The organism is Streptomyces sp. NPDC031340, from assembly GCF_055569945.1.
Genome location: NZ_JBVIIE010000056.1, coordinates 1 through 56,971 on the forward strand (window position 1 = coordinate 1; position 56,971 = coordinate 56,971).

Sequence of the window (56,971 nt, forward strand, 5' to 3'; positions counted from 1 at the left end):
CCCCCCCCCCCCCCCCCCCCCCCCCCTCCCCCCCCCCCCCCCCCCCCCCCCCCCCTACCCCCCCCCCCCCCCCCCTCCCCCCTGGCCCCCCCCCCCCCCCCCCCCCCCCCCCCGCACGCCCCCGTGCGAGCCAGGGTCCCGCGCCGCGTAACGGTCGGAACACGATGCCGCTCGGCGTCGCCAAGATCCTTACTGTCTCCCGTGTGGACGGGATCGATGTAGCCAACGGAGTCGCGGGCGCCGTCATCGGCATGGTGTTCGCCGTGCTGTTCCAGCAGCCGCTGCAGGACGCCTGGTACCGCCTGCGCAGACGCTCGGTGGGCGCGATCCGCGCCCTGGCGCGTGGGGACGAGTCGGGACCTGCCTGGCGCGCGTTCTCACTCGGCCCCCTGCAGACCTCCGCCCTGATCGTCGAGGGCGACGGAACGTCTCCGATACCGTCCGAGACGATCCACGTCCATGTGCTCGACGGCGAGGTGGAGCTGCCGCCGGACATGGTCCCCTGGCGAGCGGAGATCGCGGCGGAGAGCGAGACCCTGCGAGCGGAGGGACGCGCACCCCTGTGGAACGGACCCCGTTACGCGGTCGAGTCGTTCGACGTGTCGCGTACCGCTCTGGACGAGACGCCCGAAGTCCATCTGAGACTCAGGCCGACCGACTACTACACCTTCCTGGCCGCCCAGCAACTCGACCGCCGGCTGCCGGACGGTACGACGCCCCGTTCCCGCTACCTGGACCCGGACCGGCCGCTCGAGGCACCGGACTTCCTCCAGTGCAGCTTCGCCGTCAACATCGCCGTCGTCACCGCCGACGACATGCTGGTGGTGAGCCGGCGCAGCGACCGGGTGCGCATGGCCCCGGGCGTCTGGAACTCCTCCGTCAACGAGGGCCTGTCCCGCCACATCGACTCGTCGGGCAGGAACGCGCCGGACCTGCACGCTGTGGCCCGGCGGGGGATGCGGGAAGAGCTGTCCCTGGAGCCGCACGAGTACACGCTCGATCTCCTGGCCTTCGTGCTCGACGTCGACAAGCGACACTGGAGCGGTCACTTCCACGCCAGGCTGACGCAGCTCAGGAGCGCGGACCTGCAGGCGCGCATGAGCAGGGGCGTCGCGGACCGCTGGGAGCACCAGACCATCGACTACGTGCCCTTCCGCCCGGCAACGGTGATCAAGTACTTGATGCGGGACGACCGCGTCCACCGTTGGGCGCCCCTGGCACCGGCGCTGTTCCACCTCTCTCTCGTGCATGCCTACGGTCGTACGCCGGTGGAAAGGGCCGAGGCACAGGTCATCAGGCGTCTGTAGGCGCGGCATGCGCGCCCCCGGGGTCCGGAGGGCGCAGGCTGCGTGCGTCCGCCCGGGTCACTCCGGCCGGTGTTCCGGGCCTCCGAAGTCCGGGCTGGTGTAGTCCGGGCTCGTGAAGCTCGGGCGCGGGCCGGCGGCCGGTCCGTCGTCCGGGCTGCTGAAGCCCGGCCGGTCGTAGCCGAGTTGCGGCATGCGGCCGCTCGGCGTGGGCTGTGCCGTCCGGCGCAGTACGGCAGCGGTAGCGGGATCCTCGAGCGCCTCCCGCAGAAACGGGAGGATGCCGCGTTCCAGCAGGGCCTCGCGCCAGGCTTCCCTGGCCCGGAACACCTCCGCGCCCGCCTCCCCGTAGGACCCGGCGTCGAACGACGGCCTGTTGCGCAGGGCGGTGAGCAGAAGTCCGACGGCGGCGACGAGGACGGCGACCGCGGTCATGGCCCCGAACACCCACCCGGCGGTGAGCAGGGTCCTGCCGAACGCCTTGTGCGGGGCGAGCGACTTCAGGACGTAGCCGACGAGCAGGAAGATCGCCGCTGCTGCTCCGGCGAGGACCGGAGTCAGGACCGCGGCGACGGCGACGGCGCCCGCGCCGGCCGCCTCGGCGGTCGCGCCGGTCTCGGCTGTCTCGCCGAGCGTGGTGGCGAGCCCCAGCCCGCCCGGGCCCGGCTCGTCCCGGCCGGACGCGTGGGTGGACGACGGCGTGGACGGCGCCGGCCGGCGCAGTTCCTCGCGGACCTTCACGTAGTGCTGGTACTCGGCCGCCGCGGCGGCCGTGATGAGCGCGGTGGCGTTCAGCGCCATGGTGCGCAGCTGTTCGGAGTTGAGCCGCTGTCCCACAGCGGCGAGTTCCGGGCGGTGTGGTGCCAGGCGCAGCGCCTCATCGAGGATCCGCTCGTATTCCTGGCGGTCCTCGCTCAGCAGGTGCTGCGGAATGCTGTTCATGTGCATCCCCCGATGCTCCGTAGGGCTTGGGGCTCGCATGCCAACGAGCCGTCGGGCAGAAACGGAGGGGAGCCTGCTACGGATAAGCCGATGGTAGAGCGGTGGGGGCGCGCGGTGACAGGGGGTTTCCGGAAATTGGGCCCTGGCCTGCGCTGTTGGGAGCGCTCCCGCGGAGCGGGGAGGCCTGCGCGGCGAACGCTCAGGCCTCCAGCGGAAGCTGTTGGACCAGCAGTTTTCCGGCCATGGTCACTCCGCCGTCCATGGCGATGGCCAGTCCGTCGGCGTAGACGTGCGGTCCCTCGACCACCGGACGGCTGTCCTCTCCGCCGTCCTCGGAGCCGACCTGGCCGAGCAGATACGGGATGGGGCTGTGGCCGTGAACGATACGGGTGCCGCCGTACGTATTCAGCAGGGAGCGGACATGGTCGGCGCCGCCCTCGTCGCGGAAGGAGAAGCGCCTGGTGAACTTGCGGAAGAGGTCCCAGCACTCGTCCGCGTCGTTTCGGGTGAGCGTCTCGCGGATGGTGTCGTTGACCGCCTCGATCGAGTCGCCGTAGTCGAGGTAGGCGGTGGTGTCGGAGTGGACGAGCAGGTAGCCGTCGACCTCCTCGACGGCGTCGAGGCGGGCCATCCACTGCAGGTGGTGGTCCTGGAGGCGGTCCATGTCGGTCTTCTGGCCGCCGTTGAGCAGCCAGGCCGCCTGGAAGGTGGCGGTGCCCGCACCGGAGTTGACGGGCGTGTCGCCGAACCGCTTGGCGCCCAGCAGCAGCAGTTCGTGGTTGCCCATGAGGGCCTTGCAGTAGCCGCCGGCCGCGGCGGCCTCGGCGGACAGCCGCATCACGAGGTCGATGACGCCGATGCCGTCGGGGCCGCGGTCGGTGAAGTCGCCGAGGAACCACAGCCGGGCGGTGCCCGCGCTCCACCGGCCGGCCGCGTCGATGAGGCCCTTCTCCCGCAGGGCGGCCACCAGTTCGTCGAGGTAGCCGTGCACGTCGCCGACGACGTACAGCGGTCCGGGACCGTCGGCGTGTTGCGGCGCGGGCGCGGGGTCCGGGGCGACGGTCACCTGCAGCGTGTCACCGCGCTTGATGACGGGCAGGTCGCGCTCGGTGGGCGTGTAGCCCTCCGGATGGGCGGCCTCGTGCGGCGGGACGGCATTGCCGGGGTGCGTGCTGTGGCCGTACGGACCGGTCTCGTGGACGTACGCCGGCACCCGGAAGTCGCGCAGCGTCGCCGTCCGCTCCACCTCGGGTCCCTGACCGGCCCCCTGAGTCATCAGACCCCTCCACCATCGCGCCGCATCTGCACCGCATCGGACTGCCTGGTCGCAGCGGCCCGCGGTGTCGTGGGCCCATCATAGGAACGCGGATCGTGCCATGTGATGACCCCGGGGTGCTCAATCGGAACAAGAGTCCAGTTGGCTGTGGCTTTCGCCCCGGTTGGGCAGGGCTTCGGCCGTCTGCCGACCGTGCCTGTTCTATTCCTCCTCGGATGACCGCGGCGGGCTGACGGTCGTCCGCTGCGGGCGCCGCTGCGAGGAGGTCCGCACGATCAACTCCGTCGGTATCACCTGCTCGACCGGTTGGTCCGATTCGACCCCCTCGATCGCGTCGATGAGGAGCTGCACCACGGCCGTGCCGATCCGGCGCGGTTTCAGCGACAGCGTGGTGATGGGGGGCTCGGTGTTGGCGTACACGGTGGACTCGCTGCAGCAGACCAGAAGCAGGTCGTCCGGTACACGCAGGCCGTAACGGCGTGCGGCGGCCAGCAGATCGGTGCCGTTCGGGTCGAACAGGCCGTAGACGGCGTCGGGCCGGTCGGGGCGGGCGAGCAGCCGGTCGGCGGCGACGGCGCCCGCGCACGGGTCGTGCGCCGGGTAGGCCTCGTACACCGGGTCCTGGCCGACGCGCTCGCACCAGCGCAGGTAGGCCGTGGTCGAAAGGTGGGTGTACGTGTCCGTGGTGGTGCCCGTCAGCAGGCCGATGCGGCGGGCGCCGGCGTCGGCCAGGTGGTCGAGGATGCCGAGGACGGCGGCCTCGTGGTCGTTGTCGACCCAGGCGGTGACCGGGAGCGCGCCGGCCGGGCGGCCGTCGGAGACCACGGGTAACCCCTGCCGGACCAGTTCGCTGACGACCGGGTCCTGGTCGGAGGGGTCGATGACGACCGTGCCGTCCAGGGCGACGTTCGACCACACGTCGTGCCGCGAGGTCGCGGGCAGGATGACGAGCGCGTAGCCGCGGGCGAGCGCGGCGGAGGTGGCGGCGCGGGCCATCTCGGCGAAGTAGGCGAACTCGGTGAAGGTGAAAGGTTCATCCCCGTACGTCGTCACGGTCAGACCGATCAGACCGGACTTGCCGGTGCGGAGGGTCCGGGCGGCGGCCGAAGGGCGGTAGCCCAGCCGGTCGGCGACCTCGCGCACATGGCGCCGGGTGGCGTCCGGGAGCCTGCCCTTGCCGTTGAGGGCGTCGGAGACGGTCGTGATGGAGACTCCGGCGGCGGCGGCCACATCTCTGATGCCCGCCCGGCCCGGCCGGCTGCCTCGCCGTGAGGTTTCCGCGCGGCTCACCTGGTGCTTCCCTGCTGCTGTCATGGCGAGCCGATAGTAGGGCTCATGCGGTGGGGTAGGGCGGACGCATATGCACGCGTTGACAGGCACGTTTCTGCATGGTCATTTGTCACTAACACCCTCTGAAACGAAGACAGTTGAGCGATTCGATGGCATTACGTGACTTGTCGGCACGCATGAGCCTGCCAAGTCACCGATGTTTCGAAGAGGTCTCAACTCACCTTCACGAGCGATGCGCGCCACGGCGCGAGCCACCGGCGCGTAGATATATGTGACAGCGCCCCTGGTCTTGTGCTGATTCGTCCGGCGATGCCCGTGATGTCGTCGGAAACCACGAGGTCAGCGCGCACCTGTACGCAACGGCCTCGAATCCTCATAAGGTGAGAAGTATTGGATGCCGGTGGTCATGAGGAGGACTGCGGTGAGCGAGACGAGCCCCAAGCTGCGCGCCGAGCTGGAGGGTATCCCCACCTACAAGCCGGGCAAGCCCGCCGCGGCCGGGGGACCGGTGGCCTACAAGCTGTCCTCCAACGAGAACCCCTACCCCCCGCTGCCGGGTGTGATGGAGACCGTGGCGGCCGCCGCCTCCTCCTTCAACCGCTACCCCGACATGGCCTGCACGGGCCTGATGGAAGAGCTCGCCGAGCGCTTCGCCGTCCCGGTCTCCCACCTGGCCACCGGCACCGGCTCGGTCGGCGTCGCCCAGCAGCTCGTCCAGGCGACCTCCGGGCCCGGCGACGAGGTCGTCTACGCCTGGCGGTCCTTCGAGGCCTACCCGATCATCACGCAGATCAGCGGCGCGACGTCCGTGCGGGTGCCGCTGACGCCCGGTGACGTGCACGACCTGGACGCGATGGCGGACGCGGTCACCGACCGGACCCGTCTGATCTTCGTCTGCAACCCCAACAACCCCACCGGCACCGTCGTGCGACGGGCCGAGCTGGAGCGGTTCCTCGACCGGGTGCCCTCCGACGTGCTGGTCGTGCTGGACGAGGCCTACCGCGAGTTCATCCGCGACCCCGAAGTGCCCGACGGCGTGGCGCTCTACCGCGACCGGCCGAACGTCTGCGTCCTGCGGACCTTCTCCAAGGCCTACGGCCTCGCGGGCCTGCGCGTCGGTTTCGCGATCGCCCACGAGCCGGTGGCGGCGGCGCTGCGCAAGACCGCGGTGCCCTTCGGGGTGAGCCAGATCGCGCAGGAGGCGGCCATCGCCTCGCTGCGTGCCGAGGACGAGCTGATCGGCCGGGTCGGCTCGCTGGTGTGCGAGCGCACGCGCGTGGTCGACGCGCTGCGCGCCCAGGGCTGGACGGTGCCCGAGACCCAGGCCAACTTCGTCTGGCTGCGGCTGGGGGAGCGCACGGTCGCCTTCGCGGCGGCGTGCGAGCAGGCGGGCGTCGTCGTGCGGCCGTTCGCGGGCGAGGGCGTGCGGGTGACGATCGGGGAGACCGAGGCGAACGACATCTTCCTGAAGGTGACGGAAGGGTTCCGCAAGGAGCTGTAGCCCTCGTCGCGACACGGGCCCGTGCGGCGACGGGATACGCCGGCCGCACGGGCTTCCGCATGTGCTGCGTCGGGTGCACGGGTCTGGGTCGGGCGCACGGGCCCGCGTCGGCGGCACCGGCCATGTCGGTGCGGGCCTGCGTCGGCCGCACGGGCCATGTCGGCGCGGGTTGACGTCAGCCGCATGGGCCCACCTCGGCGCGGGCCCGAGAGGAACCTCACAGGTGAGCGCGGCGCGGCCCGCCCATCGCCCGCCGCCCCCACGGCGACCGCCCCTGAGCAGCCGTTTCGGCGCCATGGGCCGGGTGGCCCTGTCCCTGGGGGGCCGGTCGGTCGGACCTGGGGACCCCCCGCCCATCCACGTCCGAACGGGTATGCGTCATAATTCCTTGTGAATGTGAACGCGTTCACAAACGTGTCCCGGTTGCTCCGTTTCCACTCTTTTACCCCGGAGCACGCTGCCGCTTGTGACCACGGCCACGTAAGGAGACCATGACGTGGAAATGGCTTTGGCGCCGGAGACACTGGCGCGCTGGCAGTTCGGTATCACCACCGTCTACCACTTCCTCTTCGTCCCGCTGACGATCTCGCTCGCCGCCCTCACGGCCGGCCTGCAGACCGCCTGGGTGCGCACGGACAAGGAGAAGTACCTCAGAGCGACGAAGTTCTGGGGCAAGCTCTTCTTGATCAACATCGCGATGGGCGTGGTCACCGGCATCGTGCAGGAGTTCCAGTTCGGCATGAACTGGTCCGACTACTCACGCTTCGTCGGCGACATCTTCGGCGCACCTCTCGCCTTCGAGGCGCTCATCGCCTTCTTCTTCGAGTCCACCTTCATCGGTCTGTGGATCTTCGGCTGGGACAAGCTGCCGAAGAAGCTCCACCTGGCCACCATCTGGATGACCGCGATCGGCACGATCCTGTCGGCGTACTTCATCCTCGCGGCCAACTCCTGGATGCAGCACCCCGTCGGCTACAAGATCAACCAGGCGAAGGGCCGTGCCGAACTCACCGACTTCTGGCACGTGCTGACCCAGAACACCGCACTCACCCAGGTCTTCCACACGCTGTCCGCGGCCTTCCTCACCGGCGGCGCCTTCATGGTCGGCATCGCCGCCTGGCACCTGTTCCGCAAGAAGCACGTGGCCGTGATGAAGACCTCGCTGCGGCTGGGCCTGGTCACCGTCGTCATCGCGGGTCTGCTCACCGCGGTCAGCGGCGACTTCCTCGGCAAGGTCATGTTCAAGCAGCAGCCGATGAAGATGGCCGCCGCCGAGGCGCTGTGGGACGGTCAGGACTCGGCGCCGTTCTCGGTCTTCGCCGTCGGCGACGTGGACAAGGGTCACAACTCGGTGGCCATCGAGGTGCCGGGACTCCTGTCCTACCTGGCCGACAGCAACTTCACCTCGCACGTCCCCGGCATCAACGACGTCAACAAGGCCGAGCAGCAGAAGTACGGGCCGGGTGACTACCGCCCGGTCATCCCCGTCACCTACTGGGGCTTCCGCTGGATGATCGGCTTCGGCATGGCGTCCTTCGCCATCGGCCTGGCCGGCCTGTGGATGACCCGCAAGAAGTTCATGCTGCCGCAGCACCTGCGCGTCGGTGAGGACGAGGTGCCGCACCTGGTCCTGTTCAAGAACAAGGCGCTCAACCCCAAGATCGGCAGGCTGTACTGGCTCGCCGCCATCTGGACCCTGGGCTTCCCGCTGCTCGCCAACTCCTGGGGCTGGATCTTCACCGAGATGGGCCGTCAGCCGTGGGCCGTCTTCGGTGTCCTGCAGACCAGCAGCGCCGTCTCCCCCGGCGTCTCGCAGGGCGAGGTCCTCACCTCGATGATCGTCTTCACCGTGCTCTACGCCGTCCTCGCCGTCGTCGAGGTCAAGCTCCTGGCGAAGTACGTCAAGGCCGGCCCGCCCGAGCTCACCGAGGCCGACCTCAATCCGCCCACGAAGATCGGCGGCGACACCCGTGACGCCGACAAGCCGATGGCCTTCTCGTACTAGGCCGAGGAGCTGAAGTCATGCACCTTCACGACGTCTGGTTCATCCTCATCGCCGTCCTGTGGATCGGCTACTTCTTCCTCGAGGGCTTCGACTTCGGGGTCGGCATCCTCACCAAGCTGCTCGCCCGCGACCGGCCCGAGCGGCGGGTGCTCATCAACACCATCGGGCCCGTCTGGGACGGCAACGAGGTCTGGCTGCTCACGGCGGGCGGCGCTACCTTCGCCGCCTTCCCCGAGTGGTACGCCACGCTGTTCTCCGGCTTCTACCTGCCCCTGCTGATCATCCTGGTCTGCCTGATCGTGCGGGGTGTCGCCTTCGAGTACCGGGCGAAGCGGCCCGAGGAGAACTGGCAGCGCAACTGGGAGAACGCGATCTTCTGGACCTCGCTGATCCCCGCGCTGCTGTGGGGCGTGGCCTTCGGCAACATCGTGCGGGGCGTCAAGATCGACCAGAGCCGCGAGTACGTCGGCACCTTCTGGGACCTGCTCAACCCGTACGCCCTGCTCGGCGGAGTGGTGACGCTGACGCTGTTCACCTTCCACGGGGCGGTGTTCACGGCCCTCAAGACGCTCGGGGACATCCGGGAGCGGGCGCGCAAGCTGGCCCTGCGGGTCGGTCTCGCCACCGCTGTGTCGGCGCTGGTCTTCCTGCTGTGGACGCAGATCGACGGCGGGGACGGCAAGAGCCTGGTCGCGCTGGTCGTGGCGGTCGCCGCGCTGGTCGCCGCCCTCGTGGCGAACCAGGCCGGACGCGAGGGATGGTCGTTCGCCCTCTCCGGGGTCACCATCGTGGCGGCCGTGGCGATGCTCTTCCTGACGCTCTTCCCGAACGTCATGCCGTCCTCGCTCAACAGCGACTGGAGCCTCACGGTCACCAACGCCTCGTCGAGCCCGTACACCTTGAAGATCATGACCTGGTGCGCGGGGATCGCCACGCCGATCGTGCTGCTCTACCAGGGCTGGACCTACTGGGTGTTCCGCAAGCGGATCGGTACGCAGCACATCGCCGCCGACACTGCCGCCGGGGCTGTGCACTGAATCTGCCGGGGAGGGTGTTTCACGATGATCCGCCATGTTTCACGTGAAACACCCTCCCTGAACCGAAGGGCATGTTTCACGTGAAACCGATCGATCCGCGCCTCCTTCAGTACGCCCGTGCCACCCGCTTCTTCCTGATGGCGGTAGTCGGCCTGGGCGCCGTCGGCGCCGGGCTGGTCATCGCGCAGGCGATGCTCATCGCCGAGACGGTGGTGGGCGCCTTCCAGCACGGCATGTCGGTCGCCGAACTCCGTACTCCCCTGCTGTTGCTGGCGGCCGTGGCGGGCGGGCGGGCGCTGGTGTCCTGGCTCACCGAACTCGCCGCGCACCGCGCGAGCGCGGCAGTGAAGTCGGAACTGCGCGGACGGCTGCTGGAGCGCAGCGTGGAACTGGGCCCCGGCTGGCTCGGCGGGCAGCGGACCGGATCGCTCGTCGCCCTGGCCACCCGCGGGGTCGACGCCCTCGACGACTACTTCTCGCGTTACCTGCCGCAACTGGGGCTGGCGGTGGTCGTGCCGGTGGCGGTACTGGCGCGGATCGTCACCGAGGACTGGGTCTCGGCGGCCATCATCGTCGCGACGCTCCCCCTCATCCCCGTCTTCATGGTCCTGATCGGATGGGCCACGCAGTCCCGGATGGACCGTCAGTGGCGGCTGCTGTCCCGGCTCTCCGGGCACTTCCTGGACGTCGTCGCCGGCCTGCCGACGCTGAAGGTGTTCGGGCGGGCCAAGGCGCAGGCCGAGTCGATCCGGCGCATCACCGGCGAGTACCGCCAGGCCACCATGCGCACCCTGCGGATCGCCTTCCTGTCCTCCTTCGCCCTGGAACTGCTGTCGACGCTGTCGGTGGCGCTGGTCGCCGTGACGATCGGCATGCGCCTGGTGCACGGCGAGATGGACCTCTACATCGGCCTGGTCATCCTGGTCCTCGCCCCGGAGGCGTACCTCCCGTTGCGCCAGGTCGGCGTGCGGTACCACGCGGCCGCCGAGGGACTGGCCGCCGCCGAGGAGATCTTCGCGGTCCTGGAGACGCCGGTGCCCGCCTCGGGGACCGGCGTGGTGTCGGCGGGCGCCCTCGCCTTCGAGGGGGTGACCGTCCGCTATCCGGGGCGCGCCGACGACGCCGTCTCGGACGTGTCCTTCGCCGTCGCGCCCGGAGAGACGGTCGCGCTCGTGGGGCCGAGCGGCGCGGGTAAGTCGACGCTGCTGAACGTCCTCCTCGGCTTCGTGCGGCCGACCGGGGGGCGGGTGTCGGTCGGGGGAGCCGACCTCGCCGACCTCGACCTGGAGCAGTGGCGGTCACGGATCGCGTGGGTGCCCCAGCGCCCGCACCTGTTCGCGGGCACCATCGCCGAGAACGTACGGCTGGCCCGCCCCGACGCCGACGACGACGCCGTGCGGCGCGCGCTGGCGGACGCCGGGGCACTGGAGTTCGTGGACGCGCTGCCCGACGGCGCGGCCACGGTGCTCGGCGAGGACGGCGCCGGACTGTCCGCCGGGCAGCGGCAGCGGCTCGCGCTGGCCCGGGCATTCCTCGCGGACCGGCCGGTGCTGCTGCTCGACGAGCCGACGGCGGCCCTGGACGGGGCCACCGAGGCCGGGATCGTCGAGGCCGTGCGGCGGCTGGCTGTGGGGCGGACGGTGCTGCTGGTGGTGCACCGGCCGGCGCTGCTGGGCGTGGCCGACCGGGTCGTGCGGCTTCCGGAGCCGGCGCCCGCCGCCCAGGCGGAACACGCCACGACCGAGGTGCGCGGCGCCGGAGGGACGACGTCCGCCGCCCCCGCCGCCCCGCTCGAGCCCGAGACCGCGCAGGCGCCCGCGGGCAGCCGGAACGTCCTCGCCCGGGTCCGGGCCATGTCCGCGGCGCGCCGCGGCCGCCTCGCCCTCGCCCTGCTGCTCGGCAGCCTCGCCCTCGGCAGTGCCGTCGGGCTCATGGCCACCTCCGGCTGGCTCATCTCCCGGGCCTCGCAGCAGCCGCCGGTGCTGTACCTGATGGTCGCCGTCACGGCGACGCGGACCTTCGGCATCGGACGCGCCGTCTTCCGCTACGGCGAGCGGCTCGTGTCGCACGACGCCGTGCTGCGAATGCTGGCCGACACCCGGGTCGCCGTCTACCGCAGGCTGGAGCGGCTGGCGCCCGCCGGACTGCGGCGGACCCGCCGCGGTGATCTGCTCTCGCGGCTGGTCGCCGACGTGGACGCGCTGCAGGACTACTGGCTGCGCTGGCTGCTGCCCGCGGGCGCCGCGGCCGTCGTCTCCGCCGTGTCCGTCGGCTTCACCGCCTGGCTGCTGCCCGAGGCCGGCGCCGCGCTCGCCGTGGGTCTGCTCGCGGCCGGGGCCGGCGTCCCGTTGGTGACCGGCGCCGTGGCCCGGCGCGCGGAGCGCAGGCTCGCCCCCGCCCGCGGGGTGCTGGCGACGCGGGTGACCGACCTGCTCACCGGCACCGCGGAGCTGACCGTGGCCGGCGCGCTGCCCGCGCGCACCGCCGAGGCGCGGCGGGCCGACGGAACGCTCACCCGGATCGCTTCGCGCGCCGCCACCGCGACCGCGCTCGGCGACGGGCTCACCGCCCTGCTGTCCGGCCTGACGGTCACCGTCGCCGCCCTCGTGGGCGCCCGGGCGGTCGCCGACGGGCGGCTGGACGGCGTGGCCATGGCCGTCGTCGTCCTCACCCCGCTGGCCGCCTTCGAGGCCGTGCTCGGGCTGCCGCTCGCCGTGCAGTACCGGCAGCGGGTGCGCAGGAGCGCGGAGCGCGTGTACGAGGTGCTGGACACCCCCGAACCCGTACGGGAACCCGAGCAGCCGCGGCAGGCGCCCGCCTCGCCGTTCCCGCTCGTCGTCCGCGGCCTGGCCGCCCGGCACGCCGGACAGGACCGGGACGCGCTGGCCGGCGTCGACCTGACGCTGGAGCAGGGGCGCCGGATCGCCGTCGTCGGGCCCTCCGGCTCCGGCAAGACGACGCTGGCCCAGGTGCTGCTGCGCTTCCTGGACGCCGACGCCGGTTCCTACACGCTGGCCGGTGTGGACGCGTACGCGCTCGACGGCGACGACGTACGGCGGTTCGTCGGGCTGTGCGCCCAGGACGCGCACCTCTTCGACAGCTCCGTGCGCGAGAACCTGCTGCTCGCCAAGAAGGACGCCACCGAGGACGAACTGCGCGCCGCCCTGAGGCGCGCCCGGCTGCTGGAGTGGGCCGACAGCCTGCCCGACGGGCTCGACACGCTCGTCGGGGAGCACGGGGCGCGGCTGTCGGGCGGGCAGCGGCAGCGGCTGGCGCTGGCCCGCGCGCTGCTCGCCGATTTCCCGGTCCTGGTCCTCGACGAGCCCGCGGAACACCTCGACCTGCCGACGGCCGACGCGCTCACCGCCGACCTGCTGGCGGCCACCGAGGGCCGCACGACGCTGCTGATCACCCACCGGCTGGCCGGCCTGCGGGCCGTCGACGAGGTCGTCGTGCTGGACGCGGGGCGGGTCGTGCAGCGCGGAACGTACGCGGAACTGGCCGTCACGGGCGGGCCGTTGAGCGACATGCTGGAACGCGAGGAGCAGTCCGAGGCGCTGGCGGCAGCGCGGTAGCGGCCGGGGCCGGACTCGGCCGATGCTGGCCCGGCGTGGCCCGGCGTGGGCCGGCGTGGCCCGGACTGGGCCGTTCGGGGCCGGCGGTCCCCCAGGTGTACGACGTGAACAGGCGCGCGGGACCGTCGCGGGTCACGATCGCTGACATGTGCTCACCTCGCCCTCGGCCCCTGCTCGTTGTCGCGCTGCTGTGCGCGCTGACGGCGCCCTCGGCGCGGCCGGCCGCGGCGGAGGACGACGGTGGCGACGACACGACGGTCAGCGCGCGGGTGGTCCGGCTGTACCAGGACGCGGCGGTGGCGACGCAGCAGTACGAGAAAGGCCGGCAGGAGGCCGAGGCGCAGCGGGCGCGGAACCAGCGGCTGGAGACGCTGCTGAAGCGTGAGCGGCGGGAACTCGGCGTCCTGCGCGACGGCCTCGGGCGCATCGCCCGCGCCCAGTACCGCAGCGGCGGCGGGCTGCCGCTGTCGGCGCGGATCGTCCTCGCGAGGAGCCCGGACGAGCTGATGCGCGGTCAGCACCTCTTCTCCCAGGCGAGTCTGGTGCTCGACAACGCGCTGGACAGGAGCCGTCGGGCCGAGGCCCGGCTCGCCGCGGACGAGGCCAGGGCGGCGTCGGCGTGGCGGTCGCTGAGGAAGCGCACCACCGAGCTCGCCGCCATGAAGGAGGCCATCGAGCGCCTGCTCGAGGAGGCGCGGTGGCAGTTGCAGGGCCAGGCGGACGCGGCGGCCGCCGCGGGCGCCTGCCGTGGCGCGGTCCACCTCGACCAGCCACCGGCCCGGCCCGCGGGCGCGTGGGTCGCGCCCGTGGAGGACTACGTCCTGTCCGCCGGCTTCGGCAGCGGGGGCACGCGCTGGGCGAACCGGCACACCGGGCAGGACTTCGCGGTCCCCATCGGCACGCCGGTGCGGGCGGTCGGCGCCGGGCGCGTGGTCCGGGTGTCGTGCGGCGGCCCCTTCGGCATGGAGGTCGTGATCGAGCATGCGGGCGGCTACTGGACGCAGTACGCCCACCTCGCCGCCGTCGCCGTCGACCAGGGCGAACGCGTGACCACCGGGCAGTGGATCGGGCAGTCCGGCACCACGGGCAACTCCACCGGCCCGCACCTGCACCTGGAGGTGCGGGTCACGCCGGACGCGGGATCGGCGGTGGACCCGGTGCCGTGGCTGACGGCACGAGGAGTGCCCCTGGGCGGGTAGCGCGGACCCCGGCCCGTGAGGCCGGAGCGATCCGGACGGCAGGGCCAGCGTCGCCGGAGCGGTCCGGACGGCAGGGCCCGCGACGCCGGAATGATCCGGACGGCAGTGTCGGCGACAGGCCTACAACCACTCCGCCAGCATCTGCTCGATCACGATCGCCACGCCGTCGTCGTTGTTGGCGACCGTCCGGCCCGAGGCCGCGGCGACCACGTCCGGGTGCGCGTTGCCCATCGCGTACGAGCGGCCCGCCCAGGTGAGCATCTCGACGTCGTTCGGCATGTCTCCGAAGGCGACGACCTCCTCGTGCGAGATGCCCCGCTCGGCGCAGCACAGGGCCAGCGTGCTGGCCTTGGAGACGCCGGGGCCGCTGATCTCCAGCAGTGCGCTGGGGCTGGAGCGGGTGACGTTGGCGTGCTCGCCGACGGCGAGGCGGGCGGTGGTCAGGAAGCCGTCCGGGTCGAGGTGGGGATGGTAGGCGAGGATCTTCAGCACCGGCTCGGTGGCGGCCGGCCCCTCCGACGCGAGGATCTCCTCGGCGGGCAGCAGATGGTTCGGGATCTCCATGTGCAGCTTGGGATAGTCGGGCTCCTGGTGGAAGCCGTACGTCTGCTCCACCGCGTACACCGTGCCCGGCGCGGCCTCGCGCAGCAGCTGTACGACGTGCAGCGCGTTGTCCCGGGCCAGGTCGCGCACCGTGACGAACCGGTGGGCGCCGGGGCCGTCGTGCAGGTCGACCACGGCGGCGCCGTTTCCGCAGATGGCCAGGCCGTGGCCGTGGACGTGTTCGCTGACGACGTCCATCCAGCGGGCCGGGCGGCCGGTGACGAAGAAGACCTCGATGCCCGCCTCCTCGGCGGCGGCGAGGGCGGCGACCGTGCGCGGGGAGACCGACTGGTCGTCCCGCAGCAGGGTGCCGTCGAGGTCGGTGGCGATCAGCCGCGGCGGTGCGAGGGCGGCCGGGGGCTCGGGCTGGCGGGTCGCTGAGGTCACCCGCTCATTCTCCCGCATATGCGCGCACGGCCGTGCGGGAGACCGCACATGTGAGTGATTACCGCCGTCGACTACGTCGTTTTCGACCTTTTCGACCCCGCCCGGGAAGGGCCGGCGTCATCCTTCCCCGGTCAGTCCGAGCTGCGCCGGGGCCTCCGTCGCGATCCGCTCGAAGGTCTTCTCGTCCGCGGCGAAGTCCGAGTCGGGGATGGGCCAGTGGACCACGATCTCGGTGATGCCCAGCTCCCGGTGGCGGCCGGCGAAGTCCACGAACGCGTCCAGCGACGCCAGCGGACGGCCTCGGTCCGGGGTGAACCCGGTGAGCAGGATCTTGTCCATCCCGGCCGCGTCCCGCCCGATCGCGGCGCAGGCGTCGGCCAGCCTTTCGGCCTGTCCGCGAATGGCCCGAACCGACTGTTCGGGCGTGCCGTTCTCGTACAGCTTCGGGTCGCCGGTGGTCACCCACGCCTGCCCGTACCGTGCGGCCAGGCCCAGCCCGCGCGGCCCGGTCGCGGCCACCGCGAAGGGCAGCCGGGGCCGCTGCACGCAGCCGGGGATGTTGCGCGCCTCGTGCGCCGAGTAGAAGTCGCCCTCGTACGACACCGACTCCTCGGTCAGCAGCCGGTCCAGCAGTGACACGAACTCGGCGAACCGGTCGGCGCGTTCCCGCGGCGTCCAGGGCTCCTGACCCAGCACCGTGGCGTCGAAGCCCGTGCCGCCCGCCCCGATGCCGAGTGTGACGCGCCCGCCGGAGATGTCGTCGAGGGAGATCAGCTCCTTGGCGAGGGTCACCGGATGCCGGAAGTTCGGCGAGGTCACCAGGGTGCCCAGGCGCATCCGCTCGGTCACGGCCGCGGCCGCGGTGAGCGTCGGCACGGCGCCGAACCACGGTCCGTCCCGGAAGGTGCGCCAGGACAGGTGGTCGTAGGTGTACGCGGCGTGGAAGCCGAGCTGCTCCGCGCGCAGCCATGTCTCACGTGTCCCCTCGTGCCAGCGGCGGTACGGCAGGATCACGGTGCTCAGACGCAGACTCATGTCCCGAGCCTATGCGGCCCGCCCGGTTTCACGTGAAACGGTCAGTGCGACCCCGGGAAGCGGAGGTAGCGCGGCGGCACGGTCTTCGTCAGCCAGACCCCGTTGGCGCTGACGTGGAAGACATGGCCGTCGCGGTGCATGGCGGCCGCGTCCACGGACAGCACGACGGGCCTGCCCCGGCGGGCGCCCACGCGGGTCGCCGTCTCACGGTCGGGCGAGAGGTGCACATCGTGCCGGTTCATGGGCCGCAGGCCCTCGGCGCGGATCGCGTCCAGATGGCGGGCCACGGTCCCGTGGTAGAGGTACGGCGGCGGGGTCGCCGGGTCCAGGCCGAGCTCCACCTCGACGCTGTGACCCTGGCTGGCGCGGATCCGGGTGCCCTCGACCGCGAAGCGCCGCTTGTCGTTCGTGGCGACCACATGGTCCAGCTCCTCGCGGGTGAGGCGGAATCCGTGCGCGGCGGCCGCGGCGATCAGCGCGTCGATCTCGACCCAGCCGCCCTCGTCCAGCGTCAGCCCGATCCGCTCCGGCTGATGCCGCAGGTGTTTCGAGAGGTACTTCGACACCTTCACGGTGCGTCTGTCGTCCACGTCCATGCCGCCAGGGTGCCGGGAGAGACGCGGATCACGCGAAGGATTTTCCTCCCGACGTTTGATCCACAGCCGAGGGCTGTTTTCCACAGGGGAAACGGGCGCCTCTGTGGACAAAGAGCGCCGACCGCCGACGGCCACAGCCGACCACAGGCCGCCGAAGCCGACCACAGGCCGCCGAAGCCGACCACAGGCAGCCAAAGGCGGTCACAGACGGCCCTGCCGACGCGGGGCCGGCATGGCCCTCACAGCGGCGGCCTCAGCCGGGCCACGGCCCGCAGCGTCCTCGGCGTGAACCTCGACAGCGCGTACATAGTGCGGGCCTCCGGCGTCACCGGCACGACGGCCCGGTCGCGCGCCACCGCCCGCAGGATCGCGTCGGCCACCTTCTCCGGCGGGTAGTTCCGCAGCCCGTACAGTCGCGCCGACTTCTTCCGGCGCCGCTTCTCCTCCTCCGCGCCGACACCGGCCCAGCGCGCGGTGGAGGTGATGCCGGTGTTGACGAAGCCCGGGCACACGGCGGTGACCCCGATGCCCTGCCCGGCCAGCTCGGCGCGCAGGCACTGGCTGAGCATCAGCACGGCGGCCTTGGAGGTGCTGTAGGCGGGCAGCGCCCTGGAGGGCTGGTACGCCGCCGCCGACGCGACGTTGACGATGTGGCCGCCCTGCCCGCGCGCTGCCATCTGCCCGCCGAAGAGGCGGCAGCCGTGGATGACGCCCCACAGATTGACGTCGAGGACCTTCCTCCAGTCCTCGGGGGTCGTGTCCAGGAAGGAGCCCGCCAGCCCGATCCCGGCGTTGTTCACCAGGACGTCCACCACGCCGTACTCGGCGGCCACGGTGGCCGCGAGCTTGTCCATGGCCTGCTCGTCGGAGACGTCGGCCGTCTGCGCCCACGCCTCGGCGGCCCCGGCCCGCCGGGACAGCTCGGCGGTGCGCGCCGCGGCACCGGCGTCCCGGTCGACGGCCACCACACGCGCCCCGGCCCCGGCGAAGGCGATCGCGGTGGCCCGTCCGATGCCGCTGCCCGCGCCGGTGACCAGAACGAGCTGCCCGGCGAAGCGGTCGGCGTACGCGCCGGCCGCGACCGGCGCCCCGGGCGCGCCGCCCTCGACGGAGGTCGCGCCGCCCTCGACGGAGCTGACGAAGTCGTCGATCAAGGCGGCCACCCGGTCCGGCCGGGTGCGCGGGATCCAGTGCCCGGCGGGAAGGGTGCGCCGGGTCAGCCGCGGCACCCACCGCTCAAGATCGTCGTAGAGCCGCTCCGACAGGAACGGGTCGTGCAGCGGCGTGACGAGCTGCACGGGCGCGTGCGCGTGCGCGTCCGTGCGCGGCCGGCGCAGCCTGGCCCGCACGTTGTCCCGGTACAGCCACGCGCCGTGCGCCGCGTCGGAGGGCAGCGAGGAGGTGGGGTAGTCGCCGCCGGGGACCTTCTCCAGGCGCCGCAGGATGCCCGGCCAGCGCTTGCCGAGCGGGCCGCGCCAGGCCAGCTCCGGCACGGCCGGGGTGTGCAGCAGGTACACGTACCAGGACTTGGCGCCCTGGCCGAGGAGCTGGCCGATGCGGCGCGGGGTCGGCCGCCGCACGCGCCGGTCGATCCAGTGCCCGAAGTGGTCCAGCGACGGCCCGGACATCGACGTGAAGGACGCGACGCGCCCCTTCGTGCGCGCGGCGGTGACGAACTCCCAGCCCTGCACCGAGCCCCAGTCGTGTCCCACCAGGTGCACCGGGCGGTCCGGGCTGACCGCGTCGGCCACCGCCAGGAAGTCGTCCGTCAGCTTCTCCAGCGTGAACCCGCCCCGCAGCGGCCGCGGCGCCGTCGACCTGCCGTGGCCCCGGACGTCGTACAGCACGACGTGGAAACGGCCCGCCAGCCGCGGCGCGACCTCGGACCACACCTCCTTGCTGTCCGGGTAGCCGTGCACCAGGACCACCGTCGGCCGCCCCGGGTCCCCCAGTTCGGCGACGCACAGCTCGATGCCGCCGGTCCTCACCCTGCGCTCCCGTGCGCCCTCCAGCACTGTGGCCTCTCCTTCGCCGCCGTCCCGACCCCGGTGAATGTGGCAGTTGTTAGAGCGAACGTCAACAGTGCGCCCCGTGAAGTCCCGTGGGAGCGCGGACGGCGGCGGGTAGCCCTCAGGCAGGGGTTCCCTCAGGGGTCCGTACAACTCCAGACGGACGCCCAACCGGCTCTCCGGTCTGACGACCCGAGCGGTCGCGGTCACTACCGTCGGACCCGTGACTGTGATCGCGACCGAAAGCCTGAGCAAGCGGTTCCCGCGGGTGACCGCGCTCGACCGGCTCTCCATGGACGTCGGGCCCGGTGTGACCGGACTCGTCGGCGCCAACGGAGCCGGCAAGTCCACCCTGATCAAGATCCTGCTGGGGCTGTCCCCGGCGAGCGAGGGCCGAGCCGAGGTGCTCGGACTCGACGTCTGCACCAAGGGCGCCGCCATCCGCGAGCGGGTCGGCTACATGCCGGAGCACGACTGCCTGCCGCCCGACGTCTCGGCCACCGAGTTCGTCGTGCACATGGCCCGCATGTCCGGCCTGCCGCCCACCGCCGCCCGCGAACGCACCGCGGACACCCTGCGCCACGTCGGCCTGTACGAGGAGCGCTACCGCCCCATCGGCGGCTACTCCACCGGCATGAAGCAGCGCGTCAAACTCGCCCAGGCCCTGGTGCACGACCCGCAGCTGGTCTTCCTGGACGAGCCGACCAACGGCCTCGACCCGGTCGGCCGCGACGAGATGCTCGGCCTGATCCGCCGCATCCACACCGACTTCGGCATCTCGGTCCTGGTCACCTCCCACCTGCTGGGCGAGCTGGAACGCACCTGCGACCACGTCGTCGTCATCGACGGCGGCAAGCTGCTGCGCTCCAGCCGCACCACCGACTTCACGCAGACCACCACCACGCTCGCGGTCGAGGTCACCGACACCGACGAGCACCCCGACGGCACGCGCGCGCTGCGCGAGGCGCTCGCCGCGCGCGGGGTGGACGTCGAGGCCGGCAGCGGACTGCCCGGCGCCGGACACATCCTGCTGCTGACCGCGCGGGGCGAGGACACCTACGACCTGGTGCGCGACCTGGTCGCCGACCTCGGCCTCGGCCTGGTGCGCATGGAACAGCGCAGGCACCACATCTCCGAGGTCTTCACCGACCACGACACCGACCGGAAGGAGGCCGTCGGCCATGGCAACTGACCACCCCGCAGCCGCCGTACCGGGTGACCAGACCCGCATCCACAACATCGGCTACCGCTCCTACGACGGCCCCCGCCTCGGCCGCTCCTACGCCACCCGCTCGCTGTACTCGCAGTCCCTGCGCGGCGCCTACGGCCTCGGCCGCTCGGTGAAGTCCAAGGTGCTGCCGATGCTGCTGTTCGTGGTGATGTGCGTGCCCGCGGCCATCATGGTCGCCGTCGCGGTCGCCACCAAGGCCAAGGACCTGCCCGTCGACTACACCCGCTACGCGATCATCATGCAGGCCGTCATCAGCCTCTACGTCGCCTCGCAGGCGCCCCAGGCCGTCTCGCGCGACCTGCGCTTCAAGACGGTGCCGCTGTATTTCTCCCGCCCGATCGAGACCGCGGACTACGTGCGCGCCAAGTACGCCGCACTGGCCTCGGCGATGTTCGTCCTCACCGCGGCCCCGCTGCTCGTGCTCTACGTGGGCGCGCTGCTGGCCAAACTGGACTTCACCGACCAGACCAAGGGGTTCGCGCAGGGACTCGTCTCGGTGGCGTTGCTCTCGCTGCTGTTCTCCGGCATCGGCCTGGTCATCGCCTCGGTCACCCCGCGCCGCGGCTTCGGCATCGCCGCCGTGATCGCCGTCCTGACCATCTCCTACGGCGCCGTTTCCACGCTCCAGGCCATCGCCGACGCGCAGGGCAGCACCGGCGCGGTCCCGTGGATCGGTCTGTTCTCGCCGGTCACGCTCATCGACGGGCTCCAGTCCGCCTTCCTCGGCGCCGACTCGGCCTTCCCCGGCGCGGTCGGCCCCGGCAACGGCGAAGGCGCCGTGTACGTCCTCGTCGTCCTCGGTCTGATCGCCGCGTGCTACGGCCTCCTGCTGCGCCGCTACCGGAAGGTGGGCCTCTGATGACCGTCCTCTCCATCGACCACGTCTCCCGCTGGTTCGGCAACGTGGTCGCCGTCAACGACATCACCATGACCATCGGCCCCGGCGTCACCGGCCTCCTCGGCCCCAACGGCGCCGGGAAGTCCACCCTCATCAACATGATGGGCGGCTTCCTGGCCCCCTCCACCGGCTCCGTCACCCTCGACGGACAGCAGGTGTGGCGCAACGAGTCGATCTACCAGCACATCGGCGTCGTCCCCGAGCGCGAGGCGATGTACGACTTCCTCACCGGCCGCGAGTTCGTCGTCGCCAACGCCGAGCTGCACGGCCTCGGCGCCAAGGCCGCCCAGCGGGCGCTGGCCACGGTCGAGATGGAGTACGCGCAGGACCGGAAGATCTCCACCTACTCCAAGGGCATGCGCCAGCGCGTGAAGATGGCCAGCGCCCTCGTGCACGACCCCTCGCTGCTGCTCCTGGACGAGCCCTTCAACGGCATGGACCCGCGCCAGCGCATGCAGCTGATGGACCTGCTGCGGCGCATGGGCGACGAGGGCCGCACCGTGCTGTTCTCGTCCCACATTCTCGAAGAGGTCGAGCAGCTCGCCTGGCACATCGAGGTCGTCGTCGCGGGCCGGCACGCGGCCAGCGGCGACTTCCGCCGGATCCGCCGCCTGATGACCGACCGGCCGCACCGCTACCTGGTGCGCTCCAGCGACGACCGCGCCCTCGCGGCCGCGCTGATCGCCGACCCCTCGACGTCCGGCATCGAGGTCGACCACGCCGAGGGCGCGCTGCGCGTCCAGGCCGTCGACTTCGGCCGCTTCACGGCGCTGCTGCCCCGCGTGGCCAGGGACCACGGCATCCGGCTGCTGACGGTCTCGCCGTCCGACGAGTCCCTCGAGTCCGTCTTCTCGTACCTCGTCGCGGCGTAGGAGGCCCTGATGTACGACCCCACAGTCGCCCGGCTCACCTACCGGGCCCTGCTCGGCCGCCGCCGGGCCCTCATCCTGGGCGCCCTGCCCCTGCTGCTGATCGTGATCTCCGTCGCCGTCCGCGCCCTCGCGGGCGCCGACGACCAGACCGCCTCCGACCTGCTGGGCGGTCTCGCGCTCGCCACGATGGTGCCGATCATCGGCGTCATCGCCGGCACCGGCGCCATCGGACCGGAGATCGACGACGGCTCGGTGGTCTACCTGCTGTCCAAGCCGGTGAAACGCTCCACGATCATCTTCACCAAGCTGATCGTGGCGATCGCGGTGACGATGGTGTTCTCGGCGCTGCCGACCCTGATCGCGGGCTTCGTCCTGAACGGCAACGGTCAGCAGATCGCCGTCGCCTACACGGTCGCGGCCCTGGTCTCCTCGATCGCCTACGCGGCGCTGTTCCTGCTGCTGGGCACCGTCTCCCGGCACGCCGTCGTCTTCGGCCTCGTCTACGCCCTGGTCTGGGAGGCCCTGTTCGGCTCCCTGGTCGCCGGGGCGCGCACGCTGAGCGTCCAGCAGTGGTCGCTGGCGGTGGCCCACAAGGTCGCCGGCGGGGACCTGGTGACCTCGGACGTCGGACTGACCACGGCGATCGTGCTGCTGGTCGCCGTCACCGTCCTCGCCACCTGGTACGCCGGCCAGAAGCTGCGCTCGCTCACCCTCGCCGGCGAGGAGTGACAGGCCCGGTCCGGTCCTGACGGGGACTTCACCCCCGTCAGGACAGACTGGGTGAGGGACGTTCGGCGGGGGACCGGGAGGGACGACGATGGCCGACGACTGGGACGACCTGGACGACCTGGTGCTGGACGAGGACTTCGTACGGGCCGCCGGGACCACCGAGCCGTCGGCCCGGGCCCGCATGCTCGCCGCGCGCTGGCGGTCCGAGGCGCCCGAGCCGCAGCCGTGGCGCTCCGACGAGCCGCCGGCCGGCTGGTTCTTCAGCAAGGCCCGCAGGCGCCGGTGGCGGCGCCGCTGACCGCCGTTTTATTCGGTGGCGTCCGACTCGTCCCGCGGGCAGAGTGGAGATGTCCACGACGCCGGACCGAGCCGGCGCCACGCACTGGGGAGGGGTCCGGCATGTCGATGCACGACAACCCGCCGGGCTCCCCGCAGGGCAGCCCGGAGCGGGCTCCGGTGTAATCACCTCACCGTCGAGCCCGCCGCTCACGAGAGCTGCCCGGGCGGCCGCTTCGAGCACGCGATGTCGCACTCGCGTGGGCCGCCCACCCGGAGGATTGGCCGAGCGGTAAGGCACCGGCTCACTGAGCCGTGGTCGGGCCTGAGCAGCCCGCGCACGTTCGATCCGTGCATCCTCCACGAGACGTTGTCACTGGGACTGGGCGGTGTTGCGGGGTCCCCGCCCGCGTTGGGACCCGCGCCCGCGTTGCGGGGACCTGCGCCCGTCGCGGGGAGGCCGCGCCTGTGTCGCGGGGACCTGCGCCCGTCGCGGGGAGGCCGCGCCTGTGTCGCGGGGACCTGCGCCCGTCGCGGGGAGGCCGCGCCTGTGTTGCGGGGGCCGCGCCCGTCGCGGGGAGGCCGCGCCCGCCGCGGGACCCGCGCCCGTGTTGCGGGGTCCGCGTCCGTCATGGGGGGCCGGGCTTGTGTGCGGGGAGCCGCGCTCGTCATGAGGGAGCTGCCCATTCGTGTCGCCGGAGCCCCTTCCTGCCATAGGGGCCCGCGCCTGATGCGGGAGCCGGGCTTGTGTTGCGGGAGCCCGCTCCTGTCATGGGCGTCCGCGGCTGTCGCGGGGGAGGCTGTGCCCGTGGTCGCGGGGGTCCGCCCCCGTCGCAGGGAGGCCGCGCCTGTGTTGCGGGGTCCGCGCCTCTCATGCGGGAGTCGTGCCTGTGGTTGTGGGGGTCCGTGCTCGTCGCGGTTGTGGGGGTCCGTGCTCGTCGCGGCGAGCCGTGTCTGTGTTGCAGGGTCCGCGGCCGTCGCGGGGGGAGGCCGCGTCTGCGTTGTGGGGTCCGCGGCCGTCGCGGGGGGAGCCGCGCCTGTGCTGCAGGGTCCGCGCCTGTCATGGGTGCGGGCTTGTGTTTCGGGGGCCCGCGCCCGTCGCGGGGGGAGGCCGTGTCTGCCTTGCAGGGTCCGTGCCCGTAGCGGGGAGGCCGCGTCTGTGTTGCGGGGGTCCGCCCCCATCACGGGGCCCCGGGCTTGTTTCGCGGGGAGGCGCGCTCGTCACTGGGAGCCGCGCCCAGGGGGAAGACATGCCGCGCCCAGGGGGAAGACATGCCGCGTCCGCAGGGAAGACGCACCGCGTCCGCGGGTTAGGCACCCCGGGCTCATGAAGAGGACACCACGCCCCCATGGGTGAGGCGCCCGGGGCTCATGGGGAACGCCCCGCGTCCGTGGGGGAACGCCCCGCGTCCGTGGGGGAACACCCCGCGTCCATGCGGAAAGGCACCCCGCGTCCATGCGGAAAAGCACCCCGCGCCCGTGGGGCAGACGCCCGCGTCTGTCGGGCAGACGTCCGTGGGGCAGATGCCCGCGTCTGTGGGGTACCCCGGACCCGTGAGGCCTGCCCGGCACAAGCGGGGGGTCGGGCGGTGTCAGGTCAGCCAGCGTTCCAGGACCACCGCGATGCCGTCCTCCTCGTTGGACGACGTCACCTCGTCCGCGACCGCCCTCAGTTCCTGGTGGGCGTTGGCCATGGCCACACCCCGGGCCGCCCAGGCGAACATCGGGACGTCGTTGGGCATGTCGCCGAAGGCGATCGTGTCTGCGGCCTTCAGGCCCAGCCGGCGGGCGGCCAGGGACAGCCCCGTCGCCTTCGACAGCCCCAGCGGCAGCAGCTCCACGATGCCCTCGCCCGCCATCGCGACCGTGACGAAGCCGCCCGCCGCCTGGCGGGCCGCCTCGGCGAGCTCGTCGTCGGAGAGCCGCGGGTGCTGGATGTAGAGCTTGTTCAGCGGGGCTGCCCACAACTCGGACACGTCCGACAGCGGAGTGGAGGGCAGATTGCCGGTGACCGCGTAGCCGTCCCCGACCAGCACCTCGCCGTCCAGGCCGTCCCGGCTCGCCGCGAGGAACAGCGGGCCGACCTCCGCCTCGATCTTGGCCAGGGCCACCGCGGCCAGCTGCCGGTCCAGGGTGACGGACGTCAGCAGCCGGTGCTCCCCCGCGTGGTAGACCTGCGCGCCCTGGGCGCACACCGCGAGGCCTCGGTAGCCGAGGTCGTCGAGGATGTGCCGGGTCCAGGGCGCCGCGCGGCCGGTGACGACGATGTGGGCGGCGCCCACCGCCGTGGCGGCGGCGAGCGCGTCCCGGGTGCGCCGTGAGATCGACTCGTCGGACCGCAGGAGCGTGCCGTCGAGGTCGGTGGCGACGAGGGCGTAGGGGAAGGCCGCGCTCACTTGGCGACCGGCTCCAGGACCTCCCGGCCGCCCAGGTACGGGCGCAGCACCTCGGGCACCCGCACGGAGCCGTCGGCCTGCTGGTGGTTCTCCAGGATCGCCACGATGGTGCGCGGTACGGCGCACAGCGTGCCGTTCAGCGTCGCCAGCGGCCTGACCTGCTTGCCGTCGCGGAACCTGATCTGCAGGCGGCGGGACTGGAACTCGGTGCAGTCCGAGGTCGAGGTCAGCTCGCGGTACTTGCCCTGGGTCGGGATCCACGCCTCGCAGTCGAACTTCCGCGCGGCCGAGGAACCCAGGTCACCGCTGGCGACGTCGATGACGCGGAACGGCAGCTCGAGCGAGGTCAGCCACTGCTTCTCCCACTCCAGCAGACGCCGGTGCTCCTCCTGCGACTCCTCCGGCGTCACGTAGGAGAACATCTCGACCTTGTCGAACTGGTGCACGCGGAAGATGCCCCGCGTGTCCTTGCCGTGCGAACCGGCCTCGCGGCGGAAGCAGGGCGAGAAGCCCGCGTAGCGCAGCGGCAGGCGGTCCGCGTCGATGATCTCGTCCATGTGGTACGCGGCCAGCGGGACCTCGGACGTGCCGACGAGGTAGAGGTCGTCCGCGTCGAGGCGGTAGACGTCCTGCGCCGCCTGGCCGAGGAAGCCGGTGCCGGCCATCGACTGCGGGCGCACCAGCGCCGGGGTGAGCATCGGGGTGAAGCCGGCCGCCGTGGCCTGCGCGATCGCCGCGTTCACCAGCGCCAGCTCCAGCAGCGCGCCCACGCCGGTCAGGAAGTAGAAGCGGGAGCCGGAGACCTTGGCGCCGCGCTCCACGTCGATCGCGCCGAGGAGCTGGCCCAGCTCCAGGTGGTCCTTGGGCTCGAAGCCCTCGGCGCCGAAGTCGCGGATGGCGCCGTGCGTCTCCAGGGTGACGAAGTCCTCCTCGCCGCCCACGGGCACGTCCGGGTGGACGAGGTTGCCGAGCTTCTGCAGCAGTTCCTGCGTCTCGGTGTCGGCCGCGTCGCGTTCGGCGTCGGCCGTCTTGACGTCGGCGGCGAGCCGGCTCGCCTTCTTCAGCAGCTCGGCCTTCTCGTCTCCCGAGGCCTTGGGGATGAGCTTGCCGAGCGCTCTCTGTTCGGCGCGCAGTTCGTCGAAGCGGACGCCGGACGACCTGCGCCGCTCGTCGGCGGAAAGGAGCGCGTCGACGAGTGCGACGTCCTCTCCACGGGCACGCTGCGAGGCGCGCACACGGTCGGGGTCCTCACGGAGCAGGCGAAGGTCAATCACGGAGTCAAGGCTACCGGTGCGGGGGTACGGCCCACGACTCACTATCCGGGTCGCGCGGCTCTCCGGCTCGATCTCCGTCCGGCGAACGGGACTTGGCGGCCACTGGCGGCGGACGTTGTCCACAGCGGGAGTCGTTCCCCGGAAAGTTATCCACAGGGTGTGTGGAAGATCTGTGGATATCGGAATTGATCAATCCGAATGTCGCCCGCGATGCGGGCGACCCCCGGTGTAAACCTGGATTCTTCACCCTTTCGGGTGGAAATACATCGTCTCAATGGGTTGACCAAAGGAAAAGAATGGGCGAAGGGCGCCCCGGGGATCGATGAACCCGGAAGGGGTCCGCACGAAGATTTGTCGACCGAATGGCGCTTCCTTGTCGACTTGTCCCCAGGTCGAGAACCGTGCCTGTGGAAAACTTCTGTGGATAACGGAACCACGCAGGTGAGGACCTAGAAACGCCCGTCCTGGCAACGGGCCACCCAGTCGGCCGCCGCGACGAACTCCCCGTCCGACGTCCCCGGACGCGGCGGGCTCACGTCCTCCACCGTCGCGTCGGCGCGCGGGTACGACCCCAGGTACCGCACCTCCAGGCAGATCCGCTTCAGCCCCATCAGCGCCTCGGCGACCCGGCGGTCGGAGATGTGCCCCTCGGCGTCGACGCAGAAGCAGTAGTTGCCGATGCCGGCGCCGGTGGGCCGGGACTGCAGCAGCATCAGGTTGATGCCGCGGGTGGCGAACTCGCCCAGCAGGTCGCGCAGGCCGCCGGGGTGGTCGTCGCGCTGCCACAGCACCACGGACGTCTTGTCGGCGCCGGTGGGCGCGGCGGGCCGGGCCGGCCTGCCGACCAGCACGAACCGGGTCTGGGCGTTCTCGGCGTCGTGGATCCCGGTTTCCAGGGCCTCCAGACCGTACCGGGCGGCGGCGAACTCGCCGGCGAAGGCGGCGTCGTACCGGCCCTCCTGGACCAGGCGGGCGGCGTCCGCGTTGGAGGCGGCGGACTCCCAGGCGGCGTCCGGCAGGTGGCTCCGCAGCCAGTTGCGCACCTGCGGCTGGGCGGCCGGATGGGCGGAGACCGTCTTGATGTCCGACAGCTTGGTGCCCGGCCTGACCAGCAGTGCGAAGGTGATCGACAGCAGCACCTCGCGGTAGATCATCAGCGGCGTGCCCGCGACCAGTTCGTCGAGGGTGGTGGTGATGCCGCCCTCGACGGAGTTCTCGATCGGCACGAACGCGGCCTCGGCCTCACCGCCGCGGACCGCGTCGAGCGCGGACTGCACGGAGACGTACGGGACCAGCTCCCGGGTGGCCGTCTCCGGGAGGGTGCGCAGGGCGACTTCGGTGAAGGTGCCCTCGGGGCCGAGATACGCGTAGCTCGCTGGCATGACCTCACCCTAATCGCCTCGCGCGGACACCCGCGCACCCGTCCCCCGAGCGCCCCCGTGGGCGGCCCGGGCCCTCACCCCTCCAGCAGCGCCTGCCCCACGTACTGTCCCTCGGCGGCTCCGCCGGGCACCGCGAACAGCCCGCTGGCCTCGTGGCGGACGAACCTCGACAGCGCGTCGCCCCGGTCGAGCTTGCGCTGCACCGGCACGAAGCCGCGCAGCGGATCCGCCTGCCAGCAGACGAACAGCAGGCCCGCGTCGGGCGTCCCGTCCGCGTGGAAGCCGTCGTGGTAGCTGAACGGGCGCCGCAGCATCGCCGCGCCGCCGTTCTGGTCGGGGCGGCTGATGCGGGAGTGCGCGTTGACCGGGACGACGAGGGTGCCGTCCGCGCCGGTCTTCTCCAGGTCCATCGCCGTCGTCTCGGAGCCGCCCGACAGCGGCGCCCCGTCGGACTTGCGGCGCCCGATGACGTTCTCCTGGGCCTCGACGGAGAGCTTCTCCCAGTCGTCGAGGAGCATGCGGATACGGCGTACGACCGCGTAGGAGCCGTCGGCCATCCACCCGGGCGTACCGTTCGACGGCACGAAGATCCGCCGGTCGAAGTCGGTGTCGGTGGGCTTGGGGTTGCGGGTGCCGTCGATCTGGCCCATCAGGTTGCGGGCCGTCATGGGCCGGGCCGTGGCGCCCGGCGAGCGGTTGAAGCCGTTCATCTGCCACCGCAGCCGGGCCGCCCGCCCCGCGTCCTTCTGGATGGCGCGCAGCGCGTGGAAGGCGACGAGGGCGTCGTTCGCGCCGATCTGCACCCACAGGTCGCCGTCGCTGCGCTTCTTGTCGAGCTGGTCGGAGGAGAAGTCGGGCAGCGGGTCCAGGGCGACCGGGCGCTGCTTCTCCAGGCCGGTGCGGGTGAAGAAGCTGTGCCCGAAACCGAAGGTGATGGTCAGCGACGACGGCCCGGCGTCGCGTGCCACGTCCGTGTCGTCGCCGGACGCGGCCTCGCCCGCCATCAGCCGTGCCGCGGTCTCCGACCAGCGGCGCAGCAGCGCGGCCGCCTCCTTGCGGCCCGCGCCGGCGGCCAGGTCGAAGGCGGCGAGGTGGCCCCGGGCCTGGAGGCCTTCGGTGATGCCGGGCTGATGTTTCCCGTGAAACATCGCCCGGCCGCTGCCCAGCGAGGTGAGCGGGGTGGCCGCGGCGGGCGCGGCGGTGTATCCGAGGGCGCCGCCGGCCGCGCCGAGCGCGAGCCCGGTGGCGCCGGCGGTGCCGAGCAGCCTGCGGCGTGAGACGCCCTGGCGCGAGACGTTCTCGGTGGAGGGCGCCTCCGGGGCGGCGGCGCGGTCCTCGTCGGGGGCCTGGGGAAGGGACTGGTCGGGCATGGTGCGATTCAGCCGATCTGCGCGTTCTTGGAGACGGTCGCCTGGTCGATGTCGGAGGTCCGTACGGTCACGGCGACCTTCCAGTCGCCGGCCATCGGGATCTGTACTCCGCTCGCGGACCAGTGTCCGGTGGCGATGCGGTCGGGGACGACGGGCAGCGGCCCGATGTCCTTGGCGGTGAGCGTGAAGGAGACCTTCACCTCGGGGATGTCGAAGGCGCGGCCGTTGGGGCGCTGGACGTAGACGTGCATGTCGTTGCCGCCCACGCGCGCGGGGTCGAGGTCGACCGACACCACGCCCTTGCCGTCCGTGCCGCCGGTGTCGAACGGCATGGTCAGCGTCAGCGCGCCGGAGGAGGGGTCCGCCGCGGACGCGGAGGCCGCCGCGGTGGCCGTCGCGGCCTCCTGTTCGGTGCGGCCGGGTTCGGTCTGGGTCAGCACGGTGGTGACGGCGAGCAGGGCGACGGCGACGCCGGCCTCGGCGAGCACGGAGCGGCGCAGCCCGAAGCGGACGGGGTCGGCGTCGCGCTGCCGCTTCTGCCGGGCGGCGGCCATGGCGGCCCGCTGCCGGGCGAGCTGGGCGGCGCGTCCGCCGTCACCGGACGCCGCCGACTTCCCGGCCTTCCCGCTCCCCGAGTCCTTCGCGTTCCCCGCGGCCCCTGAGTCCCCCACGGACCCCGGGTCCTTCGTGCCCTGGCCGGCCTTGACACCCTTCCCGGTCTTCCCGGCCTTCTCGGTCTTCGCGGTCTTCGCGGCGCCGGTCGTGGCGGGTTCCTTCGGCCGGCGGCGCACGGCGGCCGTCGCCGGGTCCGTCAGCTGCGCCGTCCACCGCCGGGAGAACCAGGCGAGGCCGACGAGCAGCCCCACCAGTGCCAGCTTGGCGATCAGCAGCCGCCCGTAGGAGGTGCCGGTGAACGCCGACCAGGAGCCGAGCTGGCGCCACGACTGGTAGACGCCCGTGGCGACGAGCGCGCAGACGCTGCCGAAGGCGACGTTCGAGAAGCGCCGTACGGCGGCCGACTCGACCGGCGGTTCCGCGCGGTACAGGGCCACGAGGAGCGCGGTGAGGCCGCCGAGCCACCCGGCGACGGCGAGCAGGTGGACCACGTCGGCCGGCATGGCGATGCCGGGCTGCAGGCCGGTGGAGGCGTGCTCGGCCATCGCCCAGCTCGCCGCGAGCCCCGCGGCCACCACGCTCCCGCCGACCGCCAGCCCGAAGGTCAGGTCCCGCTTCTCCTCGTCCTCGCTTGAGTCGGGCTGCCGGCGCGCAGCGCCGTCGTTCGGGGTGGTGGTGGGCGACGGGCGGGCGTAGGCGCCGAAGAGGACGGCGATGAACAGGGCCGCCGCGGCGAGCAGCAGCAGCCGGGAGACCAGCGCGGCGCCGGTCTTGGTCTGCAGCACCTGGCCGAGCAGGCCCAGGTCGAACACGTCGGCGACCTCGCCGGAGCCGGTGAAGGAGCCGCGCAGGAGCAGCAGCAGGAGGGTCGCCGAGGTCAGCGCGAGCCAGCCGCCGACGACGAGCCGCTGCAGCGCGCGCACGCCGGAGCCGCGCTGCCAGCAGGCCAGCACGAAGGCGGCCCCGCCGGTCATGACGATGAAGCCGGCGTACGACACGTAGCGTCCGAGGCCGTACAGCCCGCCGACGAGCCCGCCGCCCGCCGTCTGGTCCGAGACCGACACCGTGGTCGAGGAGGGGGCGCCGATGGAGAAGGTGAAGGCGCCGGCGACCGGATGGCTGTCGGCGGACACCACCTGCCAGGACACGGTGTACGTGCCGTCGGGCAGGCCGCCGCGCAGCCGTACGGCGTAGGTGGCGCCGCCGGTCTCGGTGGGCTTGCCGGTGTCGACGCGTGCCCCCTTGGGATCGAGCACCCGCACCGAGCCGTCGGAGGTGGCGACCTTCTCGGAGAAGGTGAGGGAGACCTGGGTGGGCGCCTTGTCGACCACCACCCCCTGCGCGGGATCGCTGCCGGTCAGCGCGGCATGCGCGGATGCCGGGCCGGCGCCGGCGAGCAGCGCGCCGGCGACGGCCAGGAACAGCAGCACCAGGATCCGCACGCGGCGGGGGGTGGTGGTCTGTCTCACGGTGGTCCCTCCCTCAGTGACCGGTCGCCGGTCGGTACGTGGCCGCCTTCACCGGCATCTCGACCGTGATCGGGCCGGACACCGCGAAGTGCAGTTCGACGGTCACCTTCTCGCCCTGCTTGGGCTCGCGCTTCAGCTTTTCGAACATCAGGTGGTTGCCGCCGCTCTCCAGCACGAGACGGCCGTTCGCGGGGACGGTGAGGGAGTCGGTCTCCCGCATCGACTGCCCGACGGTCTCGTGGACGGTGACGCTGCCCGCGACGTCGCTGCTGACGGAGGTCAGCTCGTCCTTGGCGCCGCCCTCGTTGACCACGGTCAGGAAGCCCGCGGCCATGTCGGAGACCGGCTGGGGCATGTAGGGGGAGCTGACGGACAGTTGGGGCTTGCCCGCGCCCGAGCCCTCGCCGGAGCCGCCGCAGCCCGTCGTCAGGGCCATCGCGCCCGCCAGCACCGCGGCGGGCAGGGCCAGGCGCCTCACGGCTTGGCTCCCTCGATCAGGCGGGGCAGGTCCTTGGTGTAGTCGTCGACGGTGGCGTCCTCGCCGTAGAGGACGTACCCGGCGTCGGTCTTCGGGGAGAACGCGATGACCTGGGTGCCGTGCACCGAGACGGTCTTGCCGGTCTTCTTGTCCTTGTGGGCCGGTTCGATGGAGATGCCGAGGGTGCGGGCGCCGGCCTGGATGGTGGCGAAGTCGCCGGTGAGGCCGGTGAACTGGGGGTCGATGCCCTTGAGCCACTTGCCGAGTTCGGACGGGGTGTCGCGGGCCGGGTCGGTGGTGACGAACACCACCCGCAGCTTGTCCTGCTCGGCCTTGGGCAGCTGCTTCTTGGCGACGGCGAGGTTGTTCATCGTCAGCGGGCAGATGTCGGGGCAGTGGGTGTAGCCGAAGTAGACCAGCGTGGGCCTGCCCGCGGTCTCCCGGCGGAAGTCGTACTTCTTGCCGTGGGTGTCGGTGAGGACCAGGTCCGGCTTCTCGAAGGGCTTGTCGAGGATGGTCGCGGCCTTCTGCGAGGTTTCCTCGGAGACCACGGCGACGGGGGAGCCGCTGTCGTCGCCGCTGCCGCAGGCGGAGAGGGTCAGGCCGGCCGCGGCGAGCAGCGCGGCCGCGGCGAACGTCTTCTTGCGCATAGAGAAATGTCCCAGATGTGAGGAGTTCCGGTGCGCGCCGGGGGCGTCGGTACGGGGTCGTACCGGCGGCCCCGGCGCGGCACGCGGACGGTCGGGCCTCAGCCGTCGGTGCGCCGACGGCCGGCGAGGACGCCGTAGGCGACGCCCAGGGTGCCGACGGCGATGCCCACCACGCCGAGCACGCGCGCGGTGGTGTCGCTGGAGTCGGCGGAGGCGGAGGTCTCGGTCCTGGCGGAGCCGGAGGCGGAACTGGAGTCGGCGCCGGAGTCGGCGCCGTGGGAGTGGTCGTCGGCGGAGGCGTCGGAGAGGGTCAGCACCGGGGCCGGGTTCTCGGGCTCCGCCTGGCCGTCCTGCTGGACCTCGATCCAGCGCACGACTTCCTTGTCGGAGTACGTCTGGAGCGCCTTGAAGACCAGTTCGTCGGTGTCCTTCGGCAGCGCGCCGACGGAGAGCGGGAACTTCTGGAAGTAGCCGGGCTGGATGCCCTTGCCGTCGGCGGTCCAGGTGACTTTGGTGACGGCCTCGGTGATCTTCTCGCCCTCCAGTTCCACGGGCTTGGCCAGCTTCGTCCTGGTCACTTCGACGCGCCAGCCGTCCATCGGCTGCGGCATCACCGAGGCCAGCGGATGGTCGGTGGGGAAGCTGACCTCGAGCTTGGTGGTCGAGGCGTCGTCGCGCTCGTTGGGGACCTTGAAGTCGACGACCGCGTAGCCGCCCTTGGCGGCGGTGCCCTCGGGCTGCACGCTGACGTGGGCGAAGGCGGGCGAGGACAGCACGACGACGGCCGAGGCGGCGAGAGCGCCGACGGCGGCGAGCCGGGAAGCCTTCATGGCAGGGAGCACTCCACTTCGAGTGAGGTTTCCGGTGATCGGGTCGGGCGCGCGGGCGCGGGGACGCGGGTACGCGCGCGTGCCGCACGACGGCGGACCCGGCCTCCGGAGCAGAAGGAGCGGAGCGGCGGTCGCGTCGTGTCAGGCGGCCAGGACGAGCGCGGCGGCCGGCGGGCCGCGCCGGATCACGGTGTGGTGGAGTGCGGCGGTACGGGGCTTCGGCGGGGCGAGCAGGGCGGTGCGCGGCGGGCGCGGTCCCGCCCCGGGAGCGCCGGGAAGCCCGGCGCACAGGGCGCGCACCAGGGCGAGCGCCCCGCGCAGGGACCGTACGAACGCGCCCTCGGCGACGGAGTGCGCCGACAGCTCGATCAGCCGCAGCAGCGCCAGGTCCCCGCGCCGCAGCAGCCAGCCCGCGGCGAGCGCCGCGAGGACGTGGCCGAGCAGCATGGGCAGCGACGGCAGCAGCGCGGCCGGGGCGCCGGCCGCGGTGGACAGCGCGTCGGCCGGGTGGTGCATGGCGCTCATGGCCGTGCCCTGGCCGCCGGGGTCCTGGTAGACCCCGGCGCGCGCGAGGACGACACGGGCCTGGGCGGGGCTGATCGCCGCCGCGGTGGTCCCGCACACGAGCCGCGCGGCCCGCTCGACCAGGGAGGCGTCCGACACCGTCGGCGCCGAGGGCATCGCCGCCGCGCCGGCGCCGGCGGACGTCCGCTGCCCCAGCTCGAACAGCATGTGCAGGACGGTCTGCCCGGCCGCGAGCAGCGCCGCGATGCCGGGCAGCGACCGCTCGCGTCCGGCGAGCGGCACCACGACCAGGACGACCCCCAGGAAGCCCGCACCCAGGGTCCACAGCGGAACCGTGGCGCAGGAGGCCAGCGCGTGCCCGGCCGCGGCCAGCACGACGCAGACCGCGGCGAACACCGCGGCCCGCAGGACCCGGAGGTCGCCTCCGGAGCGCGCCGGGCGCCGGTGGGGGGCAGTCATGGCGGGCCCATCATCGCACTGGCGCCCTCGGCGCCACACGGCAGGTCCGCAAGGTTCCCCGCCGACCGGAAGATCGCCTTCTGGGCGAACCGCCCGCACATACACGTATTCCGGTGGGGACGCACCGTCCATATGGGCGGCATCACGTCAACTCCGCGCTTACAAACGGGTACGCGCGGCAATACGTAACGGTATGTCGAGCCGCGGCCGGGAGGCTGGAGCATGAGCATGTGGTGGTCACTCCATCTGCGGCGCGAGGCTGCGAGCGTCCCGCTCGCCAGACGCCTGTTACTCGGCGCGATGGAGACCGCCGGGGTGGATCCCGACGTCTCCTTCGACCTCTCCGTCGCCCTGAGCGAGGCCTGCGCGAACGCCGTCGAACACGGCGGGGACGGCGGGGACGCCCGCGACGGTGGGGACGGCGGGGACGGAATGCTCGGCAGCGGAGCGGAGGCGTACCACGTCACCGCCTACCTCGACGGCGAGACGTGCCGCATCGAGGTCGCCGACTCCGGCCCGGGGTTCACCGCGCCGACGCCCGTCCGGCCCGCGCGCGCCGACGCCGAGCACGGCCGCGGCCTGTGCCTGATCCAGGAACTCGCCGACCACGTCCATATCGGCAGCAAGCCGGGCCGTGGCGGCACCGTGGTGAGCTTCGACAAGATCCTCAAGTTCCGGGAGGGCGCGCCGCTGATGGCGGTGTGAGCCGGCCAGAAACCTTTCCGACGACCGGACTTGGGCTTCCGCGGCATTCACAGCCCGCTCCCAGCCGGGCCTCATCTCCCTGACGGACAGCCTTCCTACTGTCCTGAGCATGACGGGAAACCACAAGGACACATCGATCAGCCGTCGCCGCGCCCTCGCGGTGACCGGCGGGACGGTGGCGGCCGGCGGACTGGTCGTCGCGGGCTACCAGTCGGCGTTCGCCGACACGGTCTCCGAGACCTCGGCCTCCGCCGCCACGGCCACCGCCACCTCCACCGGCAGCACGTGCATGACTCTGATGTCGAGCGTCACCGAGGGCCCCTACTACCTCGACGGCGCGCTGGTGCGCAAGGACATCACCGAGGGCAAGAGCGGCGTCCCGCTGACCCTGCGCCTGACCGTCGTCGACGCCACCGACGGCTGTACCCCGGTCGCGGGCGCCGCCGTGGAGATCTGGCACTGCGACGCCTGGGGCTACTACTCCGGCTACACCACCGCCAACCCCGGCGGCTCCGCGCCCGCGGAGAGCGAGGAGGGCGACAGCGCGAACGACGACACGTACCTGCGCGGCTACCAGATCGCCAACGCCAACGGGGTGGTGAAGTTCGAGACGATCTTCCCGGGCTGGTACACCCCGCGCACCTGCCACATCCACGTGAAGGTGCACACGGGCGGCGCGAAGGAGGACGGCACCTACGAGGGCGGCAAGGTCAACTACACCGGCCAGCTCTTCTTCGACGACGACGTCGCCGAGGAGATCTTCACGCTCGACCCGTACGCGAAGCACACCGGCACCTACACCCGCCTCGCCGACGACATGGTCTACGACGGCGGCGGCGCCTCCAGCGGGCTGCTGACCCTCAAACCCGTGCACAAGGGCGACCCGTCGAAGGGCTACAAGGGCTTCCTCACCTTCGGCATCGATCCGGACGCCGAGAGCACGGGCGCCGGCAGCGGCGGCGGAGGCACCCCGCCGAGTGACGCCCCGACGGGGACACCGCCGAGCGGCGCTCCGGGCGACTCCGCCTCCCCGTCGGCGTCCTCCTCGTAGCCTGCGGTCATGAGCAGCCGCGAGGACGAGACGCTGGCACAGGCCGCCGTGGCGGCGCTGACCGGGCAACTGGCCCTGGCTCCCAAGCCCGGCCTGCCCGACCCGCGTGACCTCGGTGTGCCCGCCCGCCAGGATCACCGCACCCTGCGCTGGTCGGCCAAGGCGCTCGCGCCCGGCCTCACGGCGATGGCCGCCGCCGCCCGCCGCACCGGCGAGCCCACACCGCGGCTGCGCGCCGAACTCGGCGCCATCGGCCGCTCCACCGAGCACACGGTGGGCCTCGCGGGCGGCGGTCACCGGGGAGCCCTGTGGACACTCGGCTTCCTCGTCGCGGCGGCCGCGATCGGCCCGCGGGCCGGAGCGGCCGAAGTGACCGCCGTCGCCAAGCGGATCGCCGCCCACACCGAACGGGGCGCCCCGCGCCGCCCCTCGCGCGGTTCGTCGGTCTCGGCGAAGTACGGCGCCGCCGGGGCCCGGGGCGAGGCGAGGGCCGGGTTCCCGCACGTGCGGCGGGCGTCGGACGCCCTCGCCGCGGCCCGCTCGGCCGGTGCCACCGAGGAGCAGGCCCGGCTGGACGCCCTGCTGACCGTGATGTCCACCCTCCAGGACACGGAACTGCTGTACACCGCGGGCCCGGTGGGCCTCCGGCACGTGCAGGCGGGCGCCCGCGCGGTGCTGGAGGCGGGCGGTACGGCGACCGGGGCGGGCCGGCAGGCCCTGCACGCCCTCGACGCCGACCTGGACGCGCGCGGCTGGAGCCCGCGGGGGAGCGCGGGCCTGCTGGCGGGGACGCTGTTCCTGGACGCGCTGCCGGTCACCGCACCGCTACCGGCCGCCTGAACTCACCGCACGGGTACCGGCTGCCTGAGTCACCGCACGGGTGTCGGCTGCCTGACGTCATCGCGCAGTACTGGCTGCGCCTGACGTCACCGCGCTGGTACCGGCCGCCTGACGTCACCCCGCCGGTACCGGCTGCCTGAGCTCCCCGCCCGTCCGGCCGCTTGAACTCACCGCGCCCGTCCGGCCGCTTGAACTCACCGCGCTGGTACCGGCCGCTTGAACTCACCGCGCCGCTACCGGCCGCCTGAACTCACCGCGCCGGTACCGGCTGACTGAGCTCTCCGACCGTCCGGCCGGCGGCCCGGCGTGCCGCCGGGCCCATCGCGTAGGACGCCGCGACCGTCACGCCGCCCAGCAGCAGCCACCCCGGCGTCCCCCACCCCACCAGCAGCGAGGTCAGCACCAGCGGGCCCAGGGTCCGGGCGACCGTGACCCCGGTGCCGAAGAAGCCCTGGTACTCGCCCACCCGGCCGGCCGGGGCCAGGTCGAACGACAGCTGCCAGGAACCGGCCGACTGCCCCGTCTCCGCGACGACCTGAAGCACCGCCCCCGCGACGAGGACGCCCGCCGCGATCCAGGGCGAGACCCCCGCCGACAGCGCGAACACCGCGCACGCCGCGGACATCACCCATCCGGCCCGCCGCAGGACACGCGTCGCCGACGCGAGCCCGGTGACCGAGCGCGCCGCGCGCACCTGGAGCAGTGTCACCGCGACCGTGTTGAGGACGAACAGCGCGGAGACCAGCCAGACCGGTGCGCTGGTCCGCTCCGTGATCCACAGCGGCAGCCCCAGGCTGAGCACCGGCATCCGCAGCAGCAGCACGGAGTTGAGGAGGGCGAGCAGGGCGTACGGGCGGTCGCGCAGCACCCCGAGGCAGTCCCGCCGGCGCACCGGCGCGGGCGGCACCGACGGCAGCCGCGACAGCATTCCGGCGCACGCCGCGAAGCTCACCGCGTCCAGCGCCAGCACCGCCAGATACGCCTCCCGGGTCCCGGCCTGCAGCGCCAGCCCGCCGAGTCCCGCGCCCACCGCCAGCCCGGCGTTCAGCGTCGACTGCAGACGCGCGAGCAGCCCGGTCCGCTCCCCCGCGGGCACCAGTCCGGCCAGCAGCGCCTGCCGGGCCGCCGCGAGCCCCGACTGCGCGGTCGCATACGCGCACGCCGCCGTCACGAACGGCACGAAGCCGCGAACGACGAGGAAGGACGCCACCGCGAGCCCGGTCGCCGACGCGAGCAGCACCGCCGTGCCGCGCGGCCCGCGCCGGTCGGCGAGCCGCCCGAGCGGCACCCCGGCCGCCGAGCCGGCCGCCCACGCGAGGGTCAGCCCGAGCCCCACCCGCGCGGGAGCCAGACCGACCACCCGGGTGAAGAACAGCGCCGAGGTCACGTAATAGGCGCCGTCGCCGATCGAATGGGACAACTGGGCCAGCGCCAGCACGCGTCGCGGACCCGCGGGAGGGACGAGGCGAGGAGTCATGGAGCCGACGCTAGGCGGGGAATGGATCGCTCGGCAGATCCAATACGAACCCCTTACCGTGACCCGATCCGGGGCGGGTCAGGCTCCGGTCAGGACCTTGGCCAGCACCTCCAGCGCCTCCGGGTACACCCGCTCCCGCGGTGTCCCGTAGCCGACGACGAGCCCCTGCGGCCGTCCCTCGCCGGGCGTGTGCCAGTGGTCGCCGAGGTGCCCGAGGGCCAGCCCCTCCGCCTCGGCCCGCGCCAGGACGTCCGCCTCGTCGGCGACCTCCACCAGCGCGTGCAGCCCGGCCGCGATCCCGCGCACCGTGTGCCGGGAGCCGAGCCGGTCCAGGAGCTGGTCCCGGCGCCGCCGGTACCGCAGCCGGCCCGCGCGCACGTGCCGGTCGTAGGCGTGGCTGTCGATCAGCTCGGCGAGCGCCAACTGGCCGATCGTCTCCGTGTGGTGGTCGCTGTGCAGCTTGGCGTCGGCCACCGCGTCGACCAGGTGCGGTGGCAGCACCATCCAGCCCAGCCGCAGCGCCGGGCCGAGGGTCTTGGAGGCGGTGCCGAGGTAGACGACCTGCCCGGGCGCCATGCCCTGGAGCGCGCCGACGGGCTGACGGTCGTAGCGGAACTCCCCGTCGTAGTCGTCCTCGACGATCAGCCCGCCCCGCGCGCGTGCCCAGTCCGTCAGCGCCCGCCGCCGCTCCGGGTGCAGCGTCACCCCGGTCGGGTACTGGTGGGCGGGCGTGACGACGACCGCGCCGGCGTCCCCCAACTCCTCCGCGCACACGCCGCGTCCGTCCACCTGCACCGGCAGCACGGTCCCGCCGTTGTGCCGCACCACGTCCCGGTGGAAGGGCAGGCCGGGGTCCTCCATGGCGATCCCGGCGCCGTCCAGCACCCGGGTGAGGAGCGCGAGTCCCTGCACGTACCCGGAGGTGATCACGATCCGTTCGGGCGGCGCGATGACGCCCCGCGCCCGCCCCAGGTAGCCCGACAGCGCCGTGCGCAGCTCGACGCGGCCGCGCGGGTCCCCGTAGTCGTACGCCAGCAGGGGCGCCGTCGCGATGGCGCGGCGCAGCGCGCGCAGCCAGGCCGCCGCCGGGAACGCCCCGACGTCCGGGCTGCCGGGCCTGAGGTCGAACCGGGGCACGCGCGCGTGCGCCGCCGCCTCCGGCGCGCCGGTGTCGACCGAGGGCAGCGAGGCCACCCGGGTCCCCGAGCCCTGACGGGCGGTCAGATACCCCTCGGCGACAAGCTGGTCGTACGCCGCCTTGGCCGTGCCGCGGGAGATCCCGAGCTCGGTGGCGAGCCGCCGGGTGGCCGGCAGCCGGGTGCCCGGCGCGAGCCGGCCGTCCCGCACGGCGTCCCGCAGCGCCCGCTCCAGACCGATGCGCCGGCCGTCCCCCGCGTCGGGTTCCAGATGCAGATCGACACCGACACCGGACCAGAAGTCCTCCACGAAGACCCTCCCCCTAGGTACGTGAATCCGGGCACGCGCATCCGGGCACGTGCGTCCGGGCGCCTCACACGACCGGGCACGCGCTCCGGGCGTCTCACACGACGGCCCGGGCACGTGCGTCCGGGCACGTCAATGGCCGGGCACCCCACTGGTACCCGGCCATCCGCCGCCTATCAGTTCCTGCTGTCCTTGCTGTCCTTGCTGCCCGTCAGGCCGGCCATCCACGCCTCCACCTCGTCCGACCGGCGCGGCAGCGCGGCGCTGAGGTTCCGGTTGCCGTCCTCGGTGACCAGGATGTCGTCCTCGATGCGTACGCCGATGCCCCGGTACTCCTCGGGCACGGTCAGGTCGTCGGCCTGGAAGTACAGCCCCGGCTCGACGGTGAGCACCATGCCGGGCTCCAGCGTCCCGTCGACGTACGACTCCACGCGCGCGGCGGCGCAGTCGTGGACGTCCATGCCGAGCATGTGCCCGGTGCCGTGCAGCGTCCAGCGGCGCTGCAGCCCGAGCTCCAGCACCCGCTCCACGGGACCCTCGACCAGGCCCCACTCGACGAGCTTCTCGGTCAGCACGTGCTGCGCCGCGTCGTGGAAGTCACGGAACTTGCCGCCCGGCCGCACGGCCGCGATGCCGGCCTCCTGGGCCTCGTAGACCGCGTCGTAGATCTTCTTCTGGAGCTCGGTGAAGCGGCCGTTGACCGGCAGCGTGCGGGTGACGTCGGCCGTGTAGTAGGTGTGCGTCTCCACGCCCGCGTCCAGCAGGAGCAGCTCGCCGGAGCGCACGGGCCCGTCGTTGCGCACCCAGTGCAGGGTGCAGGCGTGCGGGCCGGCGGCGGCGATGGTGCCGTAGCCGACGTCGTTGCCCTCCACGCGCGCGCGGAGGAAGAACGTGCCCTCGATGTAGCGCTCGCTGGTGGCCTCGGCCCGGTCGAGGACCTTCACGACGTCCTCGAAGCCGCGCACCGTGGAGTCGACGGCCTTCTGCAGCTCGCCGATCTCGAACGCGTCCTTCACCAGCCGGGCCTCGGACAGGAAGACGCGCAGCTCCTCGTCGCGCTCGGCGGTGACCTTGTCGGTCAGGGCGGCCTCGATGCCGGCGTCGTACCCGCGCACCACGCGCACGGGGCCGGTGGCCTCGCGCAGCGTGTCGGCGAGTTCCCGCACGTCGGAGGCCTGGATGCCGTACAGCTTCGCCGCCTCGGTCAGCGAGTGCCGGCGGCCCACCCACAGCTCGCCGTGGCCGGAGAGCCAGAACTCGCCGTTCTCGCGGTCCGAGCGGGGCAGCAGGTACAGCGTGGCGACGTGGCCCTCCCCCTTCGGTTCCAGTACGAGTACGCCGTCCTCGGTCTGGTTGCCGGTGAGGTAGGCGTATTCGACCGACGCGCGGAAGGGGTACTCCGTGTCGTTCGACCGGGTCTTGAGGCCGCCCGCGGGGATGACCAGACGCTCGCCCGGGAACCGCGCGGACAGCGCGGCGCGGCGGGCGGCGGTCTCGGCGGCCTGGGCGATCGGCCGCAGGTCGCGCAGCTCGGTGTCGGCCCAGCCGGACTTCATGTTCTCGGCCAGCTCGTCGGAGACGCCCGGGTACAGGCCGTTCTTGCGCTGCTTGATCGGCTCTTCCCCGGACCCCTCCGGGGCCGCTGCGGCAGCAGCTCCGTCGGTCACAGCCGAGAGCTCATCAGCCACGGTCATCCTCCTCGATACGGCACAGGACCGCCTCCATCGTACGGTCGTACGGAAGGGGGCCCAGGCCCGGAGGACCTGTTACCGCGCGCTCCGGCTCACGCGGGGGCCGGTCGGGACGCGGTCAGTCGAAACGCGCCGCGAGCAGGACGACGTCGTCCGCGCTGTCGGCCGTGTCCAGCCCGTCGGGCAGCATCGTGCGCAGCACGTGGTCGGCGACCGCGTCGGGGTCGTGGCGCAGCACCCGGGGCACGCCGGCCGCCGCCGCGTGCAGCCGGGCGAAGGCGCGGTCGATCGCGTCGCCGGTGCGGTGCAGCAGCCCGTCGGTGTACAGCAGCACCGTCTCGCCGAGCCCCGCCTGCATCTCCACGCTCGGCGCCTCCCAGCAGGCGAGCATGCCGAGCGGCGCGGACACGGACGTCTCGACGAACTCGGTGCGGCCCTCGCCGAGCAGCAGCGGCGGGCAGTGCCCGGCACCGGCCAGCGTGATCTTGCGCAGCGCGGGCTCGCAGTAGCCGAACAGGGCGGTGGCGGAGCGGGCGGGCTCGGTGAGTCTGAGCAGCAGCTCCAGGTCGGACAGCACGGCGACCGGGTCCTCGCCCTCCATCACCGCGTACGCCCTGAGGCTCGCCCGCAGGCGGCCCATCGCGGCGACCGCGCTGGGCCCGGAGCCCGTCACCGAGCCGACCGCGAGACCCAGCGCCGCGTCCGGCAGCGGCAGCGCGTCGTACCAGTCGCCGCCCCCGCGCGGGCCGGTGCGGTGGCGCACGGCGAGCTGGACACCGGCGACGCGGGGGAGCCGGGACGGCAGCAGTTCCTCGGCCATCGTCGCCACGCGGGTGCGGGCGCGCTCCACCTCCACCAGCCGGGCCAGGTGTTCGCCGGCATACCGGGCGTACAGGCCGACGAGGTGGCGCTGGCGCTCGGTCGGTTCGGCGGGCTCGTCGTACAGCCACACGGCGGCGCCGACGCGGCCCAGCGTGTCGCTGACCAGCGGGAGGGCGTAGCTCGCGGCGTAACCGAGGCGGGCGGCCACCTCGCGGTGGCGGGGGTCGAGCCCGTCCTCGGAGAGCAGGTCGGGCTGGGCGATCTCACGGTCGCAGCCCGGCAGTCCGTCCAGGATCCTCCCGTACGACATGGCGCTGCGCGGCACGGTCTCGATGTGACCGAGGTCCGCGTGGGCGAGGCCCAGGCCGATGGTGGTGTCCGGCCCGAGCCCGTCGCCGGGTTCGAGCACGACGAGGCCGCGCCGGGCGCCCACGAGGGCGGATCCGGCGCGCAGCAGTTCGGTCAGGGCGTCCGCGAGCGCGTCCGTGCGCGCCAGACGTTCGGTCAGTTCGTGGAGCGTGGTGAGGTCCGAGACCCAGCCGGCGAGACGGTCCTGGAGCAGGGCGCAGGGCGGGTTTGGCGGCGTGACCGGGGAGGTACCCGGGACCACGGACACGGGCGCGACAGTGTGTGCGGGTGCCGGAACCGTTGAATCGATTCCGGCCACTTTCGGAGGGTGAGGGGCGTTCATGGCAACCGGCTTTCCGACCGGTGCGTACTGCTCAAAAGCATCGCAAACCCCCATGTCGTTCTGCGCCGCTGGCAGTGTCTCCACATGTACACGCACTCGTAAGGGGATGTCCAGCATTGTCCTGCGGGGATTCCTGGTGTCCCTGAGGAGTCTGTGGACCCCTTGCTAAAAAGCAAAGTTGGCCTAAAAATGACTCGGGCAACGGGGCATTGCGGTCGACTGGGTTTGCTCCACGGAGCGTCACAGCGGTCGTGATGGGTACGTACTCGGAGAAGACCAGGGGCGGTTGGCAGTCGCCCGGAACCTGGTGACCGACCCGGGCGTCCTATCCACCGACGACCGTGCCCCATCCTCCCGTGGCGGAGGCGAAGAGAAATACGCGCGACGTAAAACGCCAGACTTCGCCACCCCCACGCCACGCCCGTGCTTTGACAGACGCAGCAAGGGCGAGGCTGCCGCGGACGCAGCCGACGCTCGGCCAAGAGGGGTTTCCCTGTGCCTCCGGCAGGGGTGTGATGCGCCAACAGGTACGCACAGTGAAGTGATCTACACATGGTGTGATGTGGCCCACGGTGTTGCCAGCGGTGCAACGGAAAGGAACGAGCGCTCATGCGCGAGATCCTCGGAAGGCGACGCAGGCTCCTGTCCCAGCGCAGCGACGGGAGGCCTGAGTCGATCAGCGCGGCCCTGACCTTCGCGGCCGGATGGCAGTGGCCCGTGCTCCCCGGCGTGACGGCGGACATGAAGGGGCGCTGCGGCTGCCCCGACCCCGAGTGCACGGTGCCCGGTGCGCATCCCTTCGACCCCGGTCTCCTCGCGGCCACCGCCGACGCCCGCATGGTGCGCTGGTGGTGGACCAACCGCCCCACCGCGCCGATCATCCTGGCCACCGGCGGCAAGGCCCCCTGCGCGGTCAGCCTGCCGGCCCTCGCCGCCGCGCACGCGCTGACCGCCCTGGACCGCGCGGGCATGCGGCTGGGCCCGGTGGTCGCCTCGCCCGGCCGCTGGGCGATCCTCGTCAAGCCGTACTCCATGGAGCAGTTGGGCGAGCTGCTGTACGCCAAGGACTTCGTCCCCGGCTCTCTCCGCTTCCACGGCGAGGGCGGCTACCTGGCCCTGCCCCCGTCCGAGACCGGCGAGGGCGAGATCCGCTGGGAGCGCGCGCCGCTGCCCGGCTCCGCCGCCCCCTGGGTGCCCGACGTCGAGGCCGTGGTGGACGCCGTCGTCGAGGCCCTCACGCGTAGGGGTGTGAGCGCGCCCGAGCTGTGACGGCGCCGGGCGCGCGAGTGCCCGGTGTGCGGGTGCCGGGCGCATGTGGGCGGGGTGCGCGGGTGCCGGGCGCATGCGGACCGGGTGCGCGCCGGTCCGGGAGCGCGGGGGCCGACGCAGCGCGGGAACACCTGGATTCGCTGTCAACTGCCTTGCGGTAGCTGCCAGTTGACAGGCGACGGCCTTCTGTGAAGAACCGTGCACATGAAAAGACCCGGTTGCTGGCGACGGGGGATGCACCAGCAACCGGGCTACTGGAACGGTAACAAGAGATCGGCGGTTCGCAAATTCCATCCGGGCTTTCCAGTCACGTATTCGCTTGCGCCGCACGCGAGTTGTGAGGGAAGTTTCCGGTCCGTACAGGGGCCGGTCCGGACCGCCGGACGGCCGTCCGGACCGGCCCCCGCACGGGTGTCAGCTGAGCGTGACCTGCCGGTTGGTCAGGCCGCCGCGTGCCCGGCGCTCGTCGGCGGTCAGCGGGGCGTCCGCGGCGAGGGCGTCGGCCAGCCGCTCCGCGAACTCTGCCGCCGGCTTCTCCACGTCCTCCGCGCCGACCTCGCTCGGCAGGTCCCAGACCGGGACGGTGAGCCCGTGAGCGCGGAAGGAGCCCACGAGACGGGTGCCCTCGCCGAGGTTCGAGCGGCCCGCCGCGTGCAGCCGCGCGAGGGCGTCCAGAAGCCGCTCCTCCTCGTGCGGCATGACCCACCGCAGATGGTTCTTCTCCGGCGTCCGGCACCAGTACGCGGCGTCCACGCCGGTCAGCCGCACCGTCGGGATGGCCGCGGCGTTGGCCCGCTCCAGGGAGGCGGCCACCTCCGGCGTGGCGTTCTCCGAGTCCGGGATCCAGAACTCGAAGCCGCTGTGCACAACTGGCTCGAAGGCGCCTTCGGGGTCGAGCAGATCCTGCAGCCGCGGACCGTCGGCGGGAGCGCGGCGGCCCTGGACCGGGGTGCCCGGCTCGGCGGTGAGTGCGCGCTGGAGGGTGTCGGCGAGGTCGCGGCTGATGTCGCCGGAGGCGGTGTCGTTCTGCAGGCCGAGCAGCACCGAGCCGTCGTCGCGGCGCAGCGCCGGCCAGGCCATCGGCAGCACCGTGGCGAGGGTGACCGACGGGACGCCCTCGGGCAGGCCGTCCTTGAGCGTCAGCTCGACCGTGGCCGCCGGGACCAGCTCGCGCAGCGCCACCCAGTCGCACTCGGCGGGCAGTCCCTCGAAGGGGCGCTGCACCAGCTCGGTCACGGCCTGCGCGGCGGCCCGGCCGTGGCAGGCCTTGTAGCGGCGGCCGCTGCCGCACGGGCAGGGCTCGCGGGCGCCGACAACCGGAACCTGTCCATCAGCGCCTGCGGCGCCGGCCCCGACGCTGGTCTGGGGGCGCTTGGCCTTCGTCTGAGGTCGCTTCTTGGCCATCGTGGGGTCTCCCGGTTACGGCTTGTCTCGTACGGGCGGGAGCCTAGCCGTTCACGCCACGGGACACGGGAGCCTGTGGACGACGCGGCGCGCGTGCCGTCCGGGGCCTGGTGGGGCCGGGCGGGACCTCCCGCGGATGCTGGCCCGGGCGATCCGGACGTCAGCCCGGGCAGGCCGTGCCCAGGAGGACCGGAGGTCGGTCCGGGCAGGCCGTCTCCGGAAGGACCCGGAGGCCGGCCCGGTCAGGCCGTCTCCGGAGGTGTCAGTCCAGGTCGTCGAACGCGTCCGCGAAGTCCAGGCCGGTCAGGCCGCGTATCGCGGAGACGGACGGCGCCGTGACGCGCGTAGCGAAGTCGTCGCGGCGGTATCCGGCGTCCGGATCATGAACGTCCTGGTGGACCACCACCCATACGGTGACCTCGCCGCGCACGTCGTCGCGTACGCCCCAGTCGTCGGCCAGCGCCGTGATGATGTTCAGCCCGCGGCCGCCGTGCGCGGTGACCGAGGGCGTGGCCGGAGCAGGGCGGGTGGGACCGCCGCCGTCCGTCACCTCCACCGTGAGCCTGCCGCACGGGTCGACCCGCCAGGCGGCCCGGACGTCACCGTCCCCGGCCAGGGCGTCGCCCAGCGGCCGGCCGTGCTTGCACGCGTTGCTCAACAGCTCCGACAGAATCAGTACGGCATCGTCGATGACCGCGTCCGAGACCCCGCCCCTGCGCAGCTGCTCGCGCATCCGGTGCCTTGCCTCGCCCACGCCCGCAGGGCCATGGGGTACGGCCATGCTCGACGACGTGGGCACCTCCTGTGCCACCACCAACGCCACCCCCGAGACCTCCTTCGCCCCACGCCACGGTGTGGATGCCCCATTGGCCTGTACCGGAAACCGGCCAATCCCGGTGCGGTGACGCATTCGAAATGACCGATCACACAGCGGACGCGCCGGAGCACTCCCCGTAGTCATGTGGCTGGATTTCTGCGATGTGGCCGAGACTGAAGATGCTGCAGGTGTGTCCTGAGGTCAAGGTTTTCTTCACAGGTCTTCACCGGGCACCCGCGGAGCGAGTGCGGCCCGGTCACCCCCGGAGCTGGTGCAACACGGCCCGCGGCCGGTTGGTGATGATGGCGTCGACGCCCAGGTCGACGCAGAGATCCACGTCCTCGGGCTCGTTCACGGTCCACACGTGCACCTGGTGGCCGGCCCGTTTCAGCCGTTCCACGTAGGCCGGGTGGTTCCGCACGATCCGCATGCCGGGGCCCGCGATCCGGACACCCGCCGGCAGTCGTCCGTCGCGCAGCCGGGGTGAGACGAACTGCATCAGGTACACCGTCGGCAGCGTCGGCGAGGCGGCACGCACGCGATGCAGCGAGCGCGCTGAGAAACTCATCACACGCACCGGCGACTCCTCGGCCGAGACCGGCGCGTCCAGCCCGAACCGTTTCAGGAGCAGCAGCAGCCGCTCCTCCACCTGCCCGGCCCAGCGGGTGGGGTGCTTGGTCTCGACCGCCAGCTCCACCCGGCGCCCCGCGTCCGCGACCAGCTCCAGCAGCCGCTCCAGGGTCAGCACGGCGGTGTGCTCGCGGTCCTCGGGCCGGTGCTCCCAGTCCGGCTCCTCGTCGCGCGTGCGCCAGGCGTCCCGCGTCTTCCAGGAGCCGAAGTCCAGGGCGGCGAGATCGGCGAGCTCCAGCGCCGAGACCGCACCGCGGCCGTTGGACGTACGGTTGACGCGGCGGTCGTGGACGCAGACGAGGTGGCCGTCCGCCGTGAGGCGTACGTCGCACTCGAGGGCGTCGGCACCGTCCTCGATCGCCTTCCGGTACGCGGCCAGGGTGTGCTCCGGGGCCTCCTCGGAGGCTCCGCGGTGGGCGACGACTTGGATGCGTTGCTGCCGTGCGAGGGTCACCGCGTCATGGTGCCACCGAGTAGGGGGTAAGCGTGCTCTCAGCGGAGTCGAGATTGCGTCCCTTTTGCCGTACATAACCTATATAAGGAATGGTCCCGTACCCACAGCCGCCGCTTATGGTGCCCTGACGGACCATGGGAAAAGCTGACCGCATACAAAAAGACGTGCACAGCTGCCGCGCGCCGGACGCCGACCAGCGCGAACCAGCGTGACCCAAGACAACAGCCGTGGATCGAGGAGAGAAGCTGTGAGCACCGAGAACGAGGGCACCGCGGTACCCCCGGCCCCGTCCGCACCTCCCGTGCCGGTGGATGCTCCCGCTCCCTCGGCGCCCGCCGCCCGCGAGGGCAGCGCACCGATGGCGCCGCTCACGCCGTCCCCCGCGGACGGCTCCCAGGGCTACGGCCCCGCCGGCCCCGCCGCCGGCACCCAGGGCTACGGCCCCGCCGGTTCCGCCGGCTCCGTCGGCCCGGTCGGCTCCGCCGCCGACTCCGCCTGGCCGGCCCCGCCCCCCGCCACCCCGTCCTACGCCGACGGCGGAGGCGACTCGGGCGGCGGCTGGGGTTCGACCTACCAGCAGCCCGCGCCGAAGTCCGGCCGGGGACGCGGTGGCCTGGTCGCCGCGGTCCTGGTGGCCGCGCTCGTTGCCGGCGGCCTGGGCGGCGGACTCGGCTACACCCTGGCCAAGAACGACGACAACACCGGCTCGACCACGGTCTCCGCCTCCGACAGCGGCGGCTCCATCAAGCGCGACCCCGGCACGGTCGCGGGCGTCGCCGCCAAGGCACTGCCCAGCACCGTCACCATCCAGGCGGAGTCCACCAGCGGCGAGGGCGGCACCGGCACCGGTTTCGTCTTCGACACGCAGGGCCACATCGTCACCAACAACCACGTCGTCGCCGACGCGGTCGACGGCGGCAAGCTCACGGCGACCTTCCCGAACGGCAAGAAGTACGACGCCCAGATCGTCGGCCACGCCCAGGGCTACGACGTGGCCGTCATCAAGCTCAAGAACGCCCCGTCCGACCTCAAGCCGCTGACGCTGGGCAACTCCGACAAGGTCGCCGTCGGCGACTCCACGATCGCCATCGGCGCCCCCTTCGGCCTGTCCAACACGGTGACGACGGGCATCATCAGCGCCAAGAACAGGCCCGTCGCCTCCAGCGACGGCACCGGCAGCAACGCCTCCTACATGAGCGCCCTGCAGACCGACGCGTCGATCAACCCGGGCAACTCCGGCGGCCCGCTCCTCGACGCCCAGGGCAACGTCATCGGCATCAACTCCGCGATCCAGTCCACCGGCAGCGGCGGCCTGGGCGGCACCAGCCAGTCCGGCTCGATCGGTCTGGGCTTCGCCATCCCGATCAACCAGGCCAAGTACGTCGCCCAGCAACTCATCAAGACCGGCAAGCCGGTGTACGCGAAGATCGGCGCGTCGGTGTCCCTGGAGGACTCCTCCAACGGCGCGAAGATCACCGACCAGGGCTCGGGCGGCTCCGCCTCGGTCGAGCCGGGCGGCCCCGCCGCCAAGGCCGGCCTCAAGCCCGGCGACGTCATCACCAAGCTCGACGACAGGGTGATCGACTCCGGTCCCACCCTGATCGGCGAGATCTGGACCCACCAGCCCGGCGACAAGGTCACGATCGCCTACGAGCGCGGCGGCCAGTCCCACACCGTCGAACTCACCCTCGGCTCCCGCGTGGGCGACAACTGACCCGCACACCCGCGTACCGACCCGTTATTCTTGTCCCCGCGCCGCCGATCACCGGCCGGCGCGGGGTGGGTTGCCCGAGCGGCCTAAGGGAACGGTCTTGAAAACCGTCGTGGCGCAAGTCACCGTGGGTTCAAATCCCACACCCACCGCAGCGTGGCGCGGCCCCTGACCTGGCTTCTCGGCCTTCGGTCGGGGGCCGTTCCCGTCCGGGGCGGCTGTGGCCCGTCCGCGGCCGGCCGAGCCGGAGACGGTCCGTGTGACCCGGGCTTCCGGTTGTGGGGCGTCACGCCTGTCCGGGGGGTGTGACGGGTCTGTCCGGTGTCTGTGACATCCGTTCTCCGGGGGCTGTGGTGCGGTGGGGGCCGTTGCTACGTTCCCGCTCCGGGGTGCGGCCGATCGGGGTCGTCCTTGATGAGGGGGGATGTCCCAGATGAACGCCGACCGTCTCAGACCCGCAGTCCTCGCGTTCACGGCCGTCGCGCTGACCGCCGTTCTCACCGCCTGCCAGGGAGGCGGCGGGCCCGGAGCGGCGGCCGACGGCACGGCCGCCTCGTCGCCCGGGGCGTCCGCGTCCGCCGCCGCGACGCCGAGCGGCACCGACGCGGCCACCCCCTCAGCCGGCACGGGCGGCGGCGGCACGTCAGCCGCGACCTCCGGCGCCAAGCCCGCCGCTTCCGTCAAGCCCGCCGCCCCGGCGAAGCCCACCGCGTCCACCGCCGGCTGCGTCGACAAGGCGCCGACCCCGGACGAGGTCGACCCCGACGAGTTCGCCGTGTACCGCGTCGAGGAACTCGACGGCAGCACCGGCAAGGTCAACCTGGTCGTCCAGCACGGCGCCTGGGGGTGCCCCGGCGGGGACGGTGACGGTGTGCCCTTCGTCGTCACCGGGGAGGACAGCCGCTGGGCGCTGGACCAGGCCGCGTACGTCACCGCCACGAACCCCATCACGGACAGCAGCGCCAACCAGCGGATCGGCGTGCAGGAACTGATCGACTGGATCGACGCGCACCCCGACTCCGGCCTGGTGTTCCGGTACCGGACCGGTGCCGACGGCTCCATCGACCGACTGGAGCAGGTCTACTCGCCCTGACGGTCACGGCCGGCGTCCCGTCATGCGGGCCGCCGAGGCGATCGTCGCTCGCGCCTCGCGTTCGGACAGGCCGGTGTCGAGGGCCGCGTCGATCAGCGGGGCGACGAGCGCGGGGCCGATGCCGTTCTCGTAGGCGCGGCAGGCGGCCCAGAACAGACGGGTGTTGCGCTGGCCCTCGTGCGCGGCGAGCACGAAGTGGATCAGGCCCTGGCCGTGGACACCGGCCGACGGGTGCGTCGCGGGATGGACGGGACGCGGCGGCGGCAGGAGCAGGCGCAGCAGGGCCGGCGGGCAGGCCGCGGGGGCGAGGTGCGCGGTGCCGGGGGCCGTCGTGTACACGCCCTGGTCGGTCCGGGAGCCGGGGCCGACGAGGTAGCCGCCCGCGCCCCGGATGTCGATGCCGGGGGCGAGGCGGCCGGCGGAGTTGGGCACGGCGACGTCGGGCGGGCCGGTCAGCCACAGGTGGCGGCCGCCGCTGGGGGTGATGACGACGACGGTGTCGGGGATCGTGAACAGGTGACGCAGCGCGAGTTCCCGCAGCGCCGCCGAGGAGTCGGTGCCCGACTTGGTGTCGAGGTCGATCCCGATGAGGTGGCGGGGCGGAAGGCCGCAGGCGATGCCGTAGCCGGTGGCCCAGGGGGCGGTGGCGAACAGTTCGCGGATACGGGCCGGATCGGTCGAGGCGTCGTACACCCCGTGGCCGAAGCGGCCGCACTCGCCGTGACAGGGGCGGGGGTCGGGGTCGTCGCGGTGAGGGGAGCGCAGGGCCGGGAGTTTCGTGCGGGTCAGGGGGATGACGGCCAGTCCGCGTTCGGCGGCTGACAGGGCGTGCGCGAGGGCCAGCGTCGTGGCCTGCCGGTCGGTGGTGGCCATGCTTCTATGTTCGTACGTACGTTCGAAAAAGGGAAGAGGGGGCAGCCGCGACACGCCGGGGAGGGGATCGTGGCGGGAACTGTGCCGGAACGCTTCACCCCTTGCGGCGCTTGGGCGGGGGTCAGCTGGTCCGTCCTGGCCCGGGAGGCGGAAGCGGCGGAAGGGGTTTATCGGCATCTCGTAGCGCTTAGGGGCGAATCACGGCTTCCGGGGTGGTTCGCCGGGGATGTGGTGGGCAACCCTGGTCTTGCGACGTCGTGCACAGCGCCGGGGCGGTCGGCCGACTGCCCTGGTGACAGTCCTACTTGACGGACCTCCGGCCAGGAAGCCGGATTCTGGAGGAAGCACATGGCAAGCATCCGTACCGCCCGCGTCATCGCCGCCGTCTCCGCCCTTCCGCTGGCAGCCGCCCTGTTCACCGGAGTCGCGGCGGCGGACAACGGCGCCCTCGCGGACGACGACTCGAACGCGGGAGTCGCGAGCGTCGTCGGAAGCGGTGTCGGGCTCGACAACTACGGCACCTCGTCCACCACGCAACAGAACGCGGTAGGCCCCGGCGCCACGAACCAGAGCAACGCCGTCCAGGTCAACGGCTCCGACCGCACGGCCGTCCAGCAGGGCAACGAGAACGTCGTCATCCACTTCGCTCCCATGCGGTGAGCCCGCGGCCCTGACCTCAGGGCCGGGGGGACGTGTGTCGCAAGGGTCGTAAGGCGTCTGCGCGGCGGTGCTCCGGTGCCGCCGCGCAGACGCCTTCGGGTGCCTCGGCGCGCATCTTGACAGCCCGCAGTATCTGACGGACAGTCAGAAATCGTTGGGTGCGGTGCTGCTGGGCCGGCGCGGTGCCGCCCGGGACGAGCGGCCACGACGAGCGGCCACGACGAGGGGTCACAACGACGGGCTACGAGGGGGCGACGGTGAGCGGTGAGCCGGCGGAGGGGAGCGACGGTCTGGGGGCGCGGCTGAAGGCGTACGAGGGCCGGGCGGCGGCCGTGGCGTGCCGGGGCAAGGACCCCGTCAACGCGCCCATGATCCGGCACTGGTGCGAGGCGCTCGGAGACACCCACCCCGCGTACGCCGGTCCCGACCCGGTCGCCCCGCCCACCATGCTCCAGGTGTGGACCATGGGCGGTCTCTCCGGCCACGGGCGGCGCGCGCGGGCGTACGACGAACTGCTCGGCCTGCTCGACGAGGCGGGCTGCACCGCGGTCGTCGCCACCGACTGCGAGCAGGAGTACGTCCGGCCCCTGCGCCCCGGCGACGAGATCACCTTCGACGCGGTGATCGAGTCGGTCTCCGGGCCCAAGACGACCCGGCTGGGGACGGGCTGGTTCGTCACGACCCGCACGGATGTGCGGGTGGGCGCCGACCTGGCGGGCACACACCGCTTCCGCATCCTCAAGTACGCCCCAGCGCGCCCGCGCACCGGCCCGCCGCGAACCGGCTCCGCCCGCACCGGCCGCCCCCAGGACACCGATTCCCCGCGCACCGGCCGCCCCCAGGACACCGGCTCCCCGCGCACCGGCCGCCCCCAGGACACCGGCTCCCCGGGCGCCGGCCGCCCCCCGCGCCCCCGCCCGGTCGTCAACCGTGACAACGCCGGTTTCTGGGAGGGTGTCGCCCGCCGCCGCCTGCTGATCCAGCGGTGCGCGGGCTGCGGCGCGCTGCGCTTCCCGTGGCTGCCGGGGTGCGGCGCCTGCGGCTGCCCCGACTGGGACACGGTCGAGGCGAGCGGCGAAGGGACCGTCTACTCGTACGTCGTCGTGCACCATCCGCCCGCCCCGGGCTTCGATCCGCCGCACGCGGTGGCGCTGGTCGAACTCGCGGAGGGCGTCCGCATGGTCAGCAACGTGGTGGGGGTGCCCTGCGACGAGGTGCGGATCGGGCTGCCGGTGCGGCTCACCTTCCACGCGGACGGCGAGGAGCCGGTGCTGCCGGTGTTCCGTCCCCGGGAGGAGGTCGCATGAGGGCCGGCGAGAAGCTCCCGCCGCTCACCATCCCGGTCACCCGCACCCTGATCGTCGCCGGGGCCGTCGCCTCGCGCGACTTCCAGGACGTGCACCACGACGCCGAACGGGCCCGCGAGAAGGGTTCCCCGGACATCTTCATGAACATCCTGACGACCAACGGCCTGGTCGGCCGCTACGTCACCGACCACTTCGGCCCGGCGGCCGTGCTGCGCAAGGTGGCCATCCGGCTCGGGGCGCCCAACCACCCGGGCGACACGATGGTGCTGACGGGCACGGTCGAGGAGGTCGACGGCGACACCGCGACGGTCCGGGTGGTCGGCTCGAACAGCGTCGGCGATCACGTCACGGGCACGGTGACGGTCACGGTCCCCGCGTCGGCCACGGTCACGGTCCCCGCCTCCGGTGGCGCGTCATGAGCCTGCGCGCGCCCGACGCCCTCGGCGGGCGGGCGGCCGTCGTCGGCATCGGGGCCACGGAGTTCTCCAAGGACTCCGGGCGCAGTGAGCTGCGGCTGGCCGCCGAGGCGGTGCGGGCCGCGCTGCGGGACGCCGGACTGCGCCCCGCGGACGTCGACGGAATGGTCACGTTCACCATGGACACCAGCCCGGAGATCACCCTGGCCCAGGCCTGCGGGATCGGCGAGCTGTCCTTCTTCTCCCGCGTCCACTACGGCGGCGGAGCGGCCTGCGCGACGGTCCAGCAGGCGGCACTGGCGGTGGCGGCGGGCGTGGCGGAGGTGGTGGTCTGCTACCGCGCCTTCAACGAGCGGTCGGGGCGCAGGTTCGGCTCCGGGGTACGGCACCGGGAACCCTCGGCGGAGGGCGCGGCACTCGGCTGGGTCCTGCCGTTCGGGCTGCTGACCCCGGCGTCCTGGGTGGCCATGGCGGCCCGGCGCTACCTGCACGCCCACGGGCTGACCGCCGAGGCGTTCGGGCACGTGGCCGTGGTGGACCGCGAGTACGCGGCGACGAACCCGGCGGCGTACTTCCACGGCCGGCCGATCACCCTCGCCGACCATGCCGCCTCGCGCTGGATCGTGGAGCCGCTCCGGCTCCTGGACTGCTGCCAGGAGACCGACGGCGGCCAGGCCGTCGTCGTCACCTCCCTGGAACGGGCCCGCGACCTGCCCCACCCGCCCGCCGTCGTTGCGGCCGCCGCGCAGGGCTCGGGCCGCGGCCAGGAGCAGATGACCAGCTTCTACCGGGACGATCTGACCGGGCTGCCGGAGATGGGCGTGGTGGCACGCCAGCTGTGGCGGACGGCGGGCCTGGCACCGGCCGACGTCGACGTGGCGATCCTGTACGACCACTTCACCCCCTTCGTGCTGATGCAGCTGGAGGAGTTCGGGTTCTGCGGGAGGGGCGAGGCGGCGGACTTCGTGGCCGCGCGCACGGTGCCGCTCAACACGCACGGAGGTCAGCTGGGCGAGGCCTACCTGCACGGCATGAACGGGATCGCGGAGGGCGTGCGGCAGGTGCGGGGCACCGCCGTCAACCAGGTGCCGGGGGCGGAGGCCGTACTGGTCACGGCGGGTACGGGAGTGCCGACGTCGGGCCTGCTGCTGACCGCCGACGGCTGAACCCTCATCGAGTCGGGGCCGACCGTCCACCTTCAGGAGGTGGGGCCGGCCCCACCCCTACAACCTGAGGCGGATTCCCCTTCGGGACCTGCGGCCGATCCGCCGGGCCCGCGCCGCTCCTAGCGTGGACGCCATGACCACACCCGTCTGCACCAGCGCCTCGACCGCCGCCGAACCGGCGACGCAGACTCTGCCGTATCCGTCGTTCTCGTCGTACGTCAGGGCGCGTCAGCCGGTGCTGCTGCGGACCGCCCGCTCGCTGACCGCGAACCCGAGCGACGCGGAGGACCTGCTGCAGACCGCGCTCGCCAAGACGTACGTCGCCTGGGAGCGGATCGAGGACCACCGCGCCCTCGACGGCTACGTGCGCCGGGCGCTGCTGAACACCCGCACCTCGCAGTGGCGCAAGCGCAAGGTCGACGAGTTCGTGTGCGAGGAGCTGCCCGAGCCGGAGCCGCTGCCCGGCGGCGACGACCCGGCCGAGCAGCAGGCACTGCACGACGCGATGTGGCGGGCGATCATGAAGCTGCCCGTCCGGCAGCGGGCGATGGTCGTCCTCAGGTACTACGAGGACCTCAGCGAGACCCAGACGGCCGCGGTCCTCGGGGTGTCGGTGGGCACGGTGAAGTCGGCGGTCTCGCGCGCCCTCGGCAAGCTGCGGGACGACCCCGAGCTGGGACTCGCGCGACGAGCCTGAGCTGACGAACCTGAGCCGGGACTTGTCCGACGAGCCTGAGTTACGGCTCGTGCGACGACCCTGAGCCGGCACTCGTGCGATGCCGCCGAGCTGGGACTTGTTCGGAAATGAACCGTCCTGATCCCATTTGGGTTGCCGACCTGGGCAGATCGATCTCCGTCGGCTAGTGACATACCGCGCGGTATGTGCGCAGAATCAGCGCACACCTTACCGCCGCGTTGGCAATGTCGCCCCGGGAGGACACCGTGCTGAGCACGATGCAGGACGTACCGCTGCTGATCTCGAGGATCCTGACCCACGGGTCCACGGTCCACGGCACATCGCAGGTGACCACCTGGACAGGCGAGGGCGAGCCGCACCGCCGTTCCTTCGCGGAGATCGGCGCCCGGGCGGCCCGGCTGGCGCACGCCCTGCGCGACGACCTCGGGGTCGTGGACGACGACCGGGTGGCCACCCTCATGTGGAACAACGCCGAGCACGTCGAGGCCTACTTCGCGGTCCCCTCCATGGGCGCCGTGCTGCACACCCTCAACCTCCGCCTCCCCGCGGAGCAGCTCACGTGGATCGTGAACCACGCGGCCGACAAGGTCGTCATCGTCAACGGCTCGCTGCTGCCGCTGCTGGCCCCGCTGCTGCCCCGCCTGACGCCGGTCGAGCACGTGGTGGTGTCCGGCCCGGGTGACCGCTCGCTGCTCGCCGGGGGCTCGGTGACCGTGCACGAGTACGAGGACCTGATCGCCGACAAGCCGGACCGCTACGACTGGCCGGAGCTGGACGAGCGCCGGGCCGCCTCCATGTGCTACACGTCCGGCACCACCGGCGACCCCAAGGGCGTGGTGTACAGCCACCGTTCGATCTACCTGCACTCGATGCAGGTCAACATGACCCAGTCGATGGGTCTGACCGACCAGGACACGTCGCTGGTGGTGGTCCCGCAGTTCCACGTCAACGCCTGGGGCCTGCCGCACGCCACCTTCATGACCGGCGTGAACATGCTGATGCCGGACCGCTTCCTCCAGCCGGCCCCCATCGCCGAGATGATCGAGTCCGAGAAGCCGACGCACGCGGCCGCCGTGCCCACCATCTGGCAGGGCCTGCTCGCCGAGCTCACCGCCAAGCCGCGCGACGTCTCCTCCCTCACCCAGGTCACCATCGGCGGCTCGGCCTGTCCGCCCTCCCTCATGGCGGCGTTCGACGACCTGGGGATGCGGGTCTGCCACGCCTGGGGCATGACGGAGACCTCGCCGCTGGGCACGATCGCCCGCCCGCCGGCCCACGCGGTCGGCACCGACGAGGAGTTCGCCTACCGGCTCACCCAGGGCCGTTTCCCGGCCGGTGTCGAGGGACGGTTGACCGGCCCCGGCGGCGAGCGGCTGCCCTGGGACGGCGAGTCGGCCGGTGAGCTGGAGGTGCGCGGCCCGTGGATCGCGGGCGCCTACTACAACGGCCCCGACGCCGAACCGCTGCGCCCCGCGGACAAGTTCAGCGAGGACGGCTGGCTGAAGACGGGCGACGTCGGCACCATCTCCCCCGACGGCTTC

47 protein-coding genes and 2 tRNA genes (1 of these 49 cut by a window edge) are annotated in these 56,971 nt (G+C 72.6%); 25 read left to right on the forward strand and 24 right to left on the reverse strand.

The features are described from left to right. Positions 1 to 203: 203 nt before the first annotated feature. Positions 204 to 1,307, forward strand: coding sequence for a hypothetical protein (locus ACZ5GT_RS32525; RefSeq protein WP_469033489.1), 1,104 nt, complete (start codon positions 204 to 206; stop codon positions 1,305 to 1,307). Between the two features lie 57 nt (positions 1,308 to 1,364). Here the strand turns inward: ACZ5GT_RS32525 and ACZ5GT_RS32530 are convergent, their stop codons facing one another. The 3 genes from ACZ5GT_RS32530 to ACZ5GT_RS32540 form a co-directional block, all read right to left on the reverse strand. Continuing rightward, complete coding sequence (locus tag ACZ5GT_RS32530) at positions 1,365 to 2,252, reverse strand: hypothetical protein (protein ID WP_469033491.1); 888 nt, start codon at positions 2,250 to 2,252, stop codon at positions 1,365 to 1,367. A gap of 193 nt (positions 2,253 to 2,445) precedes the next feature. Beyond that, positions 2,446 to 3,522 (reverse strand): metallophosphoesterase, encoded by a 1,077-nt coding sequence (locus ACZ5GT_RS32535; protein WP_469033493.1) that lies wholly within the window; start codon positions 3,520 to 3,522, stop codon positions 2,446 to 2,448. A gap of 201 nt (positions 3,523 to 3,723) precedes the next feature. Next, complete coding sequence (locus ACZ5GT_RS32540; RefSeq protein ID WP_469033495.1) at positions 3,724 to 4,836, reverse strand: LacI family DNA-binding transcriptional regulator; 1,113 nt, start codon at positions 4,834 to 4,836, stop codon at positions 3,724 to 3,726. A 397-nt stretch (positions 4,837 to 5,233) separates the two neighbouring features. Between ACZ5GT_RS32540 and hisC the strand changes: the two genes are divergently transcribed. The 5 genes from hisC (at position 5,234) to ACZ5GT_RS32565 (ending at position 14,129) form a co-directional block, all read left to right on the forward strand. Beyond that, complete coding sequence (gene hisC / locus ACZ5GT_RS32545; RefSeq protein ID WP_469033497.1) at positions 5,234 to 6,313, forward strand: histidinol-phosphate transaminase; 1,080 nt, start codon at positions 5,234 to 5,236, stop codon at positions 6,311 to 6,313. A gap of 496 nt (positions 6,314 to 6,809) precedes the next feature. Then, on the forward strand, positions 6,810 to 8,318 hold the full coding sequence (locus ACZ5GT_RS32550; protein WP_469033499.1) for a cytochrome ubiquinol oxidase subunit I: 1,509 nt from the start codon (positions 6,810 to 6,812) through the stop codon (positions 8,316 to 8,318). A 17-nt stretch (positions 8,319 to 8,335) separates the two neighbouring features. Next, a complete protein-coding gene (cydB, locus tag ACZ5GT_RS32555; RefSeq protein WP_360746556.1) occupies positions 8,336 to 9,355 on the forward strand; it encodes a cytochrome d ubiquinol oxidase subunit II in 1,020 nt (339 codons plus the stop codon). Positions 9,356 to 9,435: 80 nt separating this feature from the next. After that, positions 9,436 to 12,930, forward strand: a complete 3,495-nt coding sequence (gene cydD / locus ACZ5GT_RS32560; RefSeq protein ID WP_469033502.1) for a thiol reductant ABC exporter subunit CydD — start codon at positions 9,436 to 9,438, stop codon at positions 12,928 to 12,930. Positions 12,931 to 13,076: 146 nt separating this feature from the next. Next, positions 13,077 to 14,129: a M23 family metallopeptidase gene (locus ACZ5GT_RS32565; protein WP_469033505.1), complete on the forward strand. Its 1,053-nt coding sequence runs from the start codon at positions 13,077 to 13,079 to the stop codon at positions 14,127 to 14,129. A gap of 120 nt (positions 14,130 to 14,249) precedes the next feature. Here ACZ5GT_RS32565 and ACZ5GT_RS32570 read toward each other — a convergent pair whose 3' ends face one another. The 4 genes from ACZ5GT_RS32570 to ACZ5GT_RS32585 form a co-directional block, all read right to left on the reverse strand. After that, positions 14,250 to 15,137: a Cof-type HAD-IIB family hydrolase gene (locus ACZ5GT_RS32570; protein ID WP_469033507.1), complete on the reverse strand. Its 888-nt coding sequence runs from the start codon at positions 15,135 to 15,137 to the stop codon at positions 14,250 to 14,252. 99 nt (positions 15,138 to 15,236) lie between these two features. Next, a complete protein-coding gene (locus ACZ5GT_RS32575) occupies positions 15,237 to 16,154 on the reverse strand; it encodes an LLM class flavin-dependent oxidoreductase (RefSeq protein ID WP_469033509.1) in 918 nt (305 codons plus the stop codon). A gap of 41 nt (positions 16,155 to 16,195) precedes the next feature. After that, positions 16,196 to 16,744, reverse strand: a complete 549-nt coding sequence (locus ACZ5GT_RS32580; RefSeq protein ID WP_469033591.1) for an RNA 2'-phosphotransferase — start codon at positions 16,742 to 16,744, stop codon at positions 16,196 to 16,198. Between the two features lie 245 nt (positions 16,745 to 16,989). Beyond that, complete coding sequence (locus ACZ5GT_RS32585; RefSeq protein WP_469033511.1) at positions 16,990 to 18,765, reverse strand: SDR family oxidoreductase; 1,776 nt, start codon at positions 18,763 to 18,765, stop codon at positions 16,990 to 16,992. Between the two features lie 223 nt (positions 18,766 to 18,988). On the opposite strand from ACZ5GT_RS32585, the gene ACZ5GT_RS32590 reads away from it, so the two are divergent. From ACZ5GT_RS32590 to ACZ5GT_RS32615, 6 genes are all read left to right on the forward strand, one after another. Beyond that, a complete protein-coding gene (locus ACZ5GT_RS32590) occupies positions 18,989 to 19,951 on the forward strand; it encodes an ABC transporter ATP-binding protein (protein WP_469033594.1) in 963 nt (320 codons plus the stop codon). Next, positions 19,941 to 20,849 carry an ABC transporter permease gene (locus ACZ5GT_RS32595; RefSeq protein ID WP_469033513.1) on the forward strand — a complete coding sequence of 303 codons (909 nt, stop codon included), beginning with the start codon at positions 19,941 to 19,943 and terminating at the stop codon, positions 20,847 to 20,849. The genes ACZ5GT_RS32590 and ACZ5GT_RS32595 overlap by 11 nt, the downstream gene beginning before the upstream one ends. After that, a complete protein-coding gene (locus tag ACZ5GT_RS32600) occupies positions 20,849 to 21,760 on the forward strand; it encodes an ABC transporter ATP-binding protein (RefSeq protein ID WP_469033515.1) in 912 nt (303 codons plus the stop codon). The genes ACZ5GT_RS32595 and ACZ5GT_RS32600 overlap by 1 nt, the downstream gene beginning before the upstream one ends. A gap of 9 nt (positions 21,761 to 21,769) precedes the next feature. Then, entirely contained in the window at positions 21,770 to 22,489 is a 720-nt protein-coding gene (locus tag ACZ5GT_RS32605; RefSeq protein ID WP_469033518.1) for an ABC transporter permease subunit, read from the forward strand. Between the two features lie 88 nt (positions 22,490 to 22,577). Then, positions 22,578 to 22,787, forward strand: a complete 210-nt coding sequence (locus ACZ5GT_RS32610; protein ID WP_469033520.1) for an SGM_3592 family protein — start codon at positions 22,578 to 22,580, stop codon at positions 22,785 to 22,787. Positions 22,788 to 23,040: 253 nt separating this feature from the next. Then, a tRNA-Ser gene (locus tag ACZ5GT_RS32615) sits at positions 23,041 to 23,128 on the forward strand. A gap of 1,229 nt (positions 23,129 to 24,357) precedes the next feature. Here the strand turns inward: ACZ5GT_RS32615 and ACZ5GT_RS32620 are convergent. The 9 genes from ACZ5GT_RS32620 to ACZ5GT_RS32660 all read right to left on the reverse strand — a co-directional run bounded on the left by ACZ5GT_RS32620 (position 24,358) and on the right by ACZ5GT_RS32660 (position 34,213). Further along, positions 24,358 to 25,161: an HAD family hydrolase gene (locus ACZ5GT_RS32620; RefSeq protein ID WP_469033522.1), complete on the reverse strand. Its 804-nt coding sequence runs from the start codon at positions 25,159 to 25,161 to the stop codon at positions 24,358 to 24,360. Further along, positions 25,158 to 26,435 (reverse strand): serine--tRNA ligase, encoded by a 1,278-nt coding sequence (serS, locus tag ACZ5GT_RS32625; RefSeq protein ID WP_469033524.1) that lies wholly within the window; start codon positions 26,433 to 26,435, stop codon positions 25,158 to 25,160. The genes ACZ5GT_RS32620 and serS overlap by 4 nt, the downstream gene beginning before the upstream one ends. 449 nt (positions 26,436 to 26,884) lie before the next feature. After that, positions 26,885 to 27,817, reverse strand: a complete 933-nt coding sequence (gene pheA / locus ACZ5GT_RS32630; protein ID WP_469033526.1) for a prephenate dehydratase — start codon at positions 27,815 to 27,817, stop codon at positions 26,885 to 26,887. A 74-nt stretch (positions 27,818 to 27,891) separates the two neighbouring features. Next, entirely contained in the window at positions 27,892 to 29,187 is a 1,296-nt protein-coding gene (efeB, locus tag ACZ5GT_RS32635) for an iron uptake transporter deferrochelatase/peroxidase subunit (RefSeq protein ID WP_469033529.1), read from the reverse strand. An 8-nt stretch (positions 29,188 to 29,195) separates the two neighbouring features. Then, positions 29,196 to 31,271: a copper resistance CopC/CopD family protein gene (locus ACZ5GT_RS32640; RefSeq protein WP_469033531.1), complete on the reverse strand. Its 2,076-nt coding sequence runs from the start codon at positions 31,269 to 31,271 to the stop codon at positions 29,196 to 29,198. Between the two features lie 13 nt (positions 31,272 to 31,284). After that, positions 31,285 to 31,749, reverse strand: coding sequence for a copper chaperone PCu(A)C (locus ACZ5GT_RS32645; RefSeq protein ID WP_469033533.1), 465 nt, complete (start codon positions 31,747 to 31,749; stop codon positions 31,285 to 31,287). Then, positions 31,746 to 32,399: an SCO family protein gene (locus tag ACZ5GT_RS32650; protein ID WP_469033535.1), complete on the reverse strand. Its 654-nt coding sequence runs from the start codon at positions 32,397 to 32,399 to the stop codon at positions 31,746 to 31,748. Before ACZ5GT_RS32650 ends, ACZ5GT_RS32645 begins: the two co-directional genes overlap by 4 nt. A gap of 98 nt (positions 32,400 to 32,497) precedes the next feature. Further along, positions 32,498 to 33,229: a YcnI family copper-binding membrane protein gene (locus tag ACZ5GT_RS32655; RefSeq protein ID WP_469033537.1), complete on the reverse strand. Its 732-nt coding sequence runs from the start codon at positions 33,227 to 33,229 to the stop codon at positions 32,498 to 32,500. Between the two features lie 141 nt (positions 33,230 to 33,370). Then, entirely contained in the window at positions 33,371 to 34,213 is an 843-nt protein-coding gene (locus tag ACZ5GT_RS32660) for a hypothetical protein (protein WP_469033539.1), read from the reverse strand. Between the two features lie 222 nt (positions 34,214 to 34,435). On the opposite strand from ACZ5GT_RS32660, the gene ACZ5GT_RS32665 reads away from it, so the two are divergent. From ACZ5GT_RS32665 to ACZ5GT_RS32675, 3 genes are all read left to right on the forward strand, one after another. After that, entirely contained in the window at positions 34,436 to 34,918 is a 483-nt protein-coding gene (locus ACZ5GT_RS32665; RefSeq protein ID WP_469033541.1) for an ATP-binding protein, read from the forward strand. 109 nt (positions 34,919 to 35,027) lie between these two features. Beyond that, positions 35,028 to 35,969, forward strand: coding sequence for an intradiol ring-cleavage dioxygenase (locus tag ACZ5GT_RS32670; RefSeq protein ID WP_469033543.1), 942 nt, complete (start codon positions 35,028 to 35,030; stop codon positions 35,967 to 35,969). Between the two features lie 9 nt (positions 35,970 to 35,978). After that, complete coding sequence (locus tag ACZ5GT_RS32675; protein ID WP_469033545.1) at positions 35,979 to 36,809, forward strand: triphosphoribosyl-dephospho-CoA synthase; 831 nt, start codon at positions 35,979 to 35,981, stop codon at positions 36,807 to 36,809. 250 nt (positions 36,810 to 37,059) lie between these two features. On the opposite strand, the gene ACZ5GT_RS32680 is transcribed toward ACZ5GT_RS32675, so the two are convergent. The 4 genes from ACZ5GT_RS32680 to ACZ5GT_RS32695 all read right to left on the reverse strand — a co-directional run bounded on the left by ACZ5GT_RS32680 (position 37,060) and on the right by ACZ5GT_RS32695 (position 43,050). Further along, a complete protein-coding gene (locus tag ACZ5GT_RS32680; RefSeq protein ID WP_469033547.1) occupies positions 37,060 to 38,286 on the reverse strand; it encodes an MFS transporter in 1,227 nt (408 codons plus the stop codon). A 78-nt stretch (positions 38,287 to 38,364) separates the two neighbouring features. Continuing rightward, positions 38,365 to 39,732: a MocR-like pyridoxine biosynthesis transcription factor PdxR gene (pdxR, locus tag ACZ5GT_RS32685; protein ID WP_469033549.1), complete on the reverse strand. Its 1,368-nt coding sequence runs from the start codon at positions 39,730 to 39,732 to the stop codon at positions 38,365 to 38,367. 173 nt (positions 39,733 to 39,905) lie between these two features. After that, positions 39,906 to 41,423 carry an aminopeptidase P family protein gene (locus tag ACZ5GT_RS32690; protein WP_469033551.1) on the reverse strand — a complete coding sequence of 506 codons (1,518 nt, stop codon included), beginning with the start codon at positions 41,421 to 41,423 and terminating at the stop codon, positions 39,906 to 39,908. 115 nt (positions 41,424 to 41,538) lie between these two features. Beyond that, complete coding sequence (locus tag ACZ5GT_RS32695; protein WP_469033553.1) at positions 41,539 to 43,050, reverse strand: PP2C family protein-serine/threonine phosphatase; 1,512 nt, start codon at positions 43,048 to 43,050, stop codon at positions 41,539 to 41,541. A gap of 492 nt (positions 43,051 to 43,542) precedes the next feature. Here ACZ5GT_RS32695 and ACZ5GT_RS32700 point away from each other — a divergent pair, with 492 nt between their 5' ends. Continuing rightward, on the forward strand, positions 43,543 to 44,202 hold the full coding sequence (locus ACZ5GT_RS32700) for a bifunctional DNA primase/polymerase (protein ID WP_469033556.1): 660 nt from the start codon (positions 43,543 to 43,545) through the stop codon (positions 44,200 to 44,202). A 414-nt stretch (positions 44,203 to 44,616) separates the two neighbouring features. Here the strand turns inward: ACZ5GT_RS32700 and ACZ5GT_RS32705 are convergent, their stop codons facing one another. The 3 genes from ACZ5GT_RS32705 to ACZ5GT_RS32715 all read right to left on the reverse strand — a co-directional run bounded on the left by ACZ5GT_RS32705 (position 44,617) and on the right by ACZ5GT_RS32715 (position 47,507). Beyond that, on the reverse strand, positions 44,617 to 45,606 hold the full coding sequence (locus ACZ5GT_RS32705) for a DUF5926 family protein (protein WP_469033559.1): 990 nt from the start codon (positions 45,604 to 45,606) through the stop codon (positions 44,617 to 44,619). A gap of 262 nt (positions 45,607 to 45,868) precedes the next feature. Beyond that, entirely contained in the window at positions 45,869 to 46,516 is a 648-nt protein-coding gene (locus tag ACZ5GT_RS32710; protein WP_469033562.1) for an ATP-binding protein, read from the reverse strand. A 163-nt stretch (positions 46,517 to 46,679) separates the two neighbouring features. Beyond that, the gene (locus ACZ5GT_RS32715; protein ID WP_469033564.1) at positions 46,680 to 47,507 is read right to left on the reverse strand and encodes a glycerophosphodiester phosphodiesterase; all 828 of its coding nucleotides are present in this window, start codon (positions 47,505 to 47,507) and stop codon (positions 46,680 to 46,682) included. 247 nt (positions 47,508 to 47,754) lie between these two features. Between ACZ5GT_RS32715 and ACZ5GT_RS32720 the strand changes: the two genes are divergently transcribed. The 3 genes from ACZ5GT_RS32720 (at position 47,755) to ACZ5GT_RS32730 (ending at position 50,311) form a co-directional block, all read left to right on the forward strand. After that, positions 47,755 to 49,221, forward strand: a complete 1,467-nt coding sequence (locus ACZ5GT_RS32720; protein WP_469033567.1) for a S1C family serine protease — start codon at positions 47,755 to 47,757, stop codon at positions 49,219 to 49,221. Positions 49,222 to 49,285: 64 nt separating this feature from the next. Then, positions 49,286 to 49,370: transfer RNA gene (locus ACZ5GT_RS32725), tRNA-Ser, on the forward strand. A 272-nt stretch (positions 49,371 to 49,642) separates the two neighbouring features. Beyond that, positions 49,643 to 50,311: a hypothetical protein gene (locus tag ACZ5GT_RS32730; protein ID WP_469033569.1), complete on the forward strand. Its 669-nt coding sequence runs from the start codon at positions 49,643 to 49,645 to the stop codon at positions 50,309 to 50,311. 3 nt (positions 50,312 to 50,314) lie between these two features. On the opposite strand, the gene ACZ5GT_RS32735 is transcribed toward ACZ5GT_RS32730, so the two are convergent. Further along, the gene (locus ACZ5GT_RS32735) at positions 50,315 to 51,184 is read right to left on the reverse strand and encodes a bifunctional DNA primase/polymerase (RefSeq protein WP_469033574.1); all 870 of its coding nucleotides are present in this window, start codon (positions 51,182 to 51,184) and stop codon (positions 50,315 to 50,317) included. 348 nt (positions 51,185 to 51,532) lie between these two features. Between ACZ5GT_RS32735 and ACZ5GT_RS32740 the strand changes: the two genes are divergently transcribed. The 6 genes from ACZ5GT_RS32740 to ACZ5GT_RS32765 all read left to right on the forward strand — a co-directional run. Further along, positions 51,533 to 51,844, forward strand: coding sequence for a hypothetical protein (locus ACZ5GT_RS32740; RefSeq protein ID WP_469033577.1), 312 nt, complete (start codon positions 51,533 to 51,535; stop codon positions 51,842 to 51,844). 257 nt (positions 51,845 to 52,101) lie between these two features. Then, positions 52,102 to 53,151 (forward strand): bifunctional MaoC family dehydratase N-terminal/OB-fold nucleic acid binding domain-containing protein, encoded by a 1,050-nt coding sequence (locus ACZ5GT_RS32745; RefSeq protein WP_469033581.1) that lies wholly within the window; start codon positions 52,102 to 52,104, stop codon positions 53,149 to 53,151. Then, positions 53,148 to 53,570: a MaoC family dehydratase gene (locus ACZ5GT_RS32750; protein WP_469033584.1), complete on the forward strand. Its 423-nt coding sequence runs from the start codon at positions 53,148 to 53,150 to the stop codon at positions 53,568 to 53,570. Before ACZ5GT_RS32745 ends, ACZ5GT_RS32750 begins: the two co-directional genes overlap by 4 nt. After that, the gene (locus ACZ5GT_RS32755) at positions 53,567 to 54,733 is read left to right on the forward strand and encodes a lipid-transfer protein (RefSeq protein WP_469033586.1); all 1,167 of its coding nucleotides are present in this window, start codon (positions 53,567 to 53,569) and stop codon (positions 54,731 to 54,733) included. Before ACZ5GT_RS32750 ends, ACZ5GT_RS32755 begins: the two co-directional genes overlap by 4 nt. 133 nt (positions 54,734 to 54,866) lie before the next feature. After that, a complete protein-coding gene (locus tag ACZ5GT_RS32760; RefSeq protein WP_469033588.1) occupies positions 54,867 to 55,430 on the forward strand; it encodes a SigE family RNA polymerase sigma factor in 564 nt (187 codons plus the stop codon). A gap of 224 nt (positions 55,431 to 55,654) precedes the next feature. Further along, positions 55,655 to 56,971 carry the 5' portion of a long-chain fatty acid--CoA ligase gene (locus ACZ5GT_RS32765; protein WP_469033596.1) on the forward strand. It continues 363 nt past the right edge of the window, so the window shows 1,317 of its 1,680 coding nt (coding positions 1-1,317); it begins with the start codon at positions 55,655 to 55,657; its stop codon lies beyond the right edge, outside the window.

Coding starts and splice junctions, on each gene's coding strand:
- ACZ5GT_RS32760 (WP_469033588.1), top strand. CDS start 54,867: ATGACCACACCCGTCTGCACCAGCGCCTCGACCGCCGCCGAACCGGCG.
- ACZ5GT_RS32530 (WP_469033491.1), bottom strand. CDS start 2,252: ATGCACATGAACAGCATTCCGCAGCACCTGCTGAGCGAGGACCGCCAG.
- ACZ5GT_RS32610 (WP_469033520.1), top strand. CDS start 22,578: ATGGCCGACGACTGGGACGACCTGGACGACCTGGTGCTGGACGAGGAC.
- ACZ5GT_RS32670 (WP_469033543.1), top strand. CDS start 35,028: ATGACGGGAAACCACAAGGACACATCGATCAGCCGTCGCCGCGCCCTC.
- ACZ5GT_RS32540 (WP_469033495.1), bottom strand. CDS start 4,836: ATGACAGCAGCAGGGAAGCACCAGGTGAGCCGCGCGGAAACCTCACGG.
- ACZ5GT_RS32570 (WP_469033507.1), bottom strand. CDS start 15,137: ATGCGGGAGAATGAGCGGGTGACCTCAGCGACCCGCCAGCCCGAGCCC.
- ACZ5GT_RS32680 (WP_469033547.1), bottom strand. CDS start 38,286: ATGACTCCTCGCCTCGTCCCTCCCGCGGGTCCGCGACGCGTGCTGGCG.
- ACZ5GT_RS32730 (WP_469033569.1), top strand. CDS start 49,643: ATGTCCCAGATGAACGCCGACCGTCTCAGACCCGCAGTCCTCGCGTTC.
- ACZ5GT_RS32735 (WP_469033574.1), bottom strand. CDS start 51,184: ATGGCCACCACCGACCGGCAGGCCACGACGCTGGCCCTCGCGCACGCC.
- ACZ5GT_RS32660 (WP_469033539.1), bottom strand. CDS start 34,213: ATGACTGCCCCCCACCGGCGCCCGGCGCGCTCCGGAGGCGACCTCCGG.
- ACZ5GT_RS32595 (WP_469033513.1), top strand. CDS start 19,941: ATGGCAACTGACCACCCCGCAGCCGCCGTACCGGGTGACCAGACCCGC.
- ACZ5GT_RS32700 (WP_469033556.1), top strand. CDS start 43,543: ATGCGCGAGATCCTCGGAAGGCGACGCAGGCTCCTGTCCCAGCGCAGC.
- pheA (WP_469033526.1), bottom strand. CDS start 27,817: ATGCCAGCGAGCTACGCGTATCTCGGCCCCGAGGGCACCTTCACCGAA.
- ACZ5GT_RS32650 (WP_469033535.1), bottom strand. CDS start 32,399: ATGCGCAAGAAGACGTTCGCCGCGGCCGCGCTGCTCGCCGCGGCCGGC.
- ACZ5GT_RS32740 (WP_469033577.1), top strand. CDS start 51,533: ATGGCAAGCATCCGTACCGCCCGCGTCATCGCCGCCGTCTCCGCCCTT.
- ACZ5GT_RS32605 (WP_469033518.1), top strand. CDS start 21,770: ATGTACGACCCCACAGTCGCCCGGCTCACCTACCGGGCCCTGCTCGGC.
- efeB (WP_469033529.1), bottom strand. CDS start 29,187: ATGCCCGACCAGTCCCTTCCCCAGGCCCCCGACGAGGACCGCGCCGCC.
- ACZ5GT_RS32675 (WP_469033545.1), top strand. CDS start 35,979: ATGAGCAGCCGCGAGGACGAGACGCTGGCACAGGCCGCCGTGGCGGCG.
- ACZ5GT_RS32695 (WP_469033553.1), bottom strand. CDS start 43,050: ATGCTGGACATCCCCTTACGAGTGCGTGTACATGTGGAGACACTGCCA.
- ACZ5GT_RS32705 (WP_469033559.1), bottom strand. CDS start 45,606: ATGGCCAAGAAGCGACCTCAGACGAAGGCCAAGCGCCCCCAGACCAGC.
- ACZ5GT_RS32710 (WP_469033562.1), bottom strand. CDS start 46,516: ATGCGTCACCGCACCGGGATTGGCCGGTTTCCGGTACAGGCCAATGGG.
- cydB (WP_360746556.1), top strand. CDS start 8,336: ATGCACCTTCACGACGTCTGGTTCATCCTCATCGCCGTCCTGTGGATC.
- ACZ5GT_RS32535 (WP_469033493.1), bottom strand. CDS start 3,522: ATGACTCAGGGGGCCGGTCAGGGACCCGAGGTGGAGCGGACGGCGACG.
- ACZ5GT_RS32655 (WP_469033537.1), bottom strand. CDS start 33,229: ATGAAGGCTTCCCGGCTCGCCGCCGTCGGCGCTCTCGCCGCCTCGGCC.
- ACZ5GT_RS32665 (WP_469033541.1), top strand. CDS start 34,436: ATGAGCATGTGGTGGTCACTCCATCTGCGGCGCGAGGCTGCGAGCGTC.
- ACZ5GT_RS32565 (WP_469033505.1), top strand. CDS start 13,077: ATGTGCTCACCTCGCCCTCGGCCCCTGCTCGTTGTCGCGCTGCTGTGC.
- ACZ5GT_RS32750 (WP_469033584.1), top strand. CDS start 53,148: ATGAGGGCCGGCGAGAAGCTCCCGCCGCTCACCATCCCGGTCACCCGC.
- ACZ5GT_RS32575 (WP_469033509.1), bottom strand. CDS start 16,154: ATGAGTCTGCGTCTGAGCACCGTGATCCTGCCGTACCGCCGCTGGCAC.
- ACZ5GT_RS32600 (WP_469033515.1), top strand. CDS start 20,849: ATGACCGTCCTCTCCATCGACCACGTCTCCCGCTGGTTCGGCAACGTG.
- ACZ5GT_RS32755 (WP_469033586.1), top strand. CDS start 53,567: ATGAGCCTGCGCGCGCCCGACGCCCTCGGCGGGCGGGCGGCCGTCGTC.
- ACZ5GT_RS32690 (WP_469033551.1), bottom strand. CDS start 41,423: ATGACCGTGGCTGATGAGCTCTCGGCTGTGACCGACGGAGCTGCTGCC.